This window comes from Virgibacillus senegalensis, assembly GCF_000821245.2.
In the GTDB taxonomy this organism is placed as follows: domain Bacteria; phylum Bacillota; class Bacilli; order Bacillales; family Amphibacillaceae; genus Sediminibacillus; species Sediminibacillus senegalensis.
Window position 1 is genome coordinate 514,618 of record NZ_LN611424.1, and the last position, 57,671, is coordinate 572,288.

50 protein-coding genes (1 of these 50 running past the window's edge) are annotated in these 57,671 nt (G+C 40.7%); 43 read left to right on the forward strand and 7 right to left on the reverse strand.

Translation table 11 applies throughout. The features are described from left to right. From BN1067_RS06680 to BN1067_RS06730, 12 genes are all read left to right on the forward strand, one after another. A partial coding sequence (locus BN1067_RS06680) for an oligopeptide/dipeptide ABC transporter ATP-binding protein (RefSeq protein WP_324777863.1) occupies positions 1-480 on the forward strand: 480 nt, incomplete at its 5' end. A 150-nt stretch (positions 481-630) separates the two neighbouring features. Then, positions 631-1,680: a stage II sporulation protein D gene (gene spoIID, locus BN1067_RS06685; protein ID WP_053218124.1), complete on the forward strand. Its 1,050-nt coding sequence runs from the start codon at positions 631-633 to the stop codon at positions 1,678-1,680. Between the two features lie 404 nt (positions 1,681-2,084). Then, entirely contained in the window at positions 2,085-2,984 is a 900-nt protein-coding gene (locus BN1067_RS06690; RefSeq protein ID WP_053218125.1) for a M23 family metallopeptidase, read from the forward strand. Positions 2,985-3,195: 211 nt separating this feature from the next. Continuing rightward, positions 3,196-4,251, forward strand: a complete 1,056-nt coding sequence (locus tag BN1067_RS06695; RefSeq protein WP_053218126.1) for an AimR family lysis-lysogeny pheromone receptor — start codon at positions 3,196-3,198, stop codon at positions 4,249-4,251. A 244-nt stretch (positions 4,252-4,495) separates the two neighbouring features. Then, positions 4,496-4,651 carry a hypothetical protein gene (locus BN1067_RS19810; protein ID WP_199868482.1) on the forward strand — a complete coding sequence of 52 codons (156 nt, stop codon included), beginning with the start codon at positions 4,496-4,498 and terminating at the stop codon, positions 4,649-4,651. A 460-nt stretch (positions 4,652-5,111) separates the two neighbouring features. Next, the gene (gene spoIIID / locus BN1067_RS06700; protein WP_053218127.1) at positions 5,112-5,396 is read left to right on the forward strand and encodes a sporulation transcriptional regulator SpoIIID; all 285 of its coding nucleotides are present in this window, start codon (positions 5,112-5,114) and stop codon (positions 5,394-5,396) included. 745 nt (positions 5,397-6,141) lie between these two features. Next, positions 6,142-6,297 carry a hypothetical protein gene (locus tag BN1067_RS19815; protein WP_199868482.1) on the forward strand — a complete coding sequence of 52 codons (156 nt, stop codon included), beginning with the start codon at positions 6,142-6,144 and terminating at the stop codon, positions 6,295-6,297. Positions 6,298-6,757: 460 nt separating this feature from the next. Continuing rightward, a complete protein-coding gene (spoIIID, locus tag BN1067_RS06710; protein WP_053218127.1) occupies positions 6,758-7,042 on the forward strand; it encodes a sporulation transcriptional regulator SpoIIID in 285 nt (94 codons plus the stop codon). Positions 7,043-7,575: 533 nt separating this feature from the next. After that, positions 7,576-8,577, forward strand: coding sequence for a rod shape-determining protein (gene mreB / locus BN1067_RS06715; protein WP_053218129.1), 1,002 nt, complete (start codon positions 7,576-7,578; stop codon positions 8,575-8,577). Positions 8,578-8,720: 143 nt separating this feature from the next. Beyond that, a complete protein-coding gene (locus BN1067_RS06720; protein WP_053218130.1) occupies positions 8,721-9,545 on the forward strand; it encodes a flagellar hook-basal body protein in 825 nt (274 codons plus the stop codon). A 13-nt stretch (positions 9,546-9,558) separates the two neighbouring features. Then, the gene (locus BN1067_RS06725) at positions 9,559-10,386 is read left to right on the forward strand and encodes a flagellar hook-basal body protein (protein ID WP_053218131.1); all 828 of its coding nucleotides are present in this window, start codon (positions 9,559-9,561) and stop codon (positions 10,384-10,386) included. A gap of 72 nt (positions 10,387-10,458) precedes the next feature. After that, a complete protein-coding gene (locus BN1067_RS06730) occupies positions 10,459-10,806 on the forward strand; it encodes a DNA-directed RNA polymerase subunit beta (RefSeq protein ID WP_053218132.1) in 348 nt (115 codons plus the stop codon). 166 nt (positions 10,807-10,972) lie between these two features. Here BN1067_RS06730 and BN1067_RS06735 read toward each other — a convergent pair whose 3' ends face one another. Then, complete coding sequence (locus tag BN1067_RS06735; protein ID WP_110943348.1) at positions 10,973-11,119, reverse strand: lmo0937 family membrane protein; 147 nt, start codon at positions 11,117-11,119, stop codon at positions 10,973-10,975. Between the two features lie 259 nt (positions 11,120-11,378). Between BN1067_RS06735 and fabZ the strand changes: the two genes are divergently transcribed. The 8 genes from fabZ (at position 11,379) to BN1067_RS06770 (ending at position 20,428) form a co-directional block, all read left to right on the forward strand. Next, positions 11,379-11,801, forward strand: coding sequence for a 3-hydroxyacyl-ACP dehydratase FabZ (gene fabZ / locus BN1067_RS06740; RefSeq protein WP_053218133.1), 423 nt, complete (start codon positions 11,379-11,381; stop codon positions 11,799-11,801). A gap of 197 nt (positions 11,802-11,998) precedes the next feature. Continuing rightward, entirely contained in the window at positions 11,999-12,361 is a 363-nt protein-coding gene (locus BN1067_RS06745; RefSeq protein WP_053218134.1) for a hypothetical protein, read from the forward strand. Positions 12,362-12,754: 393 nt separating this feature from the next. Beyond that, the gene (locus BN1067_RS06750) at positions 12,755-13,090 is read left to right on the forward strand and encodes a hypothetical protein (protein WP_053218135.1); all 336 of its coding nucleotides are present in this window, start codon (positions 12,755-12,757) and stop codon (positions 13,088-13,090) included. 395 nt (positions 13,091-13,485) lie between these two features. Continuing rightward, positions 13,486-14,355, forward strand: a complete 870-nt coding sequence (locus BN1067_RS06755) for an efflux RND transporter periplasmic adaptor subunit (RefSeq protein ID WP_053218136.1) — start codon at positions 13,486-13,488, stop codon at positions 14,353-14,355. Positions 14,356-14,357: 2 nt separating this feature from the next. Further along, a complete protein-coding gene (locus tag BN1067_RS06760; protein WP_053218137.1) occupies positions 14,358-17,447 on the forward strand; it encodes an efflux RND transporter permease subunit in 3,090 nt (1,029 codons plus the stop codon). Between the two features lie 165 nt (positions 17,448-17,612). Next, entirely contained in the window at positions 17,613-18,686 is a 1,074-nt protein-coding gene (locus BN1067_RS06765; RefSeq protein WP_053218138.1) for a glycosyltransferase family 4 protein, read from the forward strand. Positions 18,687-18,956: 270 nt separating this feature from the next. Beyond that, on the forward strand, positions 18,957-19,091 hold the full coding sequence (locus BN1067_RS20405) for a hypothetical protein (RefSeq protein WP_267893601.1): 135 nt from the start codon (positions 18,957-18,959) through the stop codon (positions 19,089-19,091). Next, positions 19,088-20,428, forward strand: a complete 1,341-nt coding sequence (locus tag BN1067_RS06770; protein ID WP_053218139.1) for a UDP-glucose dehydrogenase family protein — start codon at positions 19,088-19,090, stop codon at positions 20,426-20,428. Before BN1067_RS20405 ends, BN1067_RS06770 begins: the two co-directional genes overlap by 4 nt. 116 nt (positions 20,429-20,544) lie before the next feature. Here BN1067_RS06770 and BN1067_RS06775 read toward each other — a convergent pair whose 3' ends face one another. Next, positions 20,545-21,666 carry an acyltransferase gene (locus BN1067_RS06775; protein ID WP_053218140.1) on the reverse strand — a complete coding sequence of 374 codons (1,122 nt, stop codon included), beginning with the start codon at positions 21,664-21,666 and terminating at the stop codon, positions 20,545-20,547. A 612-nt stretch (positions 21,667-22,278) separates the two neighbouring features. Here BN1067_RS06775 and murJ point away from each other — a divergent pair. From murJ to BN1067_RS06815, 8 genes are all read left to right on the forward strand, one after another. After that, positions 22,279-23,805: a murein biosynthesis integral membrane protein MurJ gene (murJ, locus tag BN1067_RS06780; protein ID WP_053218202.1), complete on the forward strand. Its 1,527-nt coding sequence runs from the start codon at positions 22,279-22,281 to the stop codon at positions 23,803-23,805. Positions 23,806-23,807: 2 nt separating this feature from the next. Continuing rightward, positions 23,808-24,713, forward strand: a complete 906-nt coding sequence (locus BN1067_RS06785; RefSeq protein ID WP_053218141.1) for a PIG-L deacetylase family protein — start codon at positions 23,808-23,810, stop codon at positions 24,711-24,713. A 16-nt stretch (positions 24,714-24,729) separates the two neighbouring features. Next, the gene (locus BN1067_RS06790) at positions 24,730-26,193 is read left to right on the forward strand and encodes an O-antigen ligase family protein (protein WP_053218142.1); all 1,464 of its coding nucleotides are present in this window, start codon (positions 24,730-24,732) and stop codon (positions 26,191-26,193) included. Positions 26,194-26,206: 13 nt separating this feature from the next. After that, positions 26,207-27,295 carry a glycosyltransferase gene (locus BN1067_RS06795; RefSeq protein ID WP_053218143.1) on the forward strand — a complete coding sequence of 363 codons (1,089 nt, stop codon included), beginning with the start codon at positions 26,207-26,209 and terminating at the stop codon, positions 27,293-27,295. A gap of 12 nt (positions 27,296-27,307) precedes the next feature. Beyond that, positions 27,308-27,778 carry a PssD/Cps14F family polysaccharide biosynthesis glycosyltransferase gene (pssD, locus tag BN1067_RS06800; protein WP_053218144.1) on the forward strand — a complete coding sequence of 157 codons (471 nt, stop codon included), beginning with the start codon at positions 27,308-27,310 and terminating at the stop codon, positions 27,776-27,778. Next, entirely contained in the window at positions 27,775-28,254 is a 480-nt protein-coding gene (pssE, locus tag BN1067_RS06805; RefSeq protein WP_053218145.1) for a PssE/Cps14G family polysaccharide biosynthesis glycosyltransferase, read from the forward strand. Before pssD ends, pssE begins: the two co-directional genes overlap by 4 nt. A 19-nt stretch (positions 28,255-28,273) precedes the next feature. After that, positions 28,274-29,311 carry a GNAT family N-acetyltransferase gene (locus BN1067_RS06810; protein WP_053218146.1) on the forward strand — a complete coding sequence of 346 codons (1,038 nt, stop codon included), beginning with the start codon at positions 28,274-28,276 and terminating at the stop codon, positions 29,309-29,311. 187 nt (positions 29,312-29,498) lie between these two features. Further along, positions 29,499-30,545 carry a glycosyltransferase family 4 protein gene (locus BN1067_RS06815; protein WP_053218147.1) on the forward strand — a complete coding sequence of 349 codons (1,047 nt, stop codon included), beginning with the start codon at positions 29,499-29,501 and terminating at the stop codon, positions 30,543-30,545. A 63-nt stretch (positions 30,546-30,608) separates the two neighbouring features. Here the strand turns inward: BN1067_RS06815 and BN1067_RS06820 are convergent. Then, positions 30,609-31,771, reverse strand: a protein-coding gene (locus BN1067_RS06820) for an IS3 family transposase (protein WP_110943291.1) whose coding sequence is annotated in 2 segments (ribosomal slippage) — positions 30,609-31,495 and positions 31,495-31,771 — 1,164 coding nt in all. Because the reading frame shifts where the segments join, the coding sequence is not laid out codon by codon here. A 732-nt stretch (positions 31,772-32,503) separates the two neighbouring features. Between BN1067_RS06820 and BN1067_RS06825 the strand changes: the two genes are divergently transcribed. Then, complete coding sequence (locus tag BN1067_RS06825) at positions 32,504-35,809, forward strand: N-acetylglucosaminidase (protein WP_053218148.1); 3,306 nt, start codon at positions 32,504-32,506, stop codon at positions 35,807-35,809. A gap of 135 nt (positions 35,810-35,944) precedes the next feature. Next, on the forward strand, positions 35,945-38,941 hold the full coding sequence (locus tag BN1067_RS06830) for a GW dipeptide domain-containing protein (RefSeq protein ID WP_053218149.1): 2,997 nt from the start codon (positions 35,945-35,947) through the stop codon (positions 38,939-38,941). A 39-nt stretch (positions 38,942-38,980) separates the two neighbouring features. Here BN1067_RS06830 and BN1067_RS06835 read toward each other — a convergent pair whose 3' ends face one another. After that, the gene (locus BN1067_RS06835; RefSeq protein WP_053218150.1) at positions 38,981-40,162 is read right to left on the reverse strand and encodes a CDP-glycerol glycerophosphotransferase family protein; all 1,182 of its coding nucleotides are present in this window, start codon (positions 40,160-40,162) and stop codon (positions 38,981-38,983) included. Further along, the gene (gene tagD / locus BN1067_RS06840) at positions 40,155-40,553 is read right to left on the reverse strand and encodes a glycerol-3-phosphate cytidylyltransferase (RefSeq protein ID WP_053218151.1); all 399 of its coding nucleotides are present in this window, start codon (positions 40,551-40,553) and stop codon (positions 40,155-40,157) included. The genes BN1067_RS06835 and tagD overlap by 8 nt, the downstream gene beginning before the upstream one ends. A gap of 249 nt (positions 40,554-40,802) precedes the next feature. Here tagD and BN1067_RS06845 point away from each other — a divergent pair, with 249 nt between their 5' ends. From BN1067_RS06845 to tagH, 8 genes are all read left to right on the forward strand, one after another. Further along, positions 40,803-41,891, forward strand: a complete 1,089-nt coding sequence (locus BN1067_RS06845) for an acyltransferase (RefSeq protein ID WP_199868483.1) — start codon at positions 40,803-40,805, stop codon at positions 41,889-41,891. Positions 41,892-42,234: 343 nt separating this feature from the next. Beyond that, complete coding sequence (locus BN1067_RS06850) at positions 42,235-42,948, forward strand: IspD/TarI family cytidylyltransferase (RefSeq protein WP_053218153.1); 714 nt, start codon at positions 42,235-42,237, stop codon at positions 42,946-42,948. After that, on the forward strand, positions 42,945-43,970 hold the full coding sequence (locus tag BN1067_RS06855) for a ribitol-5-phosphate dehydrogenase (RefSeq protein WP_053218154.1): 1,026 nt from the start codon (positions 42,945-42,947) through the stop codon (positions 43,968-43,970). Before BN1067_RS06850 ends, BN1067_RS06855 begins: the two co-directional genes overlap by 4 nt. Before the next feature lie 24 nt (positions 43,971-43,994). Continuing rightward, complete coding sequence (locus tag BN1067_RS06860) at positions 43,995-45,152, forward strand: CDP-glycerol glycerophosphotransferase family protein (protein ID WP_053218155.1); 1,158 nt, start codon at positions 43,995-43,997, stop codon at positions 45,150-45,152. A gap of 91 nt (positions 45,153-45,243) precedes the next feature. Continuing rightward, positions 45,244-47,106, forward strand: a complete 1,863-nt coding sequence (locus BN1067_RS06865) for a CDP-glycerol glycerophosphotransferase family protein (RefSeq protein ID WP_053218156.1) — start codon at positions 45,244-45,246, stop codon at positions 47,104-47,106. Between the two features lie 5 nt (positions 47,107-47,111). Beyond that, on the forward strand, positions 47,112-48,677 hold the full coding sequence (locus tag BN1067_RS06870) for a glycosyltransferase (RefSeq protein WP_053218157.1): 1,566 nt from the start codon (positions 47,112-47,114) through the stop codon (positions 48,675-48,677). 174 nt (positions 48,678-48,851) lie between these two features. Further along, positions 48,852-49,673 carry an ABC transporter permease gene (locus BN1067_RS06875; protein WP_053218158.1) on the forward strand — a complete coding sequence of 274 codons (822 nt, stop codon included), beginning with the start codon at positions 48,852-48,854 and terminating at the stop codon, positions 49,671-49,673. Between the two features lie 17 nt (positions 49,674-49,690). After that, a complete protein-coding gene (gene tagH, locus BN1067_RS06880) occupies positions 49,691-50,485 on the forward strand; it encodes a teichoic acids export ABC transporter ATP-binding subunit TagH (RefSeq protein ID WP_053218159.1) in 795 nt (264 codons plus the stop codon). 46 nt (positions 50,486-50,531) lie between these two features. Here tagH and BN1067_RS06885 read toward each other — a convergent pair whose 3' ends face one another. After that, the gene (locus tag BN1067_RS06885; protein WP_053218160.1) at positions 50,532-51,899 is read right to left on the reverse strand and encodes a polysaccharide pyruvyl transferase family protein; all 1,368 of its coding nucleotides are present in this window, start codon (positions 51,897-51,899) and stop codon (positions 50,532-50,534) included. Between the two features lie 283 nt (positions 51,900-52,182). Between BN1067_RS06885 and BN1067_RS06890 the strand changes: the two genes are divergently transcribed. Continuing rightward, positions 52,183-52,917, forward strand: a complete 735-nt coding sequence (locus BN1067_RS06890) for a WecB/TagA/CpsF family glycosyltransferase (RefSeq protein WP_324777871.1) — start codon at positions 52,183-52,185, stop codon at positions 52,915-52,917. A gap of 43 nt (positions 52,918-52,960) precedes the next feature. On the opposite strand, the gene BN1067_RS06895 is transcribed toward BN1067_RS06890, so the two are convergent. After that, the gene (locus BN1067_RS06895; protein WP_110943352.1) at positions 52,961-54,088 is read right to left on the reverse strand and encodes an LCP family protein; all 1,128 of its coding nucleotides are present in this window, start codon (positions 54,086-54,088) and stop codon (positions 52,961-52,963) included. A 392-nt stretch (positions 54,089-54,480) separates the two neighbouring features. Here BN1067_RS06895 and BN1067_RS06900 point away from each other — a divergent pair, with 392 nt between their 5' ends. From BN1067_RS06900 to BN1067_RS06915, 4 genes are all read left to right on the forward strand, one after another. Continuing rightward, positions 54,481-55,221: a GntR family transcriptional regulator gene (locus BN1067_RS06900; protein WP_053218161.1), complete on the forward strand. Its 741-nt coding sequence runs from the start codon at positions 54,481-54,483 to the stop codon at positions 55,219-55,221. A 98-nt stretch (positions 55,222-55,319) separates the two neighbouring features. Continuing rightward, positions 55,320-56,267: a sugar phosphate isomerase/epimerase family protein gene (locus BN1067_RS06905; protein ID WP_053218162.1), complete on the forward strand. Its 948-nt coding sequence runs from the start codon at positions 55,320-55,322 to the stop codon at positions 56,265-56,267. A gap of 1 nt (position 56,268) precedes the next feature. Next, positions 56,269-57,444 (forward strand): M20 family metallopeptidase, encoded by a 1,176-nt coding sequence (locus BN1067_RS06910; protein ID WP_053218163.1) that lies wholly within the window; start codon positions 56,269-56,271, stop codon positions 57,442-57,444. Beyond that, positions 57,437-57,671, forward strand: the 5' end (the start) of a protein-coding gene (locus BN1067_RS06915) for a threonine synthase (RefSeq protein WP_199868484.1). Its footprint extends 944 nt past the window's final position; the window shows 235 of its 1,179 coding nt (coding positions 1-235); its start codon is at positions 57,437-57,439; the stop codon falls past the right edge of the window. Before BN1067_RS06910 ends, BN1067_RS06915 begins: the two co-directional genes overlap by 8 nt.

The following is a 57,671-nucleotide window of genomic DNA, read 5'->3' on the forward strand; positions in this document are numbered from 1 at the left end:
GAGCCGATATCTGCACTCGATGTTTCCGTCCAGGCCCAGGTCGTCAATTTACTCCGAAAGCTGCAAAAGGAAAAGGGTCTGACCTATTTGTTTATCGCCCATGACCTATCCATGGTAAAGCATATTTCCGATAGAATCGGTGTCATGTATTTGGGCAACATGGTCGAACTGACCAAAGCAGGTGACTTGTATAAACGTCCGCTTCATCCATATACGCAAGCTCTTCTCTCTGCCATTCCGATTCCGGATCCGGATGTAGAGGAAGGACGCGAACGAATGATTTTGGAAGGAGAGCTCCCAAGTCCCATTAATCCCCCAAGCGGTTGTGTCTTCCGGACACGCTGCCCGTTTGCCATGGAAGCTTGCGCCAACATCAATCCAGTATGGCAGGAAGTCGAGCAAGATCATTATGTTGCCTGCCATTTATACAACGACGAAATCAAGGATAAAACACCGCTAAAAGAAACGGTGCCACAATAGAAAGACAACCCCCGTCTCAAGAGAGAGGCGGGGTTTTGTCGTGTCTTTAGGACAATCTATCAGCTTGCCGGAAAGGTGAAAAAACTAGTTCTATTGTTTTTCTTTCCTGTATAGATTAGTTAGTAGACAAACTAGAAAAGGAGGCCGCCGATGAAGAAATTAAAGCAAGCATCGCTCACCAGATGGAGAGGTCCTACTCTGATTACAGCTACCAGTCTGATTATCATCATATTAGTGGTACCAACGTTGATTGTTGCCCCTTTTATCCAGGCTGGGGGAACAGCGAAAGAATCCGTCAACAAACAACAAGAAACGGAGCAGGTAACCCTCCAGCAAGAGGATTCCCTGTTTGCGGTGAAGGTGTATCGCACCAACTCAGAAGAGGTGGAAACCGTTCCGCTTGAAGATTATGTCACCCGCGTAGTGGCTTCAGAAATGCCGGCTGAATTCGAACTGGAGGCGCTGAAGGCGCAGGCATTGGCCGCAAGAACGTATATCGTGAATCATTTGACCGTGGAGCCTGACGAAAATCCGAAAGGCGCCGATGTAACAGATACTGTACAGCATCAAGTGTACAAAAGTGAAGAGGAACTGCACGACATTTGGAAGTCAGATTATAATTGGAAAATGAATAAAATCGTCGAAGCAGTTGCAGAAACAAAAGGAGAGATCGTTACTTATAACGAACAGCCGATTACACCTGCTTTCTTTTCGACTAGCAACGGTTTCACCGAAGACTCGGAGAATTACTGGGAAGGAGAATTGCCGTACTTGCGAAGTGTCGCCAGCCCTTGGGATAAAGAATCTCCCAAGTATTTAGACCAGCAAATCTTCACCACTGCTGAGGTGGAACAGGCACTTGGTATTACCATAGATAATAGTGCGGCAGTGGCTGCTGAAATCGAACGTACCGAGAGCCAGCGGGTTGCAACGATTACTATCGGTGGGGAATCCTTTTCAGGAAGAGAAGTTCGCGAAAAGCTAGGACTCCGCTCAAGCGACTTCGAGGTTGAACAAAAGAAGGACCACGTGATCTTCACTACCAAAGGCTATGGCCATGGAATCGGCATGAGCCAGTACGGAGCCAACGGTATGGCCAAAGAAGGAAAAAATTATAAACAGATCCTCCAATACTATTACAAAGGAGCAGACATCAACAACATCGACCAAGCCGCCCCCCAACTCGCTTCCAACTCCTAAAAAAGAAGTGGGGAAGGGGGGACAGCATAGAGGGGTCAGGCATAGAGGGGTCAGTCCCCAAAACCGCAAAATCCGGGTAGAACATACAAACCGGGGACAGTCCCTACCAAGTACTATCCAAAAGCAACAACCACTTACGGGGGTCAGTCCCCAAAATGACAAAAAAGCTGTCAATCCGGCCTTTAGAAGTGATTCCGAGGAGAATATCCTGCTCAAACCCTTTTTAGAGGGACTGACCCCAAACCGATACTCTCTTGGTAGAAACCGTATGTCGGGGTCAGTCCCCGTTTTTTTGCTTATGATGAATAATATTTGAGTTTTGTCGAACATTAATTACTAAAAAATTTTTTTAATAGGTATATATCTCTCATTTTCTGCTCAGAATGATTGCTGAGGTGATGATCATGAGAGAGGAAAACAAGAACGTTTCAAAAAATGGATGGAAACGTATCTTTCGTAAGAAATGGTTTTTCCCGGCACTTTACTTGACGATGGCTGCATTGCTTTTAACAGGAGTCCTATGGTATCAAAGTTTGGATACTCCTGAGCAGGCGGAAAATGAAGGTTCCCAAGTGGATAACATTTCCGAGAATCCATTTGACATGGGTGAAGAAGCCGAACCAGTGTTGGAGCAGCAGGAAGTAATCAAAATGCCGGTGCAGGAAGAGGATCAGTCCGAGATTGTAACGAAATTCTACGACTATAGTGCAGATAGTGAAGATCAAGAAAAAGCACTTGTACTATACAACAATAAGTACTATCAAAGCACCGGTGTCGATATTGCTTCTGCAGAAGGAGAAAGCTTCGATGTTACAGCTTCCTTGAGTGGCGAGGTAGTCGAAGTAAAAGAGGATCCGCTTTTAGGTAACGTCGTAAAACTTTCACACGAGAACGATGTAACAACTTACTATGCTAGTTTGGAAGAAGTAGCGGTAGAAGCAGGAGCCAAAGTGCAGCAAGGTGATGTAATCGGAACTGCTGGTAAAAATCTTTTTGGACAGGCAAGCGGTACACACGTACACTTTGAACTGCGACAAGGCGATACTCCGGTCAACCCGGAATCGTATTTTAACCGCCAGTTGAATGAAGTTAAGGCAGAGTCCTCTGAGCAAGAATCTGCTGAAGATGAAAATGCTGCAGCAGGGGAAGAAACAAGCACAGAACAAGATGATGCAACAGATGAAGAAACTGGTGCCGAACAAGAAGATACCGATTCGGAAACAGACCAGGAAGATGTCGATAGCTCAACGGAAGAATCTTCAGCTGGAGCTCGGGAATCTTCTGCAGCAATGGCCAACGCATAAGCCTAAAGCCCCGGACAATAATCCGGGGTTTTTCTTTTTGTACATAGAAATGCGAAGTGAAATATTAGGAAAAGTCAGAAATTTGTAATATTTTGTAATAAATTGTCGAACGAATGTTCGTATTTTCCTGTTGAAAAACATAATTTTTGTGCGATAATTAAATAAAGCTGACAAGATACCTCACATATTGGAAGGAAAAAGGAGGCATGCCATGAGGGGAAGCCCATCCCGAAGTGAATTTATTGAAAAGGTCGTTGAGGAGCCCATGTTAAATAAACACATGACCATAGAAGATTATATAAATAGCATCCATAATGATTACACAGAAGATGAGGTTGTTCATTTGACGAAAGTTTTTTGTCTGAACTCTACCTCTGATTATGTGAAAAGGACCGGTATGGAATTTCTTTACATGAATGGTTTCTTTCAAGAATTGGACTTCCTGCTTCTGCAAAACAAACAAAGTGTAAATCCTATCAATCGTAAATGGGCAAACCTCTATGAACTCTTGGTCCTTCGCAAACGGGGAACCAAGCCGCAACATGAGTTGCTAGATGAGGTTCATCAGATTAAAACAAACATCGCCGAACTGAATTGCTTAGTAGGCTTCATGAAAATCTATCTCTACTACGATTTAAACGAATTCGAAAAGCTCGGTGATTACCTGGATCACCAGTCTGAACTAATCAATGATATTGAAGATCCCTTTTTAACCTCGCTCTTTTTCGTCCGCCTCAATGAGACCTTATTTACATACTACTGGAAAAGAAACGAGTTAATCTTGGCCAGAAAATATGCTTTCCAAGTACTAACCTATCCCTATTGCCAGGAAAGAAAAGCGAATATCCATATGCACCTCGGCTTGAGTTACTTATATGAAAACTATCTCCAATGCATCTATCACTTGGAGGAAGCCAAGCGAATTGCCACTCTTTATAATAAAACAACCCTAATCAGGGCAATAGAACAACAAAACTTCCCCTTCATTTCGGCTCATTTCGGAGTCGTAGATGGAATTACCACCACTGATCCAAGCGAACAAGCTCATTTGGCAATTGCCAGAGGAGAGATGGAAGAAGCGAAAAGAATCCTTAAACGTATTTCATTGGACTCTCCATTTCGAAAATACTACCTGGGGTTGGCAGAACAGGATAAAGGAATGCTTCTGCGATCTTACAATGACTTTATTGTGAAAAGAAGCGATTACTTTTTTTCTCGCCTACCATTGTTGGCGATAAATGACAGACGGTTTCAAAACGATGCGTGAAATTCCGTGTTTAAGAGGACGATGGGTCTGCCTCATAAGCTTCGCTAATTGCGAATGGTTGCTAAAAGCGGAGAAATGATCTTTTATCCTCTAACAATAGAAAAAACATTTAAGATCTGCACAACCTGTTTATTTTGGTAAAAGGATTGCTTTTTCCAGAATAACTTCCTTGGAAAGATACATAATATCCTTTTCTGGACCAATCAATCTTTTTATAAATAAAATTTTTAGGAGGGTTTTATTTATGGTAAAAAGATTAGTTGCGTTGCTAACATTGGTGGTAGGATTTGCCTTGGTACAACCGGGAGCTGCTTTGCTGGCAGACGGCAAGGATACGGCACCGGCAGAGGATGAAGCAATTGTTCTTCACTATGATCCAGATTATGGTGAAATCGGCTAATATCAATTCAGCTTATTGCTCTTTACTGCAGGGAACATGCAGATTAAAGATAAACAAAAAATAGCATCCCAGATGCTTCCCTCTTAACTTAATGAATGAAAACTGTTCTAAATAGATAAAGCATCCATTTTTAAATGGATGCTTTTTTGCTGTTTTAAAAAATGGGGGACAGTCCCCCAACTCACTAATACTGCGTCTCGCTAAAGCGACAGCGAGGTGGGGGACTGTCCCTTCATTTTGCAAATTTAATCATAATTGCAGGGCGATTTTAATAAAATGTAAAAAACCTAGCATTCAAGCAGGGTCTGAGGTGAGCGAACTGTGGGGCTTTTCCACTAGACATCGAAGATAACAACAGCGCCGCTTAGTATCTTTTTACATAGAATATTCCAGTCATTACTTTCTCAGCACCTATGTCTCATTTCACACCTTGGACTTACAACTCAGGGAGGCGAGTGGTGTGCATGACTACATCAAAGAGAGAACTATCAGGATTGGGAAGTACATTGTAGAAACAAGGAAGACGGTAAGAGTAATTGCAAAAGAGTTTGGCGTTTCAAAAAGCACGGTTCATAAAGATTTAACCGAGCGGCTGCCCGAAATCAACCCGGAACTGGCCGCAGAAGTAAAAACGATTTTGGATCATCATAAAGCAATCCGCCACCTACGCGGCGGCCAAGCTACAAAATTAAAATACAGCGTCAACACCCCAGAAGCAGACACCCCAGCAGAACCAGTAAGTTAATCGATAGGAGATGTTAGTAAAACTTGGCTTGCCGCCCAAAATGGCGGAAGCCTTAGTTTTACTTATACTTTTTTCCGATAAAAGAAGATAGTCGGGAAAAGTGATAAAAACTTGGCTTGCCGCCCAAAATGGCGGAAGCCTTAGTTTTACTTATACTTTTTTCCGATAAAAGAAGATAGTCGGAAAAGTGATAAAAACTTGGCTTGCCGCCCAAAATGGCGGAAGCCTTCGTTTTACTTATACTTTTTTCCGATAAAAGAAGATAGTCGGGAAAAGTGATAAAAACTTGGCTTGCCGCCCAAAATGGCGGAAGCCTTCGTTTTACTTATACTTTTTTCCAATAAAAGAAGATGGCCGGGAAAAGTGGTAAAAACTTGGCTTGCCGCCCAAAAAATGGCGGAAGCCTTCTTTTATAACGAAAAATATTCAGTATCTCCTGCTTCCNTTTCTCGCCTACCATTGTTGGCGATAAATGACAGACGGTTTCAAAACGATGCGTGAAATTCCGTGTTTAAGAGGACGATGGGTCTGCCTCATAAGCTTCGCTAATTGCGAATGGTTGCTAAAAGCGGAGAAATGATCTTTTATCCTCTAACAATAGAAAAAACATTTAAGATCTGCACAACCTGTTTATTTTGGTAAAAGGATTGCTTTTTCCAGAATAACTTCCTTGGAAAGATACATAATATCCTTTTCTGGACCAATCAATCTTTTTATAAATAAAATTTTTAGGAGGGTTTTATTTATGGTAAAAAGATTAGTTGCGTTGCTAACATTGGTGGTAGGATTTGCCTTGGTACAACCGGGAGCTGCTTTGCTGGCAGACGGCAAGGATACGGCACCGGCAGAGGATGAAGCAATTGTTCTTCACTATGATCCAGATTATGGTGAAATCGGCTAATATCAATTCAGCTTATTGCTCTTTACTGCAGGGAACATGCAGATTAAAGATAAACAAAAAATAGCATCCCAGATGCTTCCCTCTTAACTTAATGAATGAAAACTGTTCTAAATAGATAAAGCATCCATTTTTAAATGGATGCTTTTTTGCTGTTTTAAAAAATGGGGGACAGTCCCCCAACTCACTAATACTGCGTCTCGCTAAAGCGACAGCGAGGTGGGGGACTGTCCCTTCATTTTGCAAATTTAATCATAATTGCAGGGCGATTTTAATAAAATGTAAAAAACCTAGCATTCAAGCAGGGTCTGAGGTGAGCGAACTGTGGGGCTTTTCCACTAGACATCGAAGATAACAACAGCGCCGCTTAGTATCTTTTTACATAGAATATTCCAGTCATTACTTTCTCAGCACCTATGTCTCATTTCACACCTTGGACTTACAACTCAGGGAGGCGAGTGGTGTGCATGACTACATCAAAGAGAGAACTATCAGGATTGGGAAGTACATTGTAGAAACAAGGAAGACGGTAAGAGTAATTGCAAAAGAGTTTGGCGTTTCAAAAAGCACGGTTCATAAAGATTTAACCGAGCGGCTGCCCGAAATCAACCCGGAACTGGCCGCAGAAGTAAAAACGATTTTGGATCATCATAAAGCAATCCGCCACCTACGCGGCGGCCAAGCTACAAAATTAAAATACAGCGTCAACACCCCAGAAGCAGACACCCCAGCAGAACCAGTAAGTTAATCGATAGGAGATGTTAGTAAAACTTGGCTTGCCGCCCAAAATGGCGGAAGCCTTCGTTTTACTTATACTTTTTTCCGATAAAAGAAGATAGTCGGGAAAAGTGATAAAAACTTGGCTTGCCGCCCAAAATGGCGGAAGCCTTCGTTTTACTTATACTTTTTTCCAATAAAAGAAGATGGCCGGGAAAAGTGGTAAAAACTTGGCTTGCCGCCCAAAAAATGGCGGAAGCCTTCTTTTATAACGAAAAATATTCAGTATCTCCTGCTTCCAATCTAAAGTCATCATGAATAACGGATCCGGCCCACATCCTAACTTTTGCGGGTTACGTAAAAATCAATGAGAAGCAAAGCACATGATTTTTCCCTTTGATTTGCAGGTGTCTAAGCAATCTTCAACAAAATTTGGAAATTATCGAGATTTTTTTTCAATCCTGCTAACTAATTGAAAAGAATTGTGATAAAATATATGATTAGTAGCATTGTGTTCAGGGACGGATACGACGCATCAATATTATGCAGGGAGGATCAAGATTCATGTTTTCTAGGGACATTGGAATAGATCTTGGGACAGCGAACGTGTTAATTCATGTTAAAGGAAAAGGAATCGTACTAAATGAACCTTCGGTAGTTGCCATGGACCGCAACTCGGGAAAAGTTTTGGAAGTGGGAGATGCTGCACGGCGCATGGTTGGACGTACCCCGGGCAATATTGAAGCTATTCGACCACTGAAAGACGGGGTCATTGCCGATTTTGATGTAACAGAAGCGATGTTAAGACACTTTATTAATAAAATAAATGCACGCGGCTTCTTATCAAAGCCCCGCATGTTGATTTGCTGTCCGACCAACATAACGAAGGTAGAACAGAAAGCAATCAAAGAAGCCGCCGAAAAGTCAGGTGGCAAGAAAATTTACTTAGAAGAAGAACCGAAAGTGGCAGCCATCGGAGCGGGAATGGATATTTTCCAGCCGAGCGGTAACATGGTTGTGGACATCGGTGGCGGTACGACAGATGTAGCTGTCCTTTCCATGGGCGACATTGTAACTGCTCAGTCAATCAAAATGGCTGGTGACAAGTTTGATTATGAAATTCTAAATTATGTAAAGAAAAAATATAAATTGTTGATCGGCGAGCGTACGGCAGAGGATATCAAGATTAATGTAGCGACGGTATTCCCGGGTGCACGTGATGAAAGCATCGACATTCGCGGCCGTGACATGGTGACCGGACTTCCACGTACAATTACGATCCGTTCAGGCGAAATTGAAGAAGCACTTCGCGAATCGGTTGCTTTGATTGTGCAGGCAGCGAAAACGGTATTGGAGCATACTCCGCCTGAGCTTTCGGCAGATATTATCGACCGGGGAGTCATTCTGACCGGTGGAGGTGCATTGCTGCACGGATTCGATCAATTGCTGGCTGACCAGCTGAAAGTACCAGTGTTGTTGGCGGATGAGCCGATGAACTGTGTGGCCAGAGGTACAGGCATCATGCTGGAAAACATCGACAAGGTCGAAAAGAAAAGCATCGTTTAATCGACAGTTTCTGACTGACGATAATGCGAAAAATGTCTGGAAATACAGATTATCGTTTGATTTTGGAAGCGGCTTTGAAAGAGCCGTAACGAATACATTGCAGATGGCCGAATGGCTGTTTGCGGAAAAAAGGGGCAGGAATCTTGTTAAGAGGATATTATACCGCAGCTTCCGGAATGCTAGCACAGCAGCGAAGACAAGAGGCTTTATCGAACAATATCGCCAACGCACAGACGCCTGGATACAAGCAGGACCAGGCCACACTGAAAGCATTTCCTGAGATGCTTCTGCAACGAATGGAGACGCAAAACGTACCAACAGGCCGAAACCTGAATAAAGCAATGCCGGCAACAATTGGCTCCATCAATTCAGGGGTATATGTACAGGAAACCATTCCGGATTTTAGCCAAGGCGACTTGCAAGAGACTGGGATCACGACAGACGTTGCGCTTATAAATGGAAACATGCCAGACGAAAACGGCGGACTTTTCTTTACGTTGCAAAATGCAGACGGGGAAGAACGCATGACCCGAAATGGTAACTTCACAGTTGATGGCCAAGGTTTTCTTGTATCCAATCAAGGCTATTATGTATTGGATCAAACGGGAAATCCGATTCAGACAAATGGCATGGAATTTAATGTAACGGAAGAAGGGACCCTTCAAATCGACGGGCAGAATATCCCGCTTGGTATAGCATACGCACAGGATGCGAATGCCTTGATCAAGGAAGGCGAAAATTTATTTCGCATCGATGAAGATGCAGATCCGGTGATGGATGCTAGAGCTGCTGCGGGCGTTACCTTTTCGATTCAGCAGGGATCATTGGAAGGCTCCAATGTCGATTCCATGCGTGCAATGACCGAGATGATGGAAGCATACCGTTCGTTTGAAACCAACCAGAAGGTTTTAAAAGCATATGATATCAGTATGGAAAAAGCCGTCAATGAAATCGGCCGAGTGAGATAAGGAGAGTTACGTCATGAGCAGAATCGGAATACAAGCAGCTGTTACGATGGGCCAATTGCAAAATAAATTAGATTTAATCGGCAATAATCTGGCGAATACGAATACAAATGGTTATAAAAGCCGGGAGGCAAACTTTTCTTCTTTGTTATTTCAGCAAATTGACAATCTGTCGGATCCAGCTAACGCTGAGGGCAGACTGACACCAGATGGATTGCGGATAGGATCCGGGGCAAGACTAGGTCATACCAATGCAGACTTGTCTGCCGGTTCTCTTCAGGAAACAGGAAGAGGATTGGACGTAGCGCTGCTTGATGAAAATCAGCTTTTTCAAGTACAAGTTACGGAAAATGGCGTCACGGAAACAAGATTCACCCGTGCCGGTTCTTTTTATTTGAACCCGCTTGAAAATGGTCAGGTAATGCTCACTAATCAGGACGGAAATCCGATTATGGGAGAAAATGGACCACTTTCTTTTGTAGAAGGGTTTGAAGACATACAGATAACGGGTAATGGAATAGTTGAAGTAACTCGGAACGGACAGACGCAACAAGAAGGAAGGCTTGCGGTGGTAGAAGCGGTGCGCCCTCGTATATTGGAGTCTGCAGGAAATAACAGTTTCCGCCTTCCAGATTTAGATGCATTGAACTACCAGGAAGGTGAAATCATTCAGCAAGTTGCTGAAAACGATTTGCGGGTGAAAAGCGGTTCGCTCGAAAGTTCCAATGTAGATATCTCCAAGCAGATGAGCGATATGCTGCTGACACAGCGTTCTTATCAATTCAATGCCCGGTCTATTTCGATGAGCGACCAGATGGCAGGATTGGTAAACCAACTGCGGTAACAACAGGATGAGATGAATATCCACTTTGGTTAAAAATCGCAGAAGTTGAAATAGTAAGGAGTCATCAGAGCCATGCAATCGAACAATCCAACTAAAGAAGTGAATCAAGGTCCAGCCAAGCGCAAGGAAATCAAGCAGCAGAAGCAGCAGCAAAAAACGGCAGCTGCTAAATCTGCAGAGAAGGCAAATGAAAACTCGGACCAAAAAAAGGAAAAAAGAATATGGAAGTTGCCTAGTGGAAGGCGCAGGATTTTCCCGATTTGGTTGAGACTGGTTGTAGTGCTTGTTTTGTGTGCATTGGCATTGATATGCGGATTGATGTTCGGGTATGGTGTTTTAGGTGACGGCAAACCGACTGATGCACTGGAAGTATCAACCTGGGAGCATATTATCAACATCGTGACAGGCAAACAAGAATAAGTATCTACCCAGACTGGAAAAGAATGAAAAAGGGTGCTCACAGTATTTCTGTGAACACCCTTTTTTTGTGTCGATAAGAGTCCGGGGACTGACCCCATGTCCCCCAAAACAACTAATTTTCCCGTTTTTAAGTGGTTTCGGGGTCAGTCCCTGGTTACGATTCTGGCTAAGAACCGGCTCGTCCACGGATGAATTTCACTACGAGTACAATGACTGCAATCACCAACAAGATATGGATAATACCGCCGACTACGTCAAAGATAAAGCCGAGCAGCCATATCGCCAGGATGATTCCTAGTATCGTCCAAAGCATTTAGCGTTCCCTCCTCCTCATTTATCCAGCTATAAAGACTATTCCCTTCTTGCTATTTGCTTGAAACATCAGGATATAAGTCAGGGAATGGAAGAAAAACTTCTCTTTAGGATTCACCAATTAGCTGAAAACATACTGGTTGATGCTTGGCGGAAAAGCTTGTTTTCTTTATACTTTAGAAGTAGGCAAGCATTTGGCAGAAAAGGTAGCTGGATAAACAGCGGATATAAAGCTGTCTGATGAATGAAAGGAGAAATGAATGTTGGATATTAATGAAATCAAGGACATCATTCCACATCGGTACCCATTTTTATTGGTGGATGAAGTAACAGAGATCGAGGAAGGTAAACGAGTGGTTGGCAAAAAAAACGTGACGATCAATGAGCCGTTCTTCCAAGGCCATTTTCCTAATTACCCTGTAATGCCGGGTGTGTTGATTGTAGAAGCATTGGCACAAGTCGGAGCAGTGGTAATCCTTAACAAAGAAGAGAACAAAGGCAAGATTGGCTTCTTAGCTGGTCTCGATAAATGCCGATTCAAACGGCAAGTAAAGCCAGGGGATCAGTTACGGCTGGAAGTCGAAATTATTAAATTGAAAGGACCAATCGGTAAAGGAAAAGCGATCGCGACCGTCGATGGCGAAACAGCCTGTGAAGCAGAAATAATGTTTGCCATTAAATAAAGTCATGCTAATTATTCGGGGACAGTCCCTCCCAAGTACAGATGAATTCATCTCTGCTTCAGGAGGGACTGTCCCCATTTCTGTTCCTGGTTGGTTTAACTAGCGGGGCATGGGGTTATAGTGTAATCATAGTGGAATTATCAAGGCGGCCCGTCAGGCGGTTATAAAAAGCGAGACAACAAGGAGGAGTCCGAAACATGAACAGTCGTTTACTATTCAAACTAGGTGCACCAGCTTTGGCACTTTCAATCGTATCTGCGTGTGGAAGCGGAGAGGAAGATCAGCCTCCGCCGGAAGATGAACAGTCTCCTGTAGAAGAAGACGGCGAACAGCAGACGGGTGAAATCGAGCAAGACGACGGCAATTCTGGAGACACAGACAGCCAGGATGATCAAGGGACCAATGACAATGGAACCGAGGGCGGAACGGGCGATCCGAACCGTGATGGCAGTGATGCTTCCGAAAATGATGTAGAAAATGAAGACGACAGTTCTGATGATTCATCCACGGAAGAAGATTCTATGGATGAAGATACAGAACAAGATGACGAAGAGCAATAATGAAAAGACGAGGGACAGTCCCCCAACACTTTAGAGTGGTAGCGCGATTGTGTGTTACTTTGGTGGGGGACTGTCCCCGATTTTCACCTCAATGTTTACCCCTATTTGCCCGCCTATGGTTTTACTCCTTTTCCTCTTATGTATAATTCTTCTAATTGTATGGAATTCTAGGGATGTTCTTTCGTTTAATTTCTTCCCGCAGGAAACTGCTGAGGAGAAAGATAGCTGCTCTCATTTGATAAGAGGTTTCTGATTTTCCAGTTCCCTGAAATAAGGGAGGTTTGTTCCAAAACATAAAAAATTTATTGTACATCCTTACAAAACGCAGGAAACTTTTTTGAAAAAATGGGAAGGCTATAAATTGAAGACATCATCTTAAGGAGGTTTTTACAAATGAAGAAGCATTTGCTATTAAAGTTGGGAGCGTCCATGCTGGCCATTCTGTTTATCACTGCTTGCGGAAACAATGACAATGACAATCCGCCACCAGAAGATAACGATGCCCCGGTAGAGGATAACCAGGACAACGATGATAATGGTATGGATCAAGACAACAACGATATGGGCGGTAATAATGGCGATGAAGACCAGGACAACGATGGTTTAATCGATGAAGACAATCAGGAAGATCAAGGCGATACGGATCAAGACGCTGGTGATTTGACTGATGAAAACAATGACGCCACCAACGAAGACACTATGCGCAACAATGATGATAATAATCAATAATCCATAGGATGCCGTTAATATCCTGTCTCCAGTTTTCTAGCTGGGACAGGATATTTTCACTTTTACAAAAGCCAGTCGTGGCAATTGTCATAAAAGTGGATACGTGGTATAGTAAAATTCGACTGACCGGTCATTTTGGCCGGTTTTTCGCATTCATTATCAATCATCCAATCAGAAATATCTGAAACCAAAACAATAATCACCCCGTATAGTTACATGGAGAATAACGTTTCTATTTAGCAGTCAAAGAGGAAAAAGAGCAGCTATCGTGAAAGTGCGGGCATTGCCAGGCTGCTGCGAAGTTTGACAAAAACTATCCAAACTGTAGACAATATTGACATATTCTGGCGGAATGGATTCATACTGATCATCAGCAAACTGAGAGGAGAATTACCGTGAAAAAAATCGTATTGCCGTTGCTTGCATTCCTAGTCCTTGTATTGGCAGCCTGTTCTGAACAGGAAACGGATAACGCAGGGGAGGAAGAAAGCGTCACACCGGTCGAAGTCGACGAGGTTACCCATGGGGACTTAACAATAGAAACGCAGTTTTATGGCCGGGTGACACCGGAATCCACTGCCCCAGTCATTCCACCTACTGCTGGTGAAGTAGATTCGCTAGAAGTAGAAAAAGGCGATCAGGTGGAGGAGGGCGATGTCCTTGCCACCATCACGTCTGCTGAAGGAAGGGGCAATATTGACGTGGAGGCACCAGCAGATGGGGAAGTTACGTCGCTTGAGGCGAATGAAGGTGGAATGGTTTCCAATACCGAACCGCTAGCAACTATTGTAGATTTGGACAATCTGTTGATTGAAGTAAAGGTCACTGCAGAGGACCTCGCGCTTTTTGAAGATAACGACGAGGCTGAAGTGCAGTTCGCCGATCAGGATGAAAAAATAACCGGGACGATCGAATATGCTTCTCCTGTGCCGGATGATACAGGTTTATATCCTGTTGAATTGTCGTTTGAAAATGAAGACAACGCGATTAAACCAGGTATGACCGCAGTAGTCCGGTTGCCGGAAAAAGTAGTCAAGGATACGCTGCTTGTTCCTACCGCAGCATTGGTGGATGATAGCGGAGAATCGCTTATTTATCTAGTAGAGGATGACAAGGCAGTGGAAGTACCAGTAGAAATCACTGAAACGCAATCTGATGTGGCAGCGATCGAAGCAGATGTTACGGAAGGGGATACGGTGGTCATTAAAGGCCAGCTCACCCTCCATGATGGCGGGAAAGTCAGCATCAAGAAGGAGGAGCAATAATCGTGAAGTTAGTAGATACTTCCGTCCGGCGCCCGGTTGGCGTGGTCATGATTGTCCTCGCCATCCTAGCGCTCGGCTTTGTTTCATTGCGTAGTTTAGCGATTGATTTGTTTCCGAAAATTGATTTGCCGATTGCAGTAGTAGCAACCAATTATCCAGATGCTGCCCCGGCAGAAGTGGAAAAACAAGTAAGCCAGCCTTTGGAGGCCTCACTCAGCTCGATTGAAGGGGTGGAATCCGTCCAGTCCCAGTCGCAATCAGGTTCTTCCCTTGTCGTTATCATGTTTTCGACAGGTACCAATCTCGACAATGCGTTGCTGGAGGTCCGTGAACAGGTAGATTCGGCTAAAGGGATGCTTCCGGACAGCGCGGACGATCCGTCTGTTCTCCGCTTTAATCCGGATCAAATGCCGATAATGTGGGTTGGATTGACAGGCGATAACCTGTCCCAGCTTCAAAACGTTGCAGATGATCAAATTGTGCCTTACTTTGAACGGCAGGAAGGAGTCGCCTCGGTTACTGTCGAAGGTGGCCAGTCCCGAGAGATTCAACTCGAATTGGACAAGGGGAAAATGGCCCAGTACGGCTTGAGCACACAAGATATATCACAAGCGCTCGGCGGAGCTAACCAGTCCGGTTCAGCAGGTGCGGTACAAAAAGGAAATGCAGATTTGCAAGTCCGTGTAAACGGGGATTATGACTCGGTGGAAGATATTCGTAACACGATTATCCAATCGCAGTCTGGCACCCAAGTACATGTAGAAGACATCGCCGAAGTAAAAGATACATTCGAAGAGTCTAACGGGACTACAATGGTAAATGGGAAGCAAGCTGCTGTTCTTTCTGTCATGAAAAAAACCGATGGCAATACTGTTGATGTATCCAACAATGTGACAGACGCTGTTAATGACCTGAAAGAAGAGCTGCCGGAGGGTGTGTCGCTTGATGTAGTAATCGATACATCAACCTTCATTAAATCATCGATTAGCTCCGTTGTGCAGAACATGATTATTGGTGGAATCTTTTCTGTTCTTATCCTGTTGCTCTTCTTGAAAAGCATCCGGGCAACCCTTGTCATCGGAATATCTATTCCGATTGCGATCATTTCTACTTTTACACTGCTTTACTTTACCGGTGAAACGCTGAACGTCCTGACCATGGGAGGACTGGCGCTTGGCATCGGGATGATGGTCGACAGTTCCATCGTCATTCTGGAAAATATCGTTTCCTACCGACAGCGCGGCTACTCCATAACCGATGCGGCCAAGAAAGGGGCGTCGGAGCTGGCTCCTGCTGTTATTGCTTCGACAACGACCACATTGGTAGTATTTTTACCAATCGTGTTTGTTGAAGGAATTGCATCCAACTTGTTTACGCCGTTTGCGATAACCGTTTCGTTCGCGCTGATCGCATCGCTGGTAGTATCGATCACCTTGATTCCGATGCTGTCATCCAAACTGCTGAGCAAAGCGATGCAAGATCATGGACGGCGTTACTGGTTCGACCGGTTCCTGAATAAAGTCAATAACGGGTACAAAGGCGTACTTCGCAAAGTATTAAAGTTCCGTAAAACGACCGTTTTTATGACCTTCTTGTGCATTGTTGGAAGTCTGGCCTTGATACCGTTTATTGGTGCTGAATTCATGCCGGCGTCTGATGAAGGGCAAATCGAAATTTCTCTGGAAACCCCGACAGGTACTTCGACAGAAGAGACCGAAGCAATCGCGGCTGAAGTAAGTGAGAGGCTGCAGGATTACCAGGATATTCTTGATACGAGTTATTTAAGCATCGGCGGCGGTAACCAAATGATGGGCGGTGCAGGTGGGGGGAATCAGGCCTCCTATACCTTGCAGCTTGTTTCTTCGGAAGACCGCAGCCAAACGACGGATGAAGTCATTGCCGATATGCAGGCAGACATGGAAGATGTAGTCGGAGCAGATATATCGGTCAACGCACTTGGTGGAGCAGCCATGAGTACTGGTTCTCCAATCCAAATTCAGCTGACCGGGCCGGAGCATGAAGTGCTGCGTGAATTAGCTGATCAGGTAGTAGCGGAAATTGGAGAAGTGGACGGCATACAAAATCCTAGCTCCTCGGTTTCCGATACACAGCCGGAGTTGAATGTGACGGTTGATCGGGAAGCTGCGGCTCAACAAGGTTTGACGCACCAGCAAATTATGAGCCAAATCCAAATGGCTTTCACAGGACAGGTAGTCATGAATTACCGGGAAGATGGGGATGACATGAATGTGCGCCTGACATACCCGGAAGCGCAGCGCAGCACGATCGCCGATTTGCAGAATTTGATGATTCAATCACCGCAAGGCTCGATGATTCCGTTAGATTCGGTAGCTGATTTTGAAGAGGTTCAAAGTCCCGCTACGTTGTCGCGGGAAAACCAGCAGCCACAGGTCAATGTCACCAGTGACATTTCCGGCAGGGACTTGGCCAGCATCAGTGGGGATGTACAAACAAAACTTGATCAGTTAAACTTCCCGGATGAGTACGCCTATTCAATGGGCGGAGAAGTTGAAGATATGACAGAGGCTTTCTCTGATCTGGCTATAGCACTGGTCTTCTCGATTTTCCTTGTCTATGCAGTAATGGCTGTACAGTTCGAGAATTTCCTGACACCGCTGGTCATCATGTTTTCTTTACCGGCAACTGTCGTCGGGATCCTGCTCGGTCTGTTCCTGACAGGCAAACCGTTGAGCATCACAGCATTCATCGGAATCATAATGCTCGCCGGTATTGTCGTCAACAATGCCATCGTGCTGGTTGACTATATCAATATTCTTCGACGACGGGGCATGTCGCGTTTCGATGCCATCCTTGAGGCGGGCGCCAGCAGAATGAGACCAATTTTGATGACAACCTTGACGACGATTCTCGGAATGGTACCACTGGCGCTCGGTTTAGGCGAAGGGGCCGAATCCCAGCAGCCGTTGGCAATCACCATCATATTCGGACTTGGTATCTCCAGTATCTTCACCCTCCTGCTGATTCCAGTAGTCTACACGTACTTTGATGGATTGTCCGGAAAGATCGTCCGCTTGTTCCGCCGTGATAAAAAACGGGAACAAGAGGCATAAATTATTAAGCGTATGTATCCTATCGGGTGCATACGCTTTTACATTTGGAATGTTTGGTAAGGTTTATCTCGGTGAATAATTATATTAGACTGAATCATAACGGTATTATTATCGATTTTTTGTTTTATATTAAAGAGGAGAGAATTTCGCTAAAGTAGGGATTACATGGTTAATATAACAGAGCTTATTATCGCGTTTTTGATTTCATTGGTTTCGACTGCCCTGCTCGTCTTTCCGGTGAAAAAACTTGCGGTCAAACTCGGTGCGATGGATGAGCCGGAGGCGAGAAAAATTCATACATTTGCGATTCCGAGACTCGGTGGCCTAGCAATAGTTGCGGGTACTGTTCTCGGCTTGTTGTATTTGCAGCCGGTTCACCGTCATCTGGTAGAAATCATTCTTGGAGCTGCTATTATCGTTATCCTCGGAATTTTGGACGATAAATTTCAATTGCGTCCTGCCTACAAGCTGATTGGACAAATCGGTGCTGCAGGTGTGTTGATTTATGCCGGGCTGATCATTGAGCGTATCAATCTCCCGTTATTCGGATTGGTGGAACTCGGGAACTTTAGCTATATTGTGACGTTGCTATGGATTGTCGGCATCACTAATGCAATGAATTTGATTGATGGATTGGATGGTCTTGCCTCCGGAGTGTCGGCGATAGCGTTGGTTAGCGTACTAATCATGGCTCTTGGTGATTACCGGACAGTTGTTGTCTACTTCTGTGTCGTTTTAATTGCCAGCAATATAGGTTTTTTGTTTCACAATTTTTATCCGGCAAAAATTTATATGGGGGATACCGGTTCGATGTTTCTCGGATACTCCGTAGCTGTTATTTCCCTGCTCGGCTTGTTTAAAAATGTGACCTTGTTTAGTTTTATCATACCGGTAATTGTCCTGGCTGTGCCGATATTTGATACGTTGTTCGCCATTGTCAGGCGGCTGTACAATCGTGAAAACATCATGCTTCCTGATAAAAAACATATTCACTATCAGCTGCTGGCTTCCGGATTCAGCCACCGGGCAACAGTCCTGATCATTTACGGGTTCAGTGCTATTTTCGGGGTTTTGGGTATCCTGTTCTCGAATGCATCGCTTACCATATCGCTCGTAATCACCTTTGTCATTTTACTTTTGCTGGCAGTGATAGCGGAAATCGGTGCGGCAGAAAAACGGAAAAAACCATTGATCAACAGCATGCATAAGCTGGTGAAACGAACCAATGACCGGGGATGAGTATGAAGCAAAATTAACAATATCCTTACAAACACCCATTCTTGGAACATAACAAAAGGCGTCCATTTTTAATGATTGCTTGATCATTGAAATGACGCCTTTTCCTTTGTTTAGAGGGATTGTAAAAAATGTAAACGCCAGCTAAATCGTGCTTTCCAGGGGATTGTAACGAATCTGACAACCGGATACGATGAAATCACACTGGCAATGAATGATTCCTATGTTGCCAAATATAAATAGAAGTAACCCTAGACAAAGGAGAGCGGTGTGATGATCAGGAAAAATCAGGTTTCTAAAAACGTAGCATTTCCAGCCAGCAAACGAAAGAAACAGCCGCAGCAACTGCAGACTGGTTTCCTCTCCAATGGATACAACAAGCATAAAAAGGCGGTGGAACTGCCATGAACATAGCGGTTATTGGTACAGGTTACGTCGGATTAGTAACGGGTGTCTGCTTAGCAGAAATCGGTCATTCTGTCACCTGTTTGGATATTGATGAGGAAAAGATTAGCTTATTGAAACGCGGGAAGTCACCGATTTATGAAGAAGGGCTGGAAGAATTGCTGGAAAAAAATCTTCGTCGTACCAATCTGCATTTCACCTCGGATTACAGCGAGGGGTTGGCAGAAAAGGACGTTATCTATCTAGCTGTCGGTACCCCCGAAACTTCCGATGGCTCAGCCGATTTGACTTTCATTGAATCAGCTAGCAGGGCGGTCGCAGCCCATTTAAAACAAAACGTGGTTGTAGTCACGAAAAGTACGGTTCCAGTGGGCACCAACCAGATCATCAAACAAATAATAGAGGATAGATTGACAGAACCAGTGAAAGTGCGAATCGTTTCCAATCCGGAGTTTCTCCGGCAAGGTACGGCAGTCCATGATACTTTTCATGGTGATCGCATCGTGATCGGTTCAGATGATCTGTTAGCATTGGAGCTGGTGGCAGAAATCAACCGGCCGTTCCAGCTCCCGATCGTCAAAACAGATCTGCGCAGTGCAGAAATGATCAAATACGCTTCCAATGCCTTCTTGGCGGCCAAAATCAGTTTTATCAATGAGATGTCCCATTTATGTGCCCATCTCGGAGCCAATGTAGATTATGTAGCAGAAGGAATGGGCATGGATTCCCGGATTGGGGGTAAGTTCCTGAATGCCGGTATCGGCTATGGCGGCTCCTGTTTTCCAAAGGATACAAATGCATTGATTGCAATGGGAAGAAGTTATGATTATCCAATGCCGTTGCTTGGCAGTGTGCAAGACGTCAATGAAAGGCAGCGAGCCTGGCTGGTTGAAATGATCAAGACACGTTTAGGAAGCCTTAAGGGCAAAACCATCGCATTGCTTGGCTTGACCTTCAAACCGAATACAGATGATATGCGAGAATCACCCGCTATCCGGATCGCAGAGCGGCTGCACGATGTCGGAGCAACACTTCGCGGATATGACCCGGTTGCTGTACCACGGGCCAGACAATTGATGCCAGCTGCCATGGCGCTGACAGACAACCTGCAGGAGGCGGTTCAAGGTGCAGACTGTGCTGTCATCATCACCGATTGGAAGCAGGTCAAAAACTTTCCGTTATCGGAATATGACCGCCTGCTGACCAATCCACTTCTATTTGACGGACGTAACTGCTTTGCCTTGGAGAATGTGGAAGGAAGTGGATTAGAATACCACTCCATCGGGCGTCCAGTAGTCAAGCCGCCAGTAACGTTTTCCGCACTGGCAAGCAATAATTAGTATAGGAAGAAATTACATTCCCTTAATAGCGAAAATAGCACAAAAAGAAGAGCCGACCGACGGCTCTTCTTTTTTTTAAATCTACATTTAATTAATCTTTAAAGTCTAATAAAAATTCAAGCTGACAACGTATCTGTTTTTTTCTCAGTAGAAGTATTCTGTTTTGCTGGTTTTTTGGCTGCCGCTACTGTGACGATATATTGACCAAATGGTAGTTTATTTATAAGTTTTACTATGATAATCGAGATGGCTACTGTGAAAATAAAAGATAAAGGTATCCAACGAGTTCTATCTAAAACCTCTGGAATATTAGTGCGGATAACATGGATAACAAGCGGATGGACTAGATAGATCCCCATCGATAGATTTCCCAGTTGCACAAAATAGTTCCTCATTTTTTTCCATCTTCCAAGAATAAAATAAACCCCAGTCAAAGAAATAAACAATACAGGTAAATTGAACATATTCAGTAATCTTGTTGAAGAATAGAAGCCAAATGTCTTGTATTCGTAAATGGCAAAAAGAGTTACTACTAAACCTAAAACTGCACAAAATATAGCGTTTTTCTCAATCCATTCAACAAGGGAACTCCAGTAATGAACCAGCAGACCACCAAGTAGAAAGAAAAACATCCAATAAAAGAGCGAGGCTCTGTCTTGAAAGAAAGAATTTAGTGAATCACTACCAAAATCAAAAGGTGATTCAATGAAAAAGTAATTAGTGAAGAAAGCGACCAATGTCAGGAAAATCAGCCAATTTTTAGATGTAGCAAATTGAAGTATAGGAAATAAAATATAAAATTGCACCACAACAATCATAAAGTATAAGTGATAATAACTGTCTCCACGAAGAAAATACAAAACAAATTCTTTTATACTAGCTCCGTCCTGCATCCAAGGAAAGTTATAGGAGCGGACAATTAAATAGATGATACTCCATATTACAAAAGGTAAAACTATTTTTGTGAACCGTGAGGAAACAAATTTTTGAAGCTTGAATCCTCTGTTAATAGCTTGATTATATAATAAAAAGCCACTAATGATAGCAAAGGCTGGAGTACCAAATCTAGCTATTTGGTTTAAAAACAAGGTTGCCCAATTAAAGGTTTGTCCATTTATACTATAGTGATTGGCAGTGACGTGAACCATCACAACACATAAACAAGCTAGGGCCCGAATAAAGTTAAGTTCATAAAAGTATTTTTTAGGGCTTGCTTGCTTGATTTGATCATTTTCCATTTAATTAACTCCTTTATGATACGAATACTAAAATGTTTTACCTTTGTTAAAGCCAATGAATTATTATACTAAAAAAAGTTAGCAATAGAAACAGGCAAATACTGAAAAAGAGAGTTTATAACGTTTAAGAATAGTTTTTTAGTGTTGAGATAAAGGTTACATCTCATTTACAAAAGATCAGTATAGTACAACAGGTATTAGGCAAAGCTAGATTTGAAACAAGTGTAGCAATCGCCATTAACGATCATTTGATCCTCTTAAACTGGAAGAGCTTTAGCAGCTCGTCAAAGTTTCCACACTGTTACTATGATGCGGAAGCCCCCTCTGTAATGGCTAACTGGTAGAGCCCTTTTTTCGGCAATCAGTTTTTTAACTACTTAGATAGAAACCCGCGTTACATATACTTTTGTCAAAACAAGCTGGAAGACCTTAATGAAGATGCATTCAAAGAATACTAAGCTAACGTGAAGTTCGTAAAGAGTTCATTAAGTATTGTGAATTTTCCTTTTTCTTGTGAATGAGTTTGATATATTTGAAGGGAATCCACAGGCAGAACCGCTTTTGCTGGACTGTCGACAAGATAAACATGAAGAAAGATGCGGGGTATGTAGGGTGAAGGCAAAACTGGGAGCGGCCGGACTGTTGTTTTTGATGATGACACTGCTTTTGAAAATATCAGGATTAGTCCGTGACATGGTAATCGCTTATTACTTCGGCGACAGTTATCAAGCGGATGCCTTTTTGGCCGCGTTTATCATTCCGAACATGCTGTTCCTTTTCATGACCAACGGAATGAAGAACACGTTCGTACCGAGCTTTCTAGAGGCAGCTGTCCTTGGCAGGGAAAACAACCACTTGTCACAGGTGTTCAAGGTCACTGCTATCGGAGGTGCGGTCGCTGGTGTTTTTGGGGTATGTCTTTCCCCCTATTTGATTCCGTTGCTCTACCCGGGCTTTAGTGAACAGGCAACAACGGTTGCGGTGGGCGTATCTGCATGGCTAATGAGCGCCCTTGTTTTTGTCGGCTTAAACGCTGTTTTAGAGGCCTATTTGGATGCCAGGCAGCGGTTTTCCACATCGGCGGTATCACAACTGATTGTGATATTCTCTATGATTACAAGCGCGTTTTTGTTTGCTGAATCGGAAGGGCCGTATGTGCTTGCTGCCGGTTATCTCACCGGTACTATCATTTCTTTGCTTTTCAAGCTTATTCTGGCAGTGCCGAAACAAGCAATCAGGCTCAAAGAAAAAATCAATTATGCAGAGATTAAGCGATTTTATCAGTTGTTTCTGCCGGTTGCCTTGACCGTTATGGTTGGGCAGATCAATCTGACTGTCGATAACATTTTTGCTGGTTACTTCCCTGAAGGAACCGTGACCTATATTAACTATGCCAAAAACCTTGTCCATTTTCCGCAGGCAATTTTCGGGGTCACCATCGCGACACTTGTATTTCCGGCACTTGCCAAAGCACAGGCTGCTGGTAGTGAATTTCAGTTCAAGCAGACAATGGCTCAGGGTCTTGCCCTGATGTATCTGCTCGTCCTGCCGGCCATCGCTGGGATGATGATTCTAATGCCGCAAATCATCGAGTTGTTGTATGAACGGGGCGCGTTTACCCGTCAGGCTACTTTGGCGACTAGCAAGGCAGCTTATTACTATTTTGGCTCGGTGCTGTTTTTTAGTTTAAATACCATGATCAATAAAGGCTTTTATTCGATAAAGCAGGGCAAACTAATTATGAAGATAGGCGTAGGTTCCGTTGTTTTGAATCTACTATTCAACTATTTATTCACGCGCATCCTGGGATTTACCGGAATCCCGCTGGCATCTTCTATCGTCGGCTTGGTATATGCAGCTACCGGTTTCATTTTATTTCGGAAGCACGTCAACGGATTGCCGCTTCGCATGCTAGGAAAAGAGTTTTTCAAAATCACTGCAGCTGCAGGAATCATGACGGGCGTGACGATTCCGTTGAGTCAAGGGACGACCGGTTGGCCAGTGATTCCCCATATTGTCTTTATCGCTTTTTCAGGAGCTGCAATATTCTTTGGCTCTGCCTGGCTGCTAAGAACGGCAGCACTTAGTTATCTTGCCGGTAGTTTTCGAGGGAAAACACAGCAAAGGGAGACGAAATAGCCATGATTAAAAATAGCTTTTTAAAATCAGCAGCACCGATCGTCGTTCCGGTCACCAGGCAGGTAATGAAAAAACATTATCAGAACAGCTTGAATCTCACAGATCTGGTACCGAACCAAAACATTTTGGTAGTTGCCCCGCATATGGACGATGAAACGATCGGACTTGGCGGAACGATACGTCGCCATGCCGATACAGGATCAAAGGTTACCTGTTTGTTTATTACGGACGGCGGTAGCAGTGTCAGCCGACATTCTCGTGAAGAATTGTCGAAGATCCGGAAGGCGGAAATCAGCCGGGTACAACCAATTCTCGGTATTGACCAGGTGATCTATTGCGATTTGCCGGATGGGCAGGCCAGGGAGCGGCCGGAATTAAGCGGCATGATTGCCGAGCATATCCAACGCCTCAAGCCCGATATTGTTTATTGTACAACGTTTGTCGATGCCCATCCAGACCATGTTGCTACTGCCGAGGCTCTGGCAGATGCTCTTATACAAACGGAAAACGTCAATCCGGTCATTCGTTTATATGAAATCAACTGTCCGTTTCCACCGGGAGTCATCAATTGTTTGATAGATATAACGGAAACCATATCGGCAAAACGGCAGGCTATCGATGTATTTCAGTCACAAGCGATTGCTTTTGACGGCTTTCTGGAACTGAACAGGATGAAAGCTCATCTTGCTGAGAATACTATTGAAGCAGCTGAAGGTTTTCTACAGCTTTCAAGTAAGGAATTTGAGCAAATCATCCAAACGATAAAAAACAACCCATATGATTATCCCAAGTTGTTTAAACAAGCAAACCGTACTGTAACCCTTTTATGGGCAATTTTTAAAAACCATCGTTTAAAGAAAAGGATATACCAGCAAAGCTGGCCATCGCATCCAGGCATTCATCGATAGGAGAGGAGTTTTAAACTTGAACATCAGCCCCAAACAATTAGCATTCGTTCCAGTAGCCTTGCTGATTTTGCTGGCCGCTATGATTGTCGACAACCTCATCGTGTCACTGGCTGTCATTGCTGCCTTTGTCATCTACAGCTATTTCCAGGAAAAAAACGCCCTGATTTTGTTATTCGTTTATTTTCCTATACGTCCGTTTCTGGTCGAGTTCAATCCGACCTTAAAGCTTGTCGGGGATGCCGTCATCTTCGTACTGTTGGTAAAAACGGTCATGAAATACCGGAACAACTTCCATTCGCTTGTGAAGTTCCAATGGTTTGAGCTCGCTTTTTTTGCGTTTTGTTTTATCGGTGCAGTTTCTGCTCTTGTTTCTGGTGTATCAATCACAGCTATCGTATTACAGCTGCGATCCTTCCTGTTATTTTATCTTGTCTACTATGTGGTCAAGCGCATGGATATCACGAAACAGGATATTGCCCGTTTTCTCTGGGCGACCGTGATTTTGGCCGTACTGATGTGTGTGCACGGTTTGGTGGAGAAGCTATCGCTTCGCGGCTGGCTGCTGCCTCCGACTTGGGAAAACATGCCGCTGTCAGCCATTAATCGGATCCGCATTTACGGACTAATCGGCAACCCCAACCTGTTAGCTTACTATTTGTCGTTCGCGTTTATTTTGACACTGTTTTTACGCAGTTATTTACGAGGCAAAATGGTGTGGGTAATTAACATCGCACTGGTTCTGTACATGGGTGTCTGGTTTCTTACCTATTCGCGGGGAACCTGGCTCGCCTTTGCCGTTGGCCTGTTGATTTATATCGCGCTGACGAAGCATTGGCGGATCTTGAGGACGACCTTGATTACCCTGTTGGCCGGTATTATTTTCATCGGGGTTCCTGCCAATATGCTGACAAGCACCATTGAAGCATCCGATTTCGGGCAAAACCAGCGCACTACGCAAAAACAATACGATGAACGTGACGGTGGTTTCCGTGATCGCATGCGAGAGACCTTCAATGATGACGCGGTAGAAGGAAGTAAACGTGCAGGCCGTCTGTACATCATCCAAAAGGGATGGACTATTTTCCAAGACAATCCGGTGATCGGTACCGGATTTGCCACTTTTGGTGATTCGGCGACATTGAATGCGGGCTCGCCAATTTATGAAGACTACAATATCGACCGGGAGTTTTATTCAGATAATCAATACATTCAGGTCATCGTGCAGACCGGAATATTCGGCGTCATCGTGTTTGCCGTATTTTTACTGAATATGCTTTACCTGCTATGGAACCGGCGAAGCGAGCTTCGGACAGCTACGGTACTGCTTGCCGTCCTGCTCGGCTCCTATGTTGCCGGATTGGTCTACAACATTTGGGAAAATGACTCGTTTACGCTGTTTTACTTTGCAATGCTTGCTTATGTCATTAACCAGACACGCCATGTCCAGTCTGCCGGGAAACTGACTGCTGCAGCGGAATAGGAGGGGGAATAGGATGCAAAAAAATATCCTCGTGTTAAGCACTATGTATCCGGGGAAAAACAGTCCGACCTTTGGTATATTTGTCCGCAATCAAGTCGAAGCTTTAAGGAAACGAGGCTTTACCATGGACATTGCAGCAATTACCGAGCCGGGAATGCGAAAGCATCAACTGTTGAAAAAGTATATGGCATGGATGATTCAGATCGGCTTGATTAGCCTTTGCAAGGGCAAAAACTATCAAATGATCCATGCCCATTATATCTTTCCAAGCGGGTTCTTTGGCCTCTGGTTCAAAAAGCGCTTCGGCACCAAACTGATTGTCACCTGCCATGGCGGCGACCTAGATAAGATGGCGAAGAAGGGGAAGTTCTTTTTTCAGCAGACGAAGCGAATCTTGCAGGAAGCAGACCATGTCGTAGCGGTGGGGGAAGCACTCAAGCAGGAAATGGTGGAGCGTTACCAAGTGAATCCCGGGAAAGTGACCGTGTTGAACATGGGAGTAGATCGGAATATCTTCTCACCAGTTCCAAAGGTGCATGCAAAACGGAGGCTCGGTTTGGAAACAAACAGTTTCCACCTGTTGTACGTCGGTAACCTGATCGAAGCAAAAGGTTTGATCGAGCTGTTGGATGCTTATCGACCGTTAAAACAATCGTTTGATCAATTGGAGCTCCACCTTATTGGGGCAGCCAAGCAGCCGGAGTTCCTGGAAAGAATCAAGGAGAAGATAGACAAGGAAACCATTCAAGGGGTGACCTTTCATGGTCCTAAAGCCCAACAGGAGGTGGCGGTCTGGATGAATGCAGCTGACATATTCGTGATTCCTTCTCATATGGAAGGGTTCGGTTTGGTGGCACTGGAAGCCATGGCTTGTCATACTCCTGTAGTCGGCAGTGATGTCGGTGGTCTCAGCCATCTTCTAAAGGATGAAGCAGGGATTTTGGTGGAACCGAGGAGCCATGAATCACTGCGCAACGGTTTGGAAAAACTGATATCGAACCCTCAACTGCGCGATCAGCTTGTTTTCAAGGGAGAAGAGAAAGCACAGCAAAATGATCAGGATAAATTGTTGGATCAGCTAATTTCAATCTACCATCGATAGGAGCGAGAACCGATGAAACAGAAAAAGTTGCTTCTTATTTCATCTATTGGCGGTCATCTTACCCAGCTGCTGCAATTGGAAGGGTTATTCAAAAATTATCAGTATCATCTTGTAACGGAAAAATCGGAAATAACGGAACAGCTGATGGAGAAATATCCTGTTTCTCTTTTAATGTATGGAGCCCGTAATTACCCGATACGCTATATTTACAAATTCACCTATAACACCATTAAATCCTTGTGCATTTTTCTTAAGCACCGTCCAGATATCATCATTACAACTGGAGCTCATACAGCCGTACCGATGTGTTACCTTGCGAAATTGTTCGGTCGCAAAATCATCTTCATCGAGAGTTTTGCCAAATCTACCAGTCCTACCTTGTCCGGACGGATGGTGTACCCGATTTCGGATTTGTTTATCGTGCAATGGGAATCGATGAAAAAGGTTTATCCGAAAGCTGTATATGGGGGGTCTATCTATTGATACTTGTTGTTTTGGGTACACATGAACTACCGTTCACACGCCTTCTGGATGAAGTGGAACGCTTGAAACGGACCAACTTCATAAAGGAAGAAGTAGTCGTGCAGCATGGCCACACGCCATACGCTAGTGAGCTGTTGACGTTAAAAACGTTTGTTACCTATGAGGAAATGGAAGCTTTATATGAAAAAGCGAGCCTGGTGATTACCCATGCAGGCACCGGGTCTGTGATCACTGGTTTAAGAAAAGGGAAAACCGTGATTGCCGCCCCTCGTTTGAAAAAATACGGCGAGCATAATGACGATCACCAGCTGCAATTGGTGGAAGCTTTTACTGCGCAGGGGCATATTTTATCCTGGCATGACGGTGATCGGCTTGAAGCTGTCATGAATCAGGCGAAACACTTTGTCCCAAAAGCCTTTCATTCGGGAAAACACCGTTTGCAGCAAATCCTGACCGATTTTATTGATCATGCATGAGGGAGTTAGGGGGAATGACATGGGAATCCGCTTTTATCAGCCAGCTGATCAAGCTGGCATCCAGCAATTGTTTACCAGGGTATTCGGCAAACAAAGGGCCGATTCATATTGGGAGTGGAAGTATCTCCATCATCCCAATCCGGTTAATCCCTGGATTTTAGTATATGAAAAAAACAATCGGATCGCCGGACACATTGCACTCTGGGTCAGCGAAGCATATATAGAAGGCAAGATACAACTTGTTGGGTTGCGTGTCGACACGATGGTGGATCCCCAGGACAGGGGAGAAGGGATTTATCAGCAACTGAACCAAGCGATGTTCATAGAAGCAACAAAGTCGGGAATCAAGCTGTTATACGGTTTCCCTGCACCCAAAGCAAGGGATCTGCTGCTCAAGCATACACCAGCGCGTGAAGCAGGCTGGATGTCGCGCTATGTCTACATACAAAATCCGTTTGCATTAGCAGCCGGAATGACGAAGTTTAATCTCCCAGTGAAGCGGCTGGGGAGTTTGTATAAAAAAATAACTAACCGCTCTAAGCGTTCCCCGGCTTCCGGTCTGAGACTCGAAACTGTCACAGCATGTGACCAGCAATTTACTGACCTGGCTGACCGTTTATCCGCCACCTGGCCGTTGATGCTTCGCCGGAACCTTAGCTACTTGAATTGGCGTTATCACCAGCATCCGGAAAACGATTATGTAATGATTGCAGCTTATAACGAGAATACATTGGTCGGATATGTAGTCGTGAAAAAAGAGCGGAAACGATTGAAGTACGCTTCGATGGAAGTCGGCCTGATCGTCGACTGGCTGGCCATTGAGGATCGTACGGTTTGGCAAGTGTTACTGCAGGCTGCTCGTGACCACTTGAGACATTGTGATTTGCTGCAGAGCTGGGCACTTCCTGAAACGGTTGCTGCCTCTATCCTGGCTTCCGCGGGTTTTAAGAAAAAGGACCGCCCGCTCGCACTTGTGGTTCATTCGTTGCAGTCAGGTACAGTTGGAAGCTCGTTGGACGATTGGTATTTGGTGATGGGCGATGTTGATTCCTTTTAACAGCTTATGTCCAAAGCCTGCCGTTGTAAAATTTTTACGGGGAACAGGTGTATTTTTTGGCGAATTGTGCTATATTAACTAAAGCGTTAAGATTACGAAACTATGAAACCTTTTTCAGTGAATCACGTCATATTAAAAAGACAACAAACTCAAAAGATAGATAGGTTCTAAATCCAGGAGGACGACCATGGAATATATAGCTTTGCTGTTTTGCTTTATTATATCGGTGGCAATCACACCATTGGTAAAAAAGCTGGCCATCCGCATCGGTGCGGTCGATCAGCCGAATTACCGGAAAATTCATAGCAAATTAATGCCGCGTTTGGGCGGGTTGGCGATATTTATCAGCTTTCTCATCGGATTTTACTTGTTCAATCCGGCCAGCAAGTACGAGTGGCCGATTCTGATAGGCGCTATCTTGATCACAACAATCGGATTTCTTGATGATTTATTCGAGCTTTCAGCCAAAGTGAAATTTGCCGTGCAATTGATCGCTGCAGGAATCGTCGTCTTTAATGGTGTGCAAATCACCTTCATCAACTTGCCATTCGGCGAAACGCTGGAATTCGGCTACTTCAGCATTCCGATCACGTTGATTTGGATTGTCGGCATCACGAATGCAATAAACTTGATCGATGGGCTTGACGGCTTGTCTGCCGGGGTTTCTTCGATTGCATTAATAACGATTTCCGGCTTGGCGATATCCCTTGGTGACACGTTCGTTGCCTTGATGGGATTAATGTTACTCGGTAGCACACTTGGTTTTTTGGTTTTCAATTTCCATCCCGCAAAAATTTTCATGGGGGACTCCGGGGCGCTCTTTTTAGGCTACATGATCGGTGTATTTTCGGTATTGGGCTTTAAAAACGTCACACTATTCTCGTTAATCGTTCCAATTATCATTTTAGGGGTGCCGATTTTAGATACGTTCTTTGCGATCGTTCGCCGGATTATTCAAAATAAACCATTATCAGCACCAGATAAGCTGCACTTGCATCATTGTCTCTTGAACTTAGGTTTTGGTCATAAACAAACTGTTATCCTCATTTATGCGATGAGCGGACTATTCAGTATCGCCGCTATCATTTTTACGAAATCGACCGTCTGGGGATCGACTATCACGCTTTTAGCCTTGACGATACTCGTAGAAATTGTCGTCGAGTTAACAGGTCTTATCAGTGAAAATTATCGCCCGATTCTCCGCCTCTTGGAAGGCGCCAAGGCGAAACGATAGAAAACAAAAAAAACTCCTTTATCTATATGAACTGACCCAGCAAAACGGGACAAGAAAAAACACCTATGCTGCTATAGTCCTGAATTCTACAGGACTGTGGCAGTTTAATTTTGAAAACGGTCGTATGTAGTTGTAATAATACATGTAAGATTCTACTTTTTCTAGTACAATAGAGTTTGTAAGGAGCACTCTATTTTGAGTGTTGAATTCTTCCGACTTTAGCGAGGAATGGAAGGATTCGATTACGGCATTATCAAAGCAATTTCCTTTTCGGGACATGCTTGTGGTAATGCCTTTTTCTTTAGCCAGTTCCTGAAAAGCATAAGAGGTGTACTGAGCACCCTGGTCACTATGCAGAATAACTTCATGAGTTTCTCTTCCTTTACAAGCAGCTTCTAATGTATCTAACACAAGCTTAACATCTTGGGTGTCACTAACTTTATAGGCCATGATTTCGTTATTATACAAGTCCATTATGGTTGATAAATAAAGCATTTTTTCTCCATAAGGCAAGTAAGTGATATCTGTAACCCATTTTTGATTAGGTCGGTCCGTCTTAAAATCCTGTTTGAGAAGGTTTGGTACCACAAACTTGCTTTCACCAGCAATGTAAACCTTTCTTTTCACTTTCACTTGGCATTGAAGGTTATACTTTTGCATGATTTTTTGTACTGTCTTTCGGTTCACCATCATTTTGTAATCATTTTTGAGAATACCCCTTACGTTTCGATGTCCCACCCTAAATGAAAGACTTTGACAAATACCTATAACTAATTGATGGAGAAGGGGCAACTCAGCTGATATCCTCTCCTTCCAACGATAATAAGTTGACCTTGGAATCTTGAAGCATTCACAAATAGTAGTGATCGTGTATTTCTCTTTATAAGCTTCTACGACTTCAACGAATACTTCTGGAACCACTTCCTTTCGATTTCTTGGTACTTTCCCGACAATTCATCTCGCATTTCATAATACTTCACTTTTTTCCTTAACTGATTTATTTCACTATCATCATCAGGCCCTTTTCCAAAAGCATATTGTTTTCCAATTGGTTGAGCCAACCTGTGCTCCTCTCCATTCCTAAACCATTTCGTCCAGGTTTTGATCTGTGTCTCATTTTTAATGCCAAACTTCTCCATAATCTCCTTGTTCGTGAGTTCTCCAGAAAGCTTTAAGCGTATAACTTCTCTCTTGATTTCTTCAGGATAAACCATCTTCTTTCCCATAACAAAAACACCTCCAAATGTCGATAAATACTTTTATACGACTCTGGGGGTGTTTTTTCCTGTCTCATATTATTGGGTCACTCTAATACGATAAAGGAGTTTTTTTGTTGTGTGCCTGTTATGAAGATAACTTGATGGTTCAAATCTAAAAATTGTTATAGCTATTAGCCAAAAGGTGTCGATTAACCACTCACTGTAAAATGCATGCTAGAATCACGATGACGAACGGGAGATGCTAAAGATATAAAAATCTTCATGAAAGTACATTAATTAAAATGGAAGCCCAACCTCAATTATTGATTAAAAAATAGGTACAAAGGTCTTCTTATTTCGGAAAAATTTTCAAAAATAGTAAAATACAATCTTAACATTCGACAAAAAATAATGCATAATAGACATTGTATGACAATTTTACAGTTTTGTAACAGGTGAAAGGGGGAAAATAACGAAATCGCTGGTAGTCCTTGGCTTTTGGCGTTACCCTTGATTTCTTTTCTCAGGTAGTAGCTTATTCCATATTGGAAATCAATGGATAACAAGGGTTGCATCGTCATATAGTTTGAGCGGTGCGAAGGATAATAGAAAAGAGATTACTGCTCTATTTAGTAACTACCACACAATAAAGGTATATAAACTTCCAAATAAGTTTCAAGTTAAAAAGCTTGATTTAATAGAATCTGTGAGGCTTTGCTGGATAGTTGCTGTAGAGCGAGCAACAAACGGAGGTTATAAATGAGAAAGTTAGCTCTAATAATGATCGTAATATTAGCTTTTAATGTCATTGCACCATACCAGGCACTAGCGGCTGAAAGTGATGGGGAAGAGAAAGTCGAAGTTGAAGGTACACAATCCTCTGACTCGAAGGAACCATTAGATGACAAAGCAACTTCTACAGAAGATTCGGATGAATCAGTTAGTGAGGATACTGTTTCTACTCCAGAAGAGTCTGATGCCTCGATTGACGAAGACGCTAATTCTGGTGAAGAATCCGAAAAAACGGATGATTCCACATCTGCAGAAGTCGACGAAGTCGACAGTGAGAGTGGTAATAGTGAGACTGATGAGCTGAATCAGGAAGATGATAAAGCAGCAGAGCCGGAGTCGGAAAAAAGTGCTGACGAGGAAGAACAATCTGATTCAATTCAGCCAAAAGAAGACTCAACGACTGAGGAAACGAACGAAAACGAAGAAACGGTTTCTGACTCTGGAGTTCAAAAGGCAGAAGTACAGTCAATTAGAATGACTGCTTTGGAAGTGCCAGAGGAAAGTGCAACAAGCAAATTAGGACATCTTCATGGGGATGCAGTAATTTACACGGATTTGACAGACTTGTCATCCTCCATTCCCGCTGCAGGCACTTATACAAATCAAGTCTACTATATTAAGAAACAGGCAAAGCTAAGTGGTGACACTTATTATCTGATTAGCAATAAGCCAAGTAGTACAGAAGGTACTGTAGGATGGGTGAAAGCTGGTGATATTCAAACATACAGTCATAAAACGTTAGATCACCAGTCTAAGAGTTTTTACCTGAAAGGAACTGGCAGTGCTTTTAGTAAAGCTTGGGGTGGCTCCAAAGATCTTGTTTTTGGAGATCTTACCGGCTATAAAAATGAAGAATTCAAGGTGAATCTTACTGAAACAGTCGGTGAAAATGTTTGGTATAGAGGAACCTTGGATGGCAATACAGTATGGTTACATTCTGCTTATGTAACGACTGCTCAGGAAGCTGAAGAGAGTGCTATTAGCAGATTAGGCCATTTACGAGGAGATGCTGTCATTTACAATGATTTAAATGATTTATCATCTTCTGTAGCTGCTTCAGGTACTTATACAAATGCTGTGTATTATATTAAGAAGCAAGCTTTGTTAAATGGACAAAAGTATTACTTGATCAGCCAAAAGCCAAGCAGTGTTAACGGTATTATTGGTTGGGTTGAAGCGGAAGACATGGTTACGTACAGCCATGAAACAGCTGATCATGACAAGAAAACCTTTTACATTAAAGGAACCGGAAGCGCCTATAATAAGGCGTGGGGTGGTCCTAAAGATTTGGTATATGAAAAGCTGTCCAATTACAAGAATCAAGAATTCCAAGTCAATCTCACTGAAACCGTCGGAGATAACATTTGGTACCGTGGTGTATTAAATGGGGAGACGGTTTGGATTCACTCTAACTATGTTACAAATGTTAAAGAGAGTTCAACAAGCAGATTAGGGCATTTACGAGGAGACGCCGTCATTCTCGATGATTTGGAAGATTTATCTTCTTCAACTCCTGCTTCTCCTACGTACACCAACGCTGTGTATTATATTAAGAAGCAAGCAGAAGTAAGTGAACAAAAGTATTACTTGATTAGTACAAAGCCTAGTAGTGTGAATGGTGTCGTCGGTTGGGTTAACGCTGAAGATATAGTGACAAACAGTCATAAAACAGTAGACCAAGATACTAAAACTTTTTATATTAAAGGAACCGGAAGTGCTTACAGCAAGGCGTGGGGCGGTTCTAAAAATCTAGTTTTTAAAGATCTATCTGGATATAAAAACGAAGATTTCAAAGTGGATTTAACGGAAAAGGTAGGCAACAATATATGGTATAGGGGAACCCTTGATGGGGAAAAAATTTGGCTGCATTCTTCTTACGTAACAAATGTCAAAGAAAGTTCGATCAGCAGGCTGGGACATTTAAGAGGAGATGCTGTAATTTACCCTGAACTAGATCAATTGTCTTCTTCCATCCCTGCAGCTGACACATTTACAAACGCAGTGTATTATATTAAAAAGCAAGCACAAATGAGTGGCAGCACCTATTACTTGATAAGTACGAAGCCTAGCAGTGTAAATGGTACCATAGGCTGGGTAGAATCAGATAATATGGTAACCTACAGTCATACTACTGTAGACCATAAGGCTAAAACTTTTTATGTAAAAGGAACTGGCAGTGCTTATAGCAAAGTATGGGGTGGCTCTAAAGATCTCGTTTATCAAAATTTATCAACCTACAAGGATAAAGCTTTTGCCGTCAATCTAACTGAAAAAGTAGGAAATAATGTCTGGTATAGAGGAACTTTGAATGGAAAAACCGTTTGGATTCATGAAGCCTATCTTAAGAAATCAAACGTTATTAATACTTCCTACTCTGACTATGACCTAACTTTGAATAAAATGTTAGATATTCAAATGGCTGTAGCTCCTCAAACCGACAAACGTTATAAACTCTGGATTAGAGAAGATGGATTGACGAATATTGCCAACGGTCAAGCCACGGTAAAAGGTGATAATTGGAGATTAAGAAGAGGCCCGGGTACTAGTTATTCTATTGGTGGTACAGTCAACAATGGGAAAGTGTTGCCTTTATATTCAAGTACAAAAGGTTCAGATGGGTATAAGTGGTATCATGTCAGTTACACCTCTGGATGGGTTATTCCAGACAGGGAAGATGTGCTTTACTACTTAGACTATAGGAACTTTACTGGTAACTTAAAAGATTCTTTACAGTTTTTGAACTTGTCACAAAGTGCAAATATTGATGTGAACGAAGTAAATCAGAAGGTGCTTACGAATAAAGGAAGCCTTTCTGGAAAAGCTCAAGCATTCGTAACTGCCGGGAGGACTCATGGTGTTAACGAAATTTACTTGATCGCTCATGCATTATTAGAAACAGGAAATGGCTCATCAACGCTTGCTAGCGGAGTCAAGTATAACAATAAAACTGTTTATAATATGTACGGTATTGGAGCGAGAGATGCTTGTCCGATTGAATGTGGAGCGAAGAAAGCTTATGAACTAGGATGGTTCACACCAGAACAAGCTATAATTGGTGGTGCTGCATTTATCGGAGATGGGTATGTGAACGCAGGACAAAACACTTTGTATAAAATGCGTTGGAATCCCGCATTTGCAGCAAACTATAACTATGCTTCCCATCAATATGCTACTGACATTGGCTGGGCTTATAAGCAAACTTCAAGAATGTACGAGTTATATAATCTGTTAGATGGATATACTCTGAATCTAGATTTACCACGGTACAAGTAACCAGATTAGTAAGATTTGAACTGCACCTTGATTATTAATACAAGGTGCAGTTTTTGTAAAAATAACAGGTTGTTTCTTAAGTTTTGTTTTATGTTGTCGATAAACTAGTAAGAAAGGACATTCGAGGGGGATTATATGAAGAAGCTAGTCATCTTAGTGTTAGCAATATTGATTTATTCATCTGTTTTTCCTACATATTTGCTAGCAGAAAATAATACTGAGTTAGATACAACAGAAAATCAATCAGAAGCAGATGAACAAACAAAATCGGAGACCACGGTTAGTGAGGAAAGCAGCAACGATGGGATTGAAAATAATTCAGATGCACCTGAAGATTCCGCGGTAGAAGGAGAAACGGAAACAGAAACTAGTAATATAAAAGAAGAGCAAAAAGAAGAGTCTGAAGACTCTGCTTCAGATGAGATAGCCGAAAATGTGGAAGAAAGCGAGCAAAGCGAAGAAGTAAAGAGTATTGAAGAAGATTCACAAGAAGAAAATCAACCAAAAGAGGAAAAAATAGAAGGTTCAGAAGAAAATAATGAATCTGTGGAATATAATCAATTTGGTATCAAAGAAGGAACAGAAGTTTACGGAATCGATATAAGTGAGTTTTCAGAAGAAGAACTGCAATATGTTCCTAAAGGTTGGAGAGACGGGGTTGTGGAAAGCGAACATCCACATGAGACGCAACAAAGGATGTTCAGCATTAGGAGTGTTTATCCAGATGTAAATGATTACATCAGTAATATCCCTGTAGCGAAGGTAGAGTATCAATACAAAGATTTCTTTGAGAAATTCAACTATCGCCATGGATTTGGCCAAGTCGAAGGTGTAGTTGCCCATGAGACTGCCAATGACGATTCTTCCATTACGCAGGAAATTTCCTACATGTCTAGAAACCATGAAAATGCCTTTGTCCATGCCTTTGTTGATCATGAACGTATCATTGAAATTCATCCATTGGATTTAGGTGCCTGGGGAGCAGGTCCTTATGCCAATCAAAGGTTTGTCCATGTAGAATTGGTTAGGGTTAATAACTTTGAACAATTTGCTAAATCTATTAATAATTATGCCGACTATATTGCATCGATTCTATATAATTATGGCTTAGGAGTAGACAGTGCAGAAAGTGATGGGAAAGGAACATTATGGTCCCACAAGGCAGTTAGTAACTATTTAGGTGGAACAACTCACGTTGATCCACACGGCTATTTTGACAGATATGGATATAGCTGGAGCCAATTTGTAAGTCTCGTAAAATCAAGATATGATAGTTTGGACCTGGCTAAGCCAAACACAAGTAGGTTAGGTCACCTGCATGGAGACGCAAGGATATTCAAATATCCTGGGGTAAGTTCTTCAGCATATTCAGCAAAGGAATATACGAATGCTGTATATTATATTAAATCGAAAACAGAGGCAAAGGGCGGAACGTATTACTTAATCAGTCGCGAACCTAGCAGTAGGAAGGGAGTCATAGGTTGGGTCAAAGCCAGTGAGATGGACTCCTATTCCCATAATGGAGTAGACAGTAAGAAGAAGACATTCTATTTAAGAGGTACTGGTACTGCCTATAGTAAAGCATGGGGTGGTTCAAAGGATATTGTTTATTCAGACTTATCCAAGTATAAGGGCCAGGAAGTCAAAATAGATCTTACAGAAAAAGTGGGCAATAACTATTGGTATAGAGGGACATTTAATGGTAAAAGAGTATGGATTCATACCAGTAATTTAACAACTAGAAAAGAAAGTAACACGAGCAAACTTGGACATCTCCATGGGAATGCGGTTATTTATGAACGTATTGGTGTCCCCTCTACCTCACAAGATGCTGCTGGAAAGTTCACAAATGCTGTTTACTATATCAAAAAGCAAGCAGAAGTAAATGATCAACTGTATTATCTAATTAGCACAAAACCGAGCAGCAGTAGTGGAACAGTCGGCTGGGTGAAGTCACAGCAAATGGACACACACTCGCATCAGGGAGTAGACTCTGATTTAAAAACCATGAAAATCAAGGGTACTGGCAGTGCATATAGTACAGCTTGGGGCGGTGCAAAGGATTTAGTGTTTAATTCTTTGGCGCAATTTGAAAATCAAAATTTCCATGTCCATCTTACAGAGCGAGTAGGAGGAAATACATGGTATCGAGGCAGTTTGAATGGACAAATTGTTTGGATCCATTCAAGTTATCTTACTTACGTTCAGGACAAAACAGGAGAGAAGGTAAGTAAGCTCGGGCATCTTCGTCATAACGCAAAGATTTATCGATATGTAGGAGATAACTCTTCTGATTTGTCGAATAGTAATGAATACACAAATGCTGTGTACTACATTAAAGAACAAATGGAAGTAGATGGTCAACTTTATTACTTAATCAGCACCAAGCCTAGTAGTACCAAGGGTGTTGTCGGATGGGTGAAACCGCAAGATATGGTAACGAATTCCCATAAAAATGTGGACAGTAAAGCGAAAACGTTCTATCTAAGTGGATCTGGAAGTGCGTACAGCAAAGCTTGGGGCGGAAGTAAGAATTTGGTATTTGAAAATCTGTCAAAATACAGGGACGCTGAGTTTAAAGTAAACCTAACCGAAACAGTGGGTAATAATACATGGTATAGAGGAAAATTAAATGGAAAGACAGTTTGGTTGCATTCTAGCTATGTAGGCAAAAAAGAAGAAAGTACAATTAGTAGGTTAGGGCATTTACGGAGCTCCGCAACAATCCTGGAAACACTTGGAGTGAAATCAACCGCTTTAAATACATCTGAATTTACAAATGCTGTCTATTATATCAAGAAACAAGCAGATATTAACGGGCGTCGTTACTACTTGATCAGTACGAAACCAAGTAGTACAAATGGAACCATAGGATGGGTTGAACAAGCAGACATGATTACCCATAAGCATGTGAGCATCGACAAGGACTCAAAGACATTTGTCATAAATGGAAATGGCAAAGCTTATAGCAAGGCTTGGGGTGGTAAGAACGATTTAGTGTACGATGATTTAAGCCAATTTAAACAGCAGAATTTCAAGGTGAATCTAACAGAAAGTGTTGGAAACAATACATGGTACCGTGGTGTGCTTAATGGAAAGACAGTGTGGATTCACAGCTCTTATGTAGAATAAAATAAAAAATACTACTCCATTTTTTGGAGTAGTATTTTTTTATTGATTGAGTACTTTAGCTGATTCTGGTTGTTCATATACAAAGGAGATAAGGGATTGGCTGGAATTTCCTTTGGAATATTGATTCCATTCATTTGCAAATTGTTTTATTTGTTTTAACGAAAAGCTATTGTTGCGAATTACGGACAAAACCTCTTCCGTGTTATTTACTACTGGTCCAGGCATACTTTTATGGTAATCTTCCCAAAAACCTCTGCTAGTCTGATAGTTTTCCAAGTCATAGCTATAAAAAATCATTGGCTTTTCTAACAGTGAATATTCAAATGGAATAGACGAATAATCGGAAATCAAAATATCTGTAACTAATAATAAATGATTGATATTTTCATAATTTTTCACGTCAATTACAAAATCAGGATACTTATCATTTAATTGGGAAGAAACGGCTGGATGGAGTCGTAAAAACAGGACATATTCATCACTTAATTCTTTGTGCAATCTATCCAGGTCCAATGCCAAATCAGGTGATTGTAATTGGTCATCCCGAAAGGTCGGTGCATATAATAATACTTTTTTTTCATTGATTACAGGGAATTCCCTGGCAAGTTCCTTTCTGACTTCGCTGGTTTTCTGTTTATCAAAAAAGAAATCAGTTCTTGGGATTCCTGTTCGCAAAATATTTTCCGGTTTTAAGTCAAAACTCTTTCGGAATATTGCTGCCATCTTTTCTGAACCAACCACGACATAATGAAATCTTTCATAGACAGCTTTGAAGCGTTTTATTGCCTTCTGGGACCTTTGTTCAATCGATGGATCAGTCAAACCAAATCGTTTAATAGCACCAGCAGCATGCCATAATTGCACACAAATAACTTCTGGTTTAAAGTTCATCACTGATAAAAATCCAAAGTAGTTATCTATAAAGATTACTTTAGAGGTAGCGAGATGAAAGATAGAGCTTACAAAGTTAATGGGATTTTTAGATTGAAAATCTATTATTTTTGCACTGCTTATATGCTTGAAATCTTTTTTGCAGCCTGTGGCTTTTAATATAACGATTTCAGTATTGGTAGTTGCTTCTAACTCTTCAGCAACATGTGAGATATTATCACCAAAAGAAGCTACCAAAGTTGTTTTTTCTTTCGAAGGAATAAAGTTTAGCAGATGAAATGTTATTCTGAAAATGAGTAGGTAAATCGATATAAAAAATTCTCTAACCATGGTTCACCCGAAATAAATCATTTTTTATTTGTGTGGAAGAGATACCAGAGGTTCTTGGAAGGTATACGACTTCACAATATTCTTTAAGAAAGTCAAATTTTCCTTTCCAGTCATCTCCCATCACAAATACATCGATATCTAAACGCTGGATATCACTTACTTTTTGTTCCCAATCATTTTCAGGAATAACTTCATCCACATACCGGATAGACTCTACAATTAATTTGCGTGTTTTATAACCGTGATAAGCCTTCTTTTCCTTTGTATTATTAAAGTCATCAGTCGATACTGCCACAGTTAAATGATCCCCCAACTGTTTTGCCCGCTTTAATATATTTATATGGCCTTCATGGATTAAATCAAAAGTGCCGTAAGTTATTACTTTTTTCATTATAAAGCCCTCCTCAAGAGAGACATCTGCTTTTAATAAATACCCATAATAATTTAAATATTAAACGTTTCCGTCTGTTATTACAAGGGCCAATACATGGCAACGTTGGAAGGAGGTAATCGACCCCCTGCATTAAGAAAGTTGCCTCGAAGGTTTCTAGACAAGAAGTCAAAAAATCAAAAGGAATTAACCAACACAAGGGATATAGTTTTCGGAAAACCTCGGCTATATCTGAAGGAGTTGTTACCATTGGCTAGAAATTATTCCATTGATATAGTAAAGGCTATTGCCATTATATTGGTTGTGTGTATCCATGCAGATCCATTTGAAAGTTTTCATGCCGGAAGCATCAATGGCGAAAAACTAAACTTTTTTCTGGATACATTAGGGAGATTCGCAGTCCCATTCTTTTTTGCTGCTTCTGGTTACTTTATAGGGATGAAAACAAAAAAGATGGATGCCCCCTTTCAGTATATTAAAAGTTACATGAAGAAAATTTCAAAAATATATTTTACTTGGCTGCTAATAATTGTCTTATATGATGTAAGTGTCTTGGCTGTGCAATCAAAGGGTATAAACGCAGCATTTGTCGGACAATTATCCAGCTACTTCGAGAACGCCGCCATTTATGATATTTATTATGGAACCTCATTCGGTAATACCTATCATTTATGGTTTTTAGTTGCAATGATTTGGTCGTTGGTTCTACTAGCATTGTTTATTCGCATCCAGAAGGTTCGTGTATTGCTTCTTTTAAGTTTCATTCTCAACCTGGTTGGAGTAACTGGCCAATCTTATTCGTCTTTGTTAAATGTTGATTATCTGACAAGGGATGCACTATTTTTTGCACTATTTTATCTGACGCTGGGATACTGGTTCTCACAGAGGAAAGCCGGGCGACTAAAAATCCGTCCAAGAAGGATCTGCGAAATGCTTATTTTATCCTTTAGTTTGCAATTTATCGAAAGATACTTCTTGGTTTATCGGTTAGATGCACCCTGGGGTGATTACTCGTTGTTTTCGATACCGATTATTGTTTTACTTCTGCTACTGGTTGAAAAAAACGAGTTCCCTGCTCAGCCTAATTTAGTGAGACTGGGACAAAATACACTTGGAGTCTATGTGATTCATCCAATACTGATTAACTTTACAACACTGTTGATCGAGTGGATGCAATGGCAAGAGATGAGAGAAAGTTTGCTTTGGAATCTCATTTATGTGCCCCTTTTAGTAACAGTTTCTTTCTTCATCTATACCTGGATCCAGAAGTGTAAATGGAAAATAAACAACCTGAAAGAAACAAAGGAACAGAATGATCGGGTATCGTTGGAGACTTAATATGGAAGGATAGAAAATAGGAGTTTTTCACTTTTGGATACATGGTTTCGTCCAAAAAGCAAAAGGTTATGTACAAACAGATCCTGTTTTCTTCTTTGGACACCCTCACATAAGTTTAAAAAACAACCGAATTCTATCACTGGTAGATAGATGGAATAATGTCCGTTTGTTTAGATGAATGGAATTAAGCTGAATTAGCGACATAAGGCAAATGGCAGTATGTTGCACGACTTGACTAAAACGTGTATATTTAATGTGAAATTTATATTTTTCGCGTAAATTAAATTGACAACATATACAATCATTCGACAAAAATAAAAACAAAGGTAAAGGAGATTTTAATGTGATTTATGCTGAGATTCTCGCCGGTGGCAAAGGAACAAGAATGGGGAATATCAACATGCCTAAGCAATTTATCACCATTGATGGCACCCCGATTATTATCCATACAATAGAAAAATTCATTTTAAATGATCGTTTTGAAAAAATATTGATTGTATCTCCAAAAGAATGGATCAATTATACAAAAGATATTATTAAAAAGCATATCGGGGAAAATAACCGGTTAGTTGTTGTAGAGGGTGGCAGCGACCGTAATGAATCGATAATGAGTGGTATTCACTATATTGAGAAGGAATTTGGTATTAATGATGATGATGTAATCGTTACCCATGATTCGGTAAGACCTTTTCTTACCCACCGCATCATAGAAGAGAATATTGATGAAGTGCTAAAGCATGGCGCAGTAGATACTGCAATAGAGGCAGTCGATACGATTTTACAATCAGAAGATGGGGAAATAATCGATAACATCCCTATTAGGGATACGATGTTCCAAGGACAAACGCCTCAGAGTTTTCATATAAACACTTTGGTGAACCACTACAATGCACTGAGCGACGATGAAAAAACGATATTGACGGATGCTTGTAAAATATGTGCCCTTAAAGGTGAAAAGGTAAAAATCGTAAAAGGAGAATTGTTCAATATCAAGATCACTACTCCTTATGATTTGAAGGTTGCTAAAGCAATTTTACAGGAGCGGATATCCAAATGATTAATCAAGTTTATCGGTTAGTGTCACCACGCCAACTTGAAGTAACTTATAGTAACTTTTCATTGAATTCTGAACACGTTGTAGTTCGTCCCACGTTTTTGTCCATTTGTGCAGCCGATCAACGGTACTATACAGGTACGCGCGGGAAGGAAGCTTTGTCTAAGAAGTTGCCAATGGCGCTGATTCATGAAGGGATCGGTAAAGTTGTTTACGATCCTAAAAATGAATACGAACCTGGCACACAAGTTGTGATGGTTCCGAACACTCCTTCTGAAGAAGATGAGATTGTAGCAGAGAATTACCTGAGATCAAGTAAATTCCGATCCAGTGGATTCGACGGTTTTATGCAGGATTATGTATTCTTGAATCGTGATCGATTAGTTCCATTAGGGAATAATATTAATCCTCATGTAGGAGCTTTCATGGAATTGATCACTATAGCCATGCATTCAATCGTGCGATTTGACAAACGTTCTCATGCTCGCAGGCAAACATTCGGAGTATGGGGTGATGGCAACCTCGGGTTCATCACATCTCTTATTTTAAAAACGTTATATAAAGATAGTAAAGTAATAGTGTTTGGAAAAACTCCATATAAATTAGATCATTTTTCATTTGTGGATGAGGTTTATCAAATCGACGGAATTCCAGAAGACTTAGAATTAGATCATGCTTTTGAATGTGTTGGTGGCAAGGGAAGTCAGTATGCTATTAATCAAATTATTGACTACATTAAACCAGAAGGTTCCATGTCAATACTTGGCGTTTCAGAAGAACCAGTAGAAGTCAATACGAGAATGGTCTTGGAAAAAGGAATAACCATTATAGGAAGTAGTCGTAGCGGAAGAGTAGATTTTGAAAACACAGTTAAATTACTAAACGATTATCCAAATATCCAGGAGTATTTCAAAACCTTAGTAGGTTCTGTCAATGAAGTGAAATCGATTGATGATATATTAGAAACTTTCGAAAAGGATTTGACTACCTCATGGGGTAAAACCGTGATGGAATGGAAAATTTAGCCAGTGTAGAAGGATTGATATAGAATGGGTTTGTTGAATAAGATAGTCCTCATCGCAGTAAACGGGATGCTAAAAACGATTTATTCTATATCTTCCTTTCTTTTCCCTTTTCGTCCTGATAAAGTCACTTTTGCTTCCTATAGAAGTGAACAGTTAAAGGGAAATCTCCTTTATCTATATAACGAGTTAGAAAATAACAGAGAACACTATACTTACACCATGCTGTTTAAGAAGTACGACTCTTCATTCCTGGGTAAGCTGGATTATGTGTTACATCTAATTAGAGCTAGCTATCATTTAGCTACCTCGGCTTATTTTGTAGTTGATGATTATTATTATCCTATATATGTGGTTAATCCGAAAAAGAAAACCAAAGTAATACAGTTATGGCATGCTGCTGGAGCATTCAAAAAGTTTGGTCACAGTACCAAAGGAAAATCGTTTGGTCCTAGCCTTGAATACCTTAAATATGTAAATATTCATTCCAATTATTCGAACGTAATAGTAAGCTCAAAAGAAGTTGTCCCTTACTTTGCGGAAGCTTTTAATATGTCAGCAGAAAAAATTCTACCTCTTGGTCTTCCAAGAACGGATTATTTTTATGACAAGGATAAAACGTCTCTTACTGTAGAAAAGTTTAACTCATTATATCCAGAGTTAACAGGGAAGAAGTTAATCTTATATGCTCCTACTTTTAGAGGGAAAAGTCATTACCAAGCGCCTTTTGCGATTCCTTTTGATTTAAAGAAAATGAAAATGCAGCTTGATTCTGATTATGTGTTAGTCACTCATTTTCACCCTTATATGAAAGGGACTAACCGTGACAAAGAAGCGTATTCGGGATTTATTTATGACTTATCAGACGTGTTTGATATTCAAGAATTAATGTACTTAAGCGATATATTATTAACGGATTATTCATCTGTTATATTTGAATTCAGCCTTTTAAATAAACCGATTGCCTTCTTTCCATTTGATTTGGAGGAATATATTCAAGAACGAGATTTTTATTATGAGTACAAGTCTTTTATTCCTGGTCCATTATTTCAGGATACAGAATCCTTAATAAATTGGTTAAAAAACGAGACATTCGATCTGGAAAAAATACAAGCATTTCGCGAGAAATTTTTTGATGATGCAGATGGGAATGCCAGCAAAAGGATAGTGGAATGCTTATTTTAATACTTGTTAAGGTATACTATAAATAGAAAAGAGGCGATTCCTCTTTTCTATTTAGTTTTAAAGTTTTGAGTATAGATAGGAGCTAGCGTGTATGTTTACTCGTATAAAAAAAAGGATCAAAAGGTTGTTAAACCGAAAACAAAGGTCAGAAAATCCAGTAGTTATTGAAGGTAATGAGATAGTTATTAAATCAGATAATATTATGAATTATTCCGACTCAAGTCAAATTGAAGTTGGAAATGATGACGTAACCGTGCATAGGAAAATAACTACTTTAAAATGGACGGGCCCGAAATTACAACTTGAAGGCTATTATTACCTTGAAGATATTCCAATGCAAAAGGATGATTTAGTAAGGAAGAACCTCGTTCTTTATAATAAGAATAATAGAAAGTACACCATCCCGTTGAAAGACAAGAAGGTATTAGAACTGCAAATGAATGAAACAATTGATGATCAATATCTTTGGGCTGGTTTTGAAGGAACCATTAACTTTGCTACATTGGCAAAGGATGGAAAACCACTAGAGGCAGCAGAGTATATGCTCTATCTGGAAGTGGAAGTGTATGTATCAAGCCAGAAAAAATTTAAAAAGACCTTTCCTCTTGGAAATGTAGAAGAATATCTATACGATGGTTTTCATGCTGCTAAAATGGAATATTTCACAGCCAGAAGAGAATTGAAATACAACCTATTGGCAACTTATGATTACACAAATAAAACATTAAAACTAGTCTCTACAAAATTGAAGGACATGGACCCAAGGGAAATGGCGTTGGATGCTCCGGAGACCAGCGGTTTTTTATACAAGTTCTTTCAGAAAAAAATATTTGGGTTTATATACAGAGTTTGTTGGTTGTTTCCGGTGGACGAAAAGAAAGTGTTGTTTGCTTCGGATAGCAGAGAGGAATTGAACGGAAATTTTAAATTTGTTTATGATGAATTAATTTCCAGGAACTTAGATTTAAAGTATGAATTTTTACTTAAAAAAGGAGTAGGCGAAAAGAAAAGCTATCGAGAATTAATTTACTTAGCCTATCAATTGGCCACCTCCAAATTTATATTGTTAGACGATTTTTATCCTATGGTTTATCCATTGAAAATCAGAAAAAACAGCGAGTTGATCCAGCTGTGGCATGCGGTAGGAGCATTTAAAACATTTGGGTTTAGTAGAATTGGACGCCCGGGGGGACCGTCTCCAAAATCCAAAAACCATCGAAACTATACTAAGGTAACAGTAAGTTCTAAAAATATTGCTCCACACTATGCGGAAGGTTTCGGAATTCCTGAAGAAAATGTTGTGGCTACGGGTATTCCTCGAACAGACATATTTTTTGATGATGATTACAAACAAAAAATTCAAGATGAAATTTATGAGGAACATCCTTATTTAAAAAACAAAAAAGTAATTACGTTTGCACCGACATTTAGGGGAAATGGTCAACAGTCTGCTCATTATCCCATGGAATCTCTTGATTTAGAAAAGTTATACAATGAGCTTAGTGATGAATATGTATTTCTTTTGAAGATCCATCCGTTTGTTAAAAATGATATTCAAATTCCTTATCAATACAATGATTTCTTTTATGACTTCTCCGATTACCGGGAAATTAATGATTTATTGTTCATTACCGATATTCTGGTAACGGATTACTCATCTGTATGTTTTGAATTTGCTTTGTTAAACAAGCCAATGATCTTTTTTGCATTTGATGTTGAAGAATATGTACAAAAACGTGATTTTTACTATAATTATCACTCCTTTATACCTGGACCGTTAGCAAAAACGACAGAAGACATGATTAGAATGATTCACAGACAGGACTTCAGAATGGAAAAAATTGATCCTTTTGTGAAATACTTCTTTGATCATGTGGACGGGCAATCAAGTAAACGTGTGGTCGATCAACTGATACTTGAAAAAGACGAAGAAGCTGAGTTGGCTGAGAGGTGAAAAACTTGAAAAGAAAAGTATTTATGCTTCTTTATGATATAGATGTAAATAAAGGTGGAATTACCCGGGTTATGCTTAATCGATCCAAGTTGTTTAATGACCGGGGCTGGGATGTAGATCTTGTCACTCTGGACTATAAAACAAACTACGATGAGATAAGTGCAAACCTGCGTAATGTAGGGCGATTGGCAGAGGAAGTAAATATCCTGAATGTATATGATTACTATCGGGATAAAAATACGGTAACAGGGTTAAAAGACGAGGCCATCGAGTACTATAATGAGCTTTCTCAAATAAATGAAGAAGGATATCAAGTCCAGGACGATTATGAAGAAAAAAGAAATGCCCGTTATTTTGTAGACGGGGTGTATTGCAAGTATAAGAAGTGGACTAAAAACGGTTTACTTAAGCATGTGGACTATTTTAATGAAAACAGAAGCAGGACTTTAAGAGAAGAATTTGCAGAAGACGGTCATGTGTGTAAAAAGACTTTCTTTGATTTGCACACTAATAAGGTGAGACAGGAATTGTTCTTTACCGTGGATGGATTTTGTTTCTTGAACAGGTGGTTTAATGATAAAGAAAAGATCAGTAATATTTTCCTGTTTGATAAGTATTCAAACAAAGTTGAAAGGTTTAAAAACAATCAACAGTTCCATACTTACTGGTTAAATGAATTATGCCGCAGTTATGAAGAGAAACCATTCATGATATGCGATGGAGTAGGATCTTCTACTAAAGTGATGGAAATGGACGATAAGTTAGTGAATCGCATTTATGCCATCCATACCAATCATTTCGCAGCTCCTCATGAATACGGCAGTTATATCAAGGATAATCATGAACCATTGCTCGAAAATCTTTCCAATGTTGAAGCGGTAGTTGTCCTGACAGATAAACAAAAGAATGATATCATAAGGCAATTTGGAGACTATGATAATTTGTTTGTTATTCCTCATTTTGTGTCAAAGTCGGATAGACAAGCATATAAGCAAAAAAATTTGGTGACCGCTGTATCGCGTTATCATAAGGAAAAAGGCTTGGATGAGCTTATAAAGGCTTTTGAATTGGTGAAGGAAAAGATTCCGGAAGCTCGCCTGGAAATACACGGTGATGGTCCAGATAGAGACCGGTTAGAAGGTTTAATAGAAGAACTTAATTTGAAAGATAGCGTCTTTTTAATGGGCTATAGTAATTCGATCGATGAGGTACTTGGTCGATCTACGGTTTCTGCTTTAACTTCTAAGTTTGAAGGATTCAGCATGGTTATTATTGAGTCTTTAATGAATAAGACTCCTGTAGTAAGCTATGATGTCAGTTATGGACCTAGTGACATTATTGAATCTGGAAAAACGGGATATGTAGTTCCCAATAAGGATAAAGAAGAGTTGGCGAAAAAAATTATAAAGCTATTAAAAGCACCTATAAAAGCAAATGTTATGGGTGAACGTGGTCACAGTTATGTGATCAATAAGTATAACGAGGACAACCATTTCAAATATTGGCTCAATTTATTTAATCATTTAGTGCAAAAAGAAACTCAACCAGTGGAAAGCAATGGTATCAAGTAAATTGTAAAGGTATTATCTCCTCAGATAATACCTTTTTCCATGATGATTATTCAGAAGAAGTAAATAGTTGGAAATAAGCCTAACAGTTCTCTGTTTGTGGTATAATATTAAGGATTGACATCAAAACCATGTCATTAATTCGGAACTTTAATTGATATAGAAAGGTAAATAATCATGAAATCCGCACTAACCGTTTTAAAAGAACAAGTGAAATATTTTTATTTGATAAGAAGACTGTCTTTGTATGAAATGAAAAGTGCCAATAACAATAATTATCTAGGAATGGCTTGGGAAGTCATTAATCCTGTGATACAGGTAGCCATCTATTGGTTTGTGTTTGGATTTGGAATGAGGCAAAGGGAACCTATTCAACTGGTAACAGGAGAGAGTGTTGATTTCTTTCCCTGGTTGATCTCGGGTATTATTGTTTGGTTCTTCTTTTATCAATCCACTATTCAAGCGTCCAAATCGATTTATTCACGATTAAGGATGCTATCAAAGATGAATTTCCCTATGAGTGTCATACCTAATTTTATGATATTTGCTCAATTTTATGTTCACGTAGTGATGATAGTCATTACTATCGCCCTGCTTGTGTTATTGGGATTCCCGATTAATATATATTATTTGCAAATTATCTATTTTCTAATAGCGACATTCGCTATCACCTATTCATTGGCATTGATAACATCCACCCTCTCGACAATTGTTCGGGATGTCCATATGTTTTTAAATGCGACACTAAGGATGTTTTTGTACCTCTCGCCGATACTATGGACGATGGAAAAATTGCCTGAGAATTTACAGATCATTATGCAGATTAATCCCCTATATTATTTAATTGAAGGATACCGTGCGGGTTTTCTCGGTACAGAATGGTATATGGTGTCCCACTGGGAATATACGTTGTACTTTTGGTTGTTGACGGTTGTTTTGTTTTTAATTGGTTCAAGCCTTCATGTGAAGTTTAGAAGGCACTTTATTGATTTTCTCTAACAAGAAAGGGATTTAAAATGGAAAAGTCAATCATAGTAAATGATGTTTCAAAGAAATATAAGCTTTATTCTTCCGGATCAGAGAGAATAAAGGATCTACTTTTGCCAAAAAGCTATGGAGAAGACTTTTGGGCGCTGAGAAACGTAAATTTTGAAGCGGAGAAAGGCGATGTAATCGGCTTTGTCGGAATTAATGGTTCAGGAAAATCCACTCTTTCCAATATTATTGCAGGCATTGTGCCAGAAACAAGCGGAAAGGTTCAATTAAATGGACAAGCATCACTCATTGCAGTTAACTCAGGACTCAAGGGAGATCTAACCGGGCGAGATAATATTGAGTTGAAGTGTCTCATGCTGGGATTTTCTAAAAAGAAAATCAAGGAAATAGAGTCTGATATTATCGAATTCGCGGAATTAGAAAAATTTATAGATCAACCGGTTAAATCTTATTCCAGTGGCATGAAGTCCAGGCTTGGTTTTTCCATCTCTGTTACAATCGATCCTGATATTTTAATAATTGATGAAGCATTATCTGTAGGTGATAAAGCTTTTGCAGAAAAAAGTCTGGCTAAGATGAAAGAGTTCAAGGAAAAAGGCAAGACAATGATATTTGTCAGTCATTCAATCAGTCAGATGAAGGAGTTTTGTGAAAAGATTCTTTGGTTGGAATTTGGTATGGTCCGTGACTTTGGTACTGTAGATGAGATCATTCCGAAGTATCAGAAGTTCTTGTCTTCCTATAAAAAAATGACGAAGGAAGAAAAAAAGCAATTTCGCAAAGCTGCCGATAACCGTAACCAGTTAAAAAGCTAAAGAGAGAGGGACTGTCCATTATCTGGCCAGTCCCTCTTGTACTTATTTAACTGAATTTATCTGCAACCTTAAGGGCGAGGCGTACGCTCTTCCTATTTAAGGTTGCTTTTTGTTTTTTGATGATTTTATTTTTCTCTGCTAACTGTGACTTTTGTTTCTTCAATTTTTTAGCTTGTCTTTCTTCAGCTTTAGGATAGTAATCTTCCCAACGTTGAACCATCTCTTCAAGCGTACAACCACTGACAGGGACGATAGGAGGATGGAGTTGGATTTTAGCAAGTTGCTCATCCAATGGAACAATTTGTGGTGATACTCCGTCCTGATAGATATGCTCTAACTTATTTTTATTTAAGAAGTCAATAAAGTGATCAAAATTCTTACCTTGATTTTTTTGCACAGATTGAAAATCAGCATTTTCGACCAAATCCATCAATCGGGTGTTTTCGTTTATATCATGCGCCATGACATGTGTTAATTGGTGATATTCGGCCAGTTCCCGCATACGTGCATCTTTAGGAAGCAATATGCTCGGAGTTCCTGCAAGTACTGCAGCAATGTTACCATGTAATCGGGCTCCGAAGCTCAAATCAGCTTTGGACAGGAAGTCCAGCCAGGTTGGAACATTTAAAAAGAAGCGTACTCGGTTGTTCATATATACAGGGTCCGACATTTTTACCGGATAGTTATCAGCTGACTTTCCAATAGTTGGAGATCCAGTGTAAGTTAACTGCATTTCTTTACGCCATTGTGGAATAAAGTAATGATTAGGGAATTCATCCATGCTTCTTGTAATAAAGTCTAAAACATTTTTTGGAGAAAGTTTGGAAGAATTGACACCAATCATAGAATCCTTTGTTATGTTGGTTTCTCGAATGGTTAATTCTCTTCCGAAAGCATACATGGATGGACAACCTATAACGGTGTGATCGACCCCTTCACGGAAACCTAGACGAGAAAGGTACTTTGCGGTAATTTCACCACGGACTCCAATCATGTTAGATTTTTCTAATACGGCACTTACAAATGCTTTCACGTCTTCATCAAAAGGGAAGCCCTCATTTAACTTAGGTTCAAAGGGAGCTCTTAATCCTACTCCGATCACAACTACTGGAATGTTAAGTTTTTTAATTAATTGTGTGTATTTTCTTAAGGTCGGAACAAAATCTTTTCGAAAAGCATCAGCTAACGGAATAATATAACAGTCGTAATTTTGGTTGATTTCATCTGCTCTTTTAGGGTCGTAATTGTAATAATCGGGTGTTATGGTGGTCCCTTCAGTCATTAATGTGCGAAATACGCTGTATTGATAAATTAAATTACCGACGTTCCCACCAATCGAGTTATTCAGAAGCATATAAGATGCGTCAAAGTTATCCAATGGGGAAATTCCGGCTCTGATTAAAATTCTCTTCATTTAATAGTGAAACCCCTTTCGTAGAAGCAAAATAATGTATTCCTAAGGACAAATAATAACATAATCCGACAATAATATACACTAGAAAATATTTGCTGAAGCAGGTGACAATACGTCTTCCTGGTAATGAGCAGCAGAGTGACAAGTGAAGGAATAAAAAAATTGCAAACAGGAAGAAAAGTGTAATAAAAATAAAAAATACTATTTGTCGAAAAAGCGATTTAATGGGATAATAAAAAAGTTGTAGTATAAAATTAGATGTTAACATGAAAGGTTGTTAAAAGTGTTAGAGCAAGATAATCATGTAACAATAATGGATGTACCTTTCACGAATTTAACCCAAAAAGAACTTTTGAATCAACATATATATAACCGACTCGGAAGGATGGAAAAGACCTTCGTTGTTACCGCCAATCCTGAAATAGTCATGATGGCGAAAGAAAACACTAACTTTCATTCATTAATAAACAGAGCAGATTTTATTATTCCGGATGGGACAGGGATAGTAATGGCGTCTAAAGTGATCAGAAACCCTATTAAAGAGCGGGTGCCTGGTTTTGATTTGATGACCCATTTAATAGGATACGCAGAAGACCAAAATTTAAGTTGTTTTTTCCTTGGCGCAAAACAAGAGGTTCTAGATAAGATGATTAGTAAAATCAAAGATTTACATCCATACTTAAAAATAGCAGGCGCACACCATGGATATTTTGATTTGGAAAATCGGGAAATAGCGGAGAAGGTAAAAAAAGCAAAACCTGATCTCGTATTTGTAGCGCTAGGTTCTCCTTCACAGGAAAAGTGGATCATGAAATACTATGAAGAGTTTGATAAAGGGCTGTTTATGGGAGTCGGAGGTAGTTTTGACGTTATAGCAGGCGAGGTAAAAAGAGCTCCTGATATTTGGATTAAGTTTCACTTGGAATGGTTCTATCGATTGATAAAACAACCTTTTAGGTGGAAACGCATCTTAAAAGTGTTTGAGTTCATGTTTAGAATAGTAATAAGAAAATACTAACACTATTAAAAACGGAAGCAAGCAGATATCTGCTTGCTTCCGTTTAATAACTTGTAGAGGGATCTGTGGATGGCTCTGTTCCATATTCCAATGATTCACTTGGATTGTAATCAGAGTAATTAGAGTTTGAATCAGTGCTATTTTGATCGGTGTCTGTTTCGTTACCGTACATACCTTCACTCGGATGTTCCGTGCTTTCCAGGTCAAGGTGTTCCCGAAGTTCTATTCGTTTATTCGCTACATCTGTTTCATCTAATTGATAATAATAAACACCATCAATCATCGAATCAGAACCTTCAAGATTAAGTGTTTCTACATTTAAGCTACCGCTGGTTCCGTAAGAAATAAAGCTTTTCATTTCACTGAACCGCATGTTGGTCGTCATATTGTCACCAACCGCCTCCATCATATCATCATATTTCGTGACGGAACCAATGTTAGCAGCTTTTTTAATGACCGCTTTAATAATTTCCTGCTGGCGTTTGCCGCGTTCCAGGTCGTTATCTTGTTTTCTGGTTCTAGCCAAAGCAAGTGCCTCTTCCCCGTTTAAATTTTGTTCACCAGGGTATAGATGAATAGCGTTGGCTCTGTCATTTGAGTCTTGCTCTGACATTTCATATGGTACGTCGACATTAATACCATTTAATGCATCGACTACGTCAATAAATGCTTCAAAATCCATTTTTACATAGTAATCAACTGGGATATCAAGAAGGCTTTCTACCGCTTCAATGGAGGCTTTAGGACCGCCATAAGCGTGAGCGTGGTTGATTTTGGTATTGTAGCCTACTTCCGGGATATAGACGTAGGAGTCACGAGGAATACTTAACAGCTTGACGCTTTTCGAATCTTTATTAAGCGTGGCGAGCATCAATGCATCGGAGCGTGAACTTCCTTCGTTTGCACGCTTGTTGCTTTCGTCTACTCCTATAAATAAAACAGACACGTTATCGACATCGGGATCGACTTCCTTATTCCGAAGATCTGATTTGTCTCGACCATCATCTTCATAAGAGCCGCTCACGACTTCGTCAGCTTTATTGTAAAGATAAGCACCATAAGCTGTGGTAGCCCCTACTAAAATTAAAATGGGTACTAATATAAATAAAATGCGTCTCCGCTTCTTTATTTTACGTTTCCTTATTATTCTTCTTTGTGAATTATTTTCCATTTAAAGTCTCCTTAATTAATAGAGCTAATCCTAAATAAACACCAATATATATTTTACTACTAAATCCGACACTAGTAAATTGAATTTTTTAGTAAAAAGTGTGTAAAAATAATAGAATAAAACCTCTGGGGACAGTCCCCCAACACATTACCACTGCGTCTCGGTAGAATGGTAGAACGTTGGGGGACTGTCCCTAGCTACTGTCCTTATCTAAGGTTAATTTCACATCCACTATGGGCTATCAATAGTCTTCTCGTCTTATTTCTTATTTCCGATATATTTTGACAACATTTTAAAAAAATTCTTGCAATTTAAAAAACAATCGCTTACAATGTGAATTGAGTAATTGGTATAGACAACTAATCCAACAATTGGTAGAAAGGTGGGTGATGATGGAAGAGAATAAAATTGATAAGGAAGCTGTCGTTCCTATTTATCATCAAATAAAAACACTCATAACAAAAAAGATAGACGACAAGCTCTGGAATGTTGATGATATGATTCCTTCGGAGAGAGAATTAACTAACCAGTTATCTATAAGTCGTATGACGGTCAGACATGCAATCAATGACTTAGTAAATGAAGGCGTGTTGTATCGCAAACGTGGAAAGGGAACCTTTGTTGGTAAGCCTAAAATCGATCAAGTTTTATCAAAATTATCCAGTTTCACTGAGGATATGAAAAAAAGAGGCTTAAAACCAGGTTCAAAGGTCTTGCATGTGAAAGAAGTACCCGCTTGTGAAAAAATTGGGGGAGTTTTAGAAGTAGAAGAAGGTTTTCCCGTAATAGAAGTTTTTCGATTAAGATTGGCAGATGACGAGCCAATGGCTTTGGAACGATCTTTTTTACCTGCGGAAAAAGTAGCTTCTATCTTAAACTACTCTTTGGAAAACAAGTCACTATATAAAGAACTAAAAGAAAAATACAATTTGAATGTAGCTTTTGCTACTCAAACAATTGAGATATCTTACTTAAGTAAACCACAAGACTCAGACCTGCTTGAGGTAAATGTCGGAACCCCGGTTTTACTTATCAAAAGGCATACTTATTCAGACGAAAAAACTCCCTTAGAGTATGTTGAATCGTTATATCGCGCCGATCGCTATAAATTTTCAATTGAGATGGAAAAGTAAAGCAGTATTTTATACTGCTAAATATTTATATTTACTGGTATAGACATATATACGACTATAACTATGAATGCTACAAAAAATTGAGAGGATGAAAGTTAATGAGTTCAGATTTGAAACTTTCCTTTGAGATTTGGCCAAATATGCCTTGGGGTAGATTAGAAATTGCTGGACCAGCATCAAATAGTTGGGGGGACAAATCGCTTGATTGGTGTATTGATCGAATTGCTGATTACGGATATGAAGGGTTTGACGTAGTATATCCGAAAATTATGGAACTCCGTCCTCATGAATATGAGGAACAGGTTAAAAAAGTCAGGATAGCAATGGAAAAGCGTAATGTGGCTTTTGCTTCAATAGCCTGCCATACTACTTTTGTTACACCAAGATATTTTGATAGAGATAACGGAATTGCTAAATTCAAAAAAGCAATTGATGCTGCTGCAGACATGGGGGCGGAAACTGTTGTAACCCTGGTTGGAGACGGATATTACGATCCTCCACTTTATAACGTCATTACTCGAAAAGAAGCATGGGATCAAGTTGTTACTGCAACTAGGGAAGTAGCCGATTATGCGAAGCAATATAACATTGATGTAAGTATTGAGCTTATCCAAGGAACGATTATCAACGATATCCCTTCTGTCTTAAAACTCTTTGAGGACGTCGATCGCCCTAATGTCTACTGCTGTGTCGACGTTGGGACCTTCTATACTACAGTCAAGCCAAAAATGTCAATTAAAGAAGCGATTCAGAAGTTAGGAGATCGTATCAAGGTCACTCACGTAAAAGATGAAGTAGGGTTTCCTAATATAATGCAGTCTCAACATGTGTGGTTCGGCGGTGGCTTTGTTGATTTCTCAGAAATGGCTGTGGCATTAAAAGAGGTTGGTTATAAGCACTATAACTCTGTTGAATGGGAAGCGTGGCAAGCGGGAGGACTGTTTGGAGTTGGGGAACCTTCTGGCATTGGTTTAAGTGACTTTGATCGAGTGGCTGTAGAATCTAAAGAATTTCTAGAAGAGCATGGTTGGGGGAAATTAAAATAATATGTTGACTCAGGTTGAGAACCTTCTCTTTAAGCTAATTGAGATTGAAAGTCATCAAGATGTAGAAGGCCATGAAAAAGAGATAATTGATTACATTAAAAATATCTTTGAATATGAAGGAATTGAAGTTGAGTTACAAGAGGTAATAAATGGGCGGGCCAACTTAATTGCCAGGTTGAGAGGGAAAGGAGATGGTCCAACCCTCTTACTCAACGGACATGCAGACACAGTCCCGCCTTATGGGATGGAAGAGGCGTTCCATCCTAAAGTTGAAGACGGTAAGGTTTATGGGCGTGGGAGTGTAGATATGAAAGGTGCACTAGCTGCGATGATCCAAGTATTATTGGATTTTAAACGTAGAGGGGTCTCTTTGAAAGGTGATTTGATTTTTGCTGCAACTATAGGAGAAGAAAATTACAGTCCTGGTGCGTATCACTTACTTAATAGTGGAATACAAGCGGATTATGCCATTGTTGGAGAGCCTACTGGAATGAAAGTAGGTATTGCTCATAAAGGTGTGGTGTGGGGAGAAGCTTGTTTTTATGGTAAGTCAGTTCATGGCAGTGTTCCTGAAAAAGGCGCTAATGCCATTTATAAAGCGACTGGATGGATTCAAAAAGTTATTAATGAATATATACCCAAAATTAGCCAGAGAGAACACCCTATTTTAGGTAAACCTACTATAAATATAGGGGAAATCAATGGCGGTACTAGGCCGGTAATCGTTCCAAATAAATGCATCGTTAAATTCGAACAACGTTTACTACCCAATGAAAAGGAAGATGGCGTCATTAAAGAATTGCAATCTATTATCGATGAACTTGCAGAAAAGGACCCAGATATGAAAGGAACTGTAAAAGAACTACCAGTTTTTAAAGGGGTTCCTCATAGGGCTTTAGAAACTGATGTTGATAGCGAAGTCGTGAGAGTATTATGTGAGGAGTATGAGCAAAAATTTCAATCTCCTGCGAAGCCTGTAGGTTTGCAATTTTGGTCAGATGGAGCTCTGTTAGGTGATATCCCAGGTATTGAAACAGTGGTATGTGGACCTGGAGATATTGAACAAGCACACTCAAATGAGGAATATATCACCAGGCGACAATTACAAGCCGCGTATGATATTTATTCAAAGGTGGCCATAAGCCTGTGTGGGGAGGAGAGTTCCGTTTTTGAATAGATTAAAGGGATTAACATGTGTGGAATGTGGACATAAACATGAAATATCCATTATATACAAATGCGAGCGTTGTAAAGGTAGTTTGGATGTTGAATATTATTACAATGAAATTTTTGATGAAAAAGAATTATTTGCGCTGGATACATTCAGAGAAGGTATATGGAAATATTCCTCTCTTATGCCGGTGAATGAAGATATGAACCCCGTAACTTTAGGAGAAGGGAACA

Coding starts and splice junctions, on each gene's coding strand:
- BN1067_RS06690 (WP_053218125.1), top strand. CDS start 2,085: ATGAGAGAGGAAAACAAGAACGTTTCAAAAAATGGATGGAAACGTATC.
- BN1067_RS06695 (WP_053218126.1), top strand. CDS start 3,196: ATGAGGGGAAGCCCATCCCGAAGTGAATTTATTGAAAAGGTCGTTGAG.
- BN1067_RS06830 (WP_053218149.1), top strand. CDS start 35,945: ATGAAGAAGCTAGTCATCTTAGTGTTAGCAATATTGATTTATTCATCT.
- BN1067_RS06900 (WP_053218161.1), top strand. CDS start 54,481: ATGGAAGAGAATAAAATTGATAAGGAAGCTGTCGTTCCTATTTATCAT.
- BN1067_RS06835 (WP_053218150.1), bottom strand. CDS start 40,162: ATGGTTAGAGAATTTTTTATATCGATTTACCTACTCATTTTCAGAATA.
- tagD (WP_053218151.1), bottom strand. CDS start 40,553: ATGAAAAAAGTAATAACTTACGGCACTTTTGATTTAATCCATGAAGGC.
- BN1067_RS06895 (WP_110943352.1), bottom strand. CDS start 54,088: ATGGAAAATAATTCACAAAGAAGAATAATAAGGAAACGTAAAATAAAG.
- BN1067_RS06725 (WP_053218131.1), top strand. CDS start 9,559: ATGAGCAGAATCGGAATACAAGCAGCTGTTACGATGGGCCAATTGCAA.
- BN1067_RS06785 (WP_053218141.1), top strand. CDS start 23,808: ATGATTAAAAATAGCTTTTTAAAATCAGCAGCACCGATCGTCGTTCCG.
- BN1067_RS06770 (WP_053218139.1), top strand. CDS start 19,088: ATGAACATAGCGGTTATTGGTACAGGTTACGTCGGATTAGTAACGGGT.
- BN1067_RS06775 (WP_053218140.1), bottom strand. CDS start 21,666: ATGGAAAATGATCAAATCAAGCAAGCAAGCCCTAAAAAATACTTTTAT.
- fabZ (WP_053218133.1), top strand. CDS start 11,379: ATGTTGGATATTAATGAAATCAAGGACATCATTCCACATCGGTACCCA.
- BN1067_RS06905 (WP_053218162.1), top strand. CDS start 55,320: ATGAGTTCAGATTTGAAACTTTCCTTTGAGATTTGGCCAAATATGCCT.
- BN1067_RS06815 (WP_053218147.1), top strand. CDS start 29,499: ATGGAATATATAGCTTTGCTGTTTTGCTTTATTATATCGGTGGCAATC.
- pssD (WP_053218144.1), top strand. CDS start 27,308: ATGAAACAGAAAAAGTTGCTTCTTATTTCATCTATTGGCGGTCATCTT.
- BN1067_RS06765 (WP_053218138.1), top strand. CDS start 17,613: ATGGTTAATATAACAGAGCTTATTATCGCGTTTTTGATTTCATTGGTT.
- BN1067_RS06865 (WP_053218156.1), top strand. CDS start 45,244: ATGTTTACTCGTATAAAAAAAAGGATCAAAAGGTTGTTAAACCGAAAA.
- mreB (WP_053218129.1), top strand. CDS start 7,576: ATGTTTTCTAGGGACATTGGAATAGATCTTGGGACAGCGAACGTGTTA.
- BN1067_RS19810 (WP_199868482.1), top strand. CDS start 4,496: ATGGTAAAAAGATTAGTTGCGTTGCTAACATTGGTGGTAGGATTTGCC.
- spoIID (WP_053218124.1), top strand. CDS start 631: ATGAAGAAATTAAAGCAAGCATCGCTCACCAGATGGAGAGGTCCTACT.
- BN1067_RS06795 (WP_053218143.1), top strand. CDS start 26,207: ATGCAAAAAAATATCCTCGTGTTAAGCACTATGTATCCGGGGAAAAAC.
- BN1067_RS06735 (WP_110943348.1), bottom strand. CDS start 11,119: ATGCTTTGGACGATACTAGGAATCATCCTGGCGATATGGCTGCTCGGC.
- BN1067_RS06860 (WP_053218155.1), top strand. CDS start 43,995: ATGGGTTTGTTGAATAAGATAGTCCTCATCGCAGTAAACGGGATGCTA.
- BN1067_RS20405 (WP_267893601.1), top strand. CDS start 18,957: ATGATCAGGAAAAATCAGGTTTCTAAAAACGTAGCATTTCCAGCCAGC.
- BN1067_RS06825 (WP_053218148.1), top strand. CDS start 32,504: ATGAGAAAGTTAGCTCTAATAATGATCGTAATATTAGCTTTTAATGTC.
- BN1067_RS06855 (WP_053218154.1), top strand. CDS start 42,945: ATGATTAATCAAGTTTATCGGTTAGTGTCACCACGCCAACTTGAAGTA.
- BN1067_RS06730 (WP_053218132.1), top strand. CDS start 10,459: ATGCAATCGAACAATCCAACTAAAGAAGTGAATCAAGGTCCAGCCAAG.
- BN1067_RS06745 (WP_053218134.1), top strand. CDS start 11,999: ATGAACAGTCGTTTACTATTCAAACTAGGTGCACCAGCTTTGGCACTT.
- BN1067_RS06885 (WP_053218160.1), bottom strand. CDS start 51,899: ATGAAGAGAATTTTAATCAGAGCCGGAATTTCCCCATTGGATAACTTT.
- BN1067_RS06875 (WP_053218158.1), top strand. CDS start 48,852: ATGAAATCCGCACTAACCGTTTTAAAAGAACAAGTGAAATATTTTTAT.
- BN1067_RS06810 (WP_053218146.1), top strand. CDS start 28,274: ATGGGAATCCGCTTTTATCAGCCAGCTGATCAAGCTGGCATCCAGCAA.
- BN1067_RS06910 (WP_053218163.1), top strand. CDS start 56,269: ATGTTGACTCAGGTTGAGAACCTTCTCTTTAAGCTAATTGAGATTGAA.
- BN1067_RS19815 (WP_199868482.1), top strand. CDS start 6,142: ATGGTAAAAAGATTAGTTGCGTTGCTAACATTGGTGGTAGGATTTGCC.
- tagH (WP_053218159.1), top strand. CDS start 49,691: ATGGAAAAGTCAATCATAGTAAATGATGTTTCAAAGAAATATAAGCTT.
- BN1067_RS06750 (WP_053218135.1), top strand. CDS start 12,755: ATGAAGAAGCATTTGCTATTAAAGTTGGGAGCGTCCATGCTGGCCATT.